We start from the raw sequence: 57671 nt of genomic DNA, 5'->3' as shown, positions 1-57671 counted from the left end.
GTGGCGGCTGAGTTCAATATGCTGTCGGTGCCGGTGCTGTCGCCGGGTAGTCTGCGGGAGCCGCGCCTTACCGACACCGATTCTTATGCGCCTCCGCTGACCTATAACTGGTGGGTTCGTGCCCGCTCAAACGGCAGGATGGTTCGCGCCCTGATTGAGGAGATTTCCTTGGCGTACGGGGTGGATATGAGCCGCGTCTGGCTTGCGGGCTATTCGGGTGGTGCGGAGTTCCTCAGCTATGAGCTGCTGTCGCACGATATTGACTGGCTTCACGGTGGCGGTGCCACCTTCATTGGTGGAGGCGGCGCTGACGGCATACCTGCGCGGGAGCGTGAGCGGGCGGCGTTGAGCCCGTCTTCGCATGCGCATCTGCTGATGAGCTGGCACGTGGGTGTTTTGGATGGGCGTTCCCCTTCGGCTCGGCGGCGCATGGCGACGAGCACTGAGGGTAGCTGGTCGGCGCGTATTGCGGCGCAGGAGGGTATCGCGTTCTATGAGGGGCTGGGCGCGCGGACGCTACTGCAGGTGACTCCGGGGCGTGGCCATACGGGGTATCCGATTGCGTCGTTGGTGGGTGCAGATTTGGCGACGGCGACGCGTTTGGGGTTCCTGTAGGGGCTTGTTTTTGTCATAAACGCGAAAATTCGCATGGATTATGCAAATTTCTTGGTGACACATTCGATATATTCGTCATTTGCTGACATTCTGCGGTAAGGTGTCACTATGCCACGTATTTCTGCAGCCACCAACGCCGCCCAGCGCGAGAACACCAAGCGCGCCATCCTGGACTCTTTCGGCGAGATTCTTTACACCCGAGGCCTGCCCGGCCTGACCATGACCGACGTCGCCAAGAACGCGGGCATCGGCCGCACCGCCGTGTACAACTACTTCGCCGACATGGGTGAACTGCTGGTCGCCTACGCCCTGGACGAGACCGGACGCTTCCTCAAGGAGCTACGCGAAGGTCTGGAGGGCATCGAGAACCCCATCGACCAACTGGCCATATACATCCGCCTGCAGATCAACGACCTGGCGCGCCGCCACCTGCCCCCGGGCCCGGCCATGCGCTCCATGCTCTCCCCCGAGTCCTACGCGAAGCTCGGCAAGCACGTGCAGGAGTTGCAGATGGTCCTGGCGAACATCCTTTCGGCGGCCATCGCCGAGAAGTACATTCCGCAGAACGATATCCGCGAGCTGGCGATGCTGGTGCACGGCTCGCTTTCTTCGAGCGCGGGACGCACCGAGGACGCGCCGGACGAGCAGACCCGAGAGCACCAGATCCTCAACACGATTCGCTTTATTCAGATGGGTCTGGGCGCCCGCTTCGATACCGAGGGCAACCCGGTACGCCTGGACTCCGAGGAACTCGCGCCCCAGTTGGCCCTCGCGCAGGACGACTCCGGCCAGAAGGATGCCGCGTAGGCCCCTTTCTACCGCGGTGGCGTGTTCGACGGAGTTCCGTCGCGCAGATATACGTTGAAACTTTAAAACGCAGGTGCCGAGCCGTTCATAGAATGGCTCGGCACCTGCGTTGTACGGTTCTGCGGGCAACCGCGCGGTCCGGGCTCGGAAAGCCGCCCGGCGTCACCTAGTTGCGGGCCCCGGGCAACAGCGCCGGGGAGATGGAGTCCAGGTCGAGCACCCGCGCGTACATGACGGCGCGGCGGTGCAGGGCGTTGCGGAGCGCGCGGTGCACACCGTCCTCCAGGTAGAGTTCACCGCCCCACTTGACCACGTGCGGGAAGAGGTCGCCGTAAAAGGTGGAGTCCTCGGCCAGGAGCGTTTCAAGGTTGAGGGTCTTCTGGGTGGTAATGAGGGTGTCGAGACGCACCTGCTGCGGCGCGATACCGCCCCAGTCGGCGTGGGTCATGCCGTGCTGGGGGTAGGGGCGACTATCGCCTACTTTTTTGAAAATCATGGTGGTGCTTTCTGCAGATTTTTCGGACGCCCGGCGGCACGGGCCCCGAGGGGCTCTGAGGAAATAGTAGCAAGGGCGCAAAAAATCCCCGGCCTTAGAATCTAAGACCGGGGATCGGTGGCGGAGGATGGGGGATTTGAACCCCCGAGGGCTGTTAACCCAACACGCGTTCCAGGCGTGCGCCATAGGCCGCTAGGCGAATCCTCCAGCTATGTTCCCTGCGCATTGCGTAGGCAACGAATAAGACTTTACTACAGGTTTGCGATGCCACGCAAGCCTTATGAGGGAAAAGTAATAGAAAGCACATTACTGCTGAGTGTGGCGGGTATCCGACTGCCTACGCACCCGTTTTTGGGCATGAAAAAACCTCTTACGCAACCGCTGAGAATCCGGATTCTGAGCGCGCGAAGAATCAAATCCGGATTCGAAGCCGCGAAGCGCCAGCGGAGCGGGCACGTAGTGCATATGACGGGTGCATGACTATCGGGTACCTGATTTTGGGTAAAAAAAGACCTCCTACGCACCCGTCATAGCTCGAATACCCTTGCTACCTTCCGGTCCTGGGGGAGTTTTCCAAGATAACGCCACGTAAGAGGCAAGAACCAGTGTACCGGATTTTTGGCGCGTTGGGAACTCGGGGCGAACGCACGGTGGTTGCGGGCCGGCGCATCCTCGCGGCACCCCGTCGCGCACCCTTGGACAGAGCCCGTGCAAACACCGCACCCGAACCTCCGGCGGGGGTTCGCCGGGCGGTGACGGCGGGCCGCTCGGGCGCGGGGTAAAGCGTCTAAAATGGTAGGGACTGTCCTATCCGCATCCCCGAGCTTAAGAGGTTGCCGTGAGCACTGCCCTTTATCGTCGTTACCGCCCCGAGACCTTCGCCGAGGTCATCGGGCAGGAGCAGGTTACCGTGCCCCTCATGACGGCCCTGGAGAAAAACCGCGTCAACCACGCCTACCTTTTCTCCGGACCGCGCGGCTGCGGTAAGACCACCTCGGCCCGTATTCTGGCGCGCTGCCTGAACTGCGCGCAGGGCCCGACCCCCACCCCGTGCGGCGTATGCGATTCGTGCCGTGAGCTTTCGCGTGACGGCGGCGGTTCCCTCGACGTGATTGAGATGGACGCGGCGAGCCACGGCGGTGTGGACCACGCCCGTGACCTGCGCGAGCGCGCGACCCTGGCGCCGGTGCGTGACCGCTACAAGATTTTCATTATTGACGAGGCCCACATGGTCACCCGCGAGGGCTTTAACGCCCTGCTGAAGATTGTGGAGGAGCCGCCGGAGCACGTGAAGTTCATCTTCGCGACGACCGAGCCGAATAAGGTGCTGGGCACGATTCGTTCGCGTACCCACCACTACCCGTTCCGCCTGGTGCCGCCGGAGGTTCTTTTGCCGTACCTGCAGTCCCTGTGCGACCAGGAGCAGGTGGCGGTGGAGCCGGGCGTGCTGCAGCTGGTGATTCGTGCCGGCGGTGGCTCGGTGCGTGATTCGCTGTCGATTCTTGATCAGCTGATGGCTGGTGCATCCTCCGAGAAGGGTATTGAGTACGACCTTGCGGTGGCCCTGCTGGGCTACACGCACGCCCAGTTGCTGGATGAGGTCGTAGAGGCGCTGGGCGCCAGGGAGGCGTCAACGCTGTTTGGCGCGGTGTCTCGCGTGGTGGCAACCGGTCAGGATCCTCGCCGTTTTGTGGAGGATTTGCTGGAGCGTCTGCGCGATTTGATTGTGGTGAAGGCCGTTCCGCAATCGGCCGCGCAGATTCTGCAGGGCGTTCCGCAGGATCAGCTGGAGCGCCTGGCCGCTCAGGCTCAGGCGCTGACCGAGCGCGAACTGACCCTGGCGGCGGGAACCGTCAACGATGCACTGAACGGTATGACGGGCACCGCTAACCCGCAGCTTCAGCTGGAGTTGCTGTGCGCCCGCCTGCTTCTGCCAGTGGAGGAGGGCTCGGCGAACGGCGCGGAGGTTGCGGCGCTGGCCTCGCGCCTGCAGGTGTTGGAGCGTCGCGTGGCCGCCGGTGGTTCTGCCCCGGCAAGCGTGCAGACCGGTTCTCAGGCTGGTTCTCAGGCTGGTTCTCAGACCCCGGCAGGTATGTCGGCCGCGCGTGCGGCGGGCATGGCTGCGGCAGGCCTGAGCCCTAAGACTCAGGCGCCTAACGCGCAGGCTCCTAGCGCCCCGGTTCAGGAGGCGGCTCAGCAGGGCGGCTCTCAGCGGGCTGGGGCGGGTGCTCCCCCACTGGCCGGTGGGCCGCTTAGCTCTGCGCCCCTGGCCCCGGCAGCGCAGGCACCTTCGACTCGGACTCCTGCCGCTCCGGTCGGTGCGCCCCTGGCGGGTACCACCCCGGCGGCGCCTAATGCTCCGACTTCCCCTGCAGCTGATGCCGCTCCGGAGGGTACGCCCTCAGCGCCTTTGAAGCTTAATCCGAATGATCCGCTGGCGGCGGTTCAGGGCAATTGGCGTGCCATCCTTAACCGAATGAGCGTTCCGGGTTCCGCGGAGCAGCTGGCGAAGGTTTACCCCGCCCGCATGGAGGGCACCGTGCTCTACGTGCGCGCCGACATCGCAACCCTGCGCGCGGTCAAGGGCTACGTCCCCGAGCTGACCGCCCGCGTGAGCGAGTTCCTGCGCGGCCCCGTGACGATTCACGCCGAGGTCGTCAAGCCCGGCGAGCCCCTCAAGCCGGGCGCCCCTGCACCTCAGCAGGAGGTTCAGCCCGCCGCACCGGCTCCCCAGCAGCCCGCCGCGCCCCTGGCGGAGGGCCCCCGCGGCGGTGAGGATGCGTGGCGTCGCCACGGTCAGCCGGTGAACGACGCGGCGGCTCCGGCAGCCACCAGCGTGGATGCGCCCCTGGGCGCCTGGGACGTGGCACCCATCCCGCAGAGCGAGGAGGCTGCGCCCGCGGCCGACGTGGAGCCCTCCCCCGCAGAGCCTTTCCCCGCGCAGGTGCCCCCGGCCCAGCCCGAGCCGAGCTCCCCCGCAAGACCGCTCTCTCAGCCCGGTCCGGATGCGCCGGTCGGCGGCTTTGGCGAGCGTGATTCCTTCGCGGCCTCCGGCAGCGGGGTTCCGCAGGAGGCCCCCGGTCGTAGCGATGCGCAGGAGCCCCCGTTCGAGGACGAGCCGCCCTATGATGCGGAGCCCTCTTACAACGAACCGGCCGAAGCAATGCCCGAGGCCCCCGAGGCGGCGGCTCCCGCGGCTGAGCCGATTGCGCCCGCAGGCCCTCTGGCGGCAAGCCCCTTAGCGGCAGGACCCCTGGCCGCCGGTCCTCTGGCGGCGGGTCCTTTGGCCCCGGCGCCGGCCAATGAGTCGGCTTCTGAACCGGTTACCGAGCCTGAGCCTCCCGCCGAGCCCGCCTCATCCGAGGTGGTGCCCACGAAGCCCGTGCACGTCGTGACCGAGGAGGACTACATCTCGGAGGACGACGAGAAGGTCGAAAACAGCACCTTCATCGGCCTGCGGGCCATCGAGAAGATCATCGGCGGCACCGTCATCGACGAGCGCCCCCTGCACCAGGGCTAGACACCCAAGGGCACGCGTTTCGGCCGGTCGTTCCGATGAGCCGCCCAACGCGTCCAACGCACCCGCCGGCGCCGAGAATGACAGGAATTTTCGGCGCCGGCGGGCATTTTTCTGCCCGATTCCCCGTTAAGCTGTCAGGGGGTTGGGCCACACTGGTACCGAAGCGGCCCCCACGCGGAGTATCCTAGACACTCACCGCGGACCACGGCAGATTGGAGAAGCATGTACGAGGGTGCAGTACAAAACCTCATTGACGAGCTCGGCCGCCTGCCGGGTGTGGGCCCCAAGTCGGCTCAGCGCATCGCTTTTCACATCCTGAACGCTGACGCCGCCGATATGGCGCGCCTGGCCAACGCGATTTCCACGGTGAAGACCAGCGTGAGCTTCTGCGAGGAGTGCGGTAACGTCTCCGAGACGAAGCTGTGCCCCATCTGCCGCGACGAGCGCCGCGACCCGTCGGTGCTGTGCGTGGTCGAGGAGTCCAAGGACGTCGTGGCGATTGAGCGCACCCGTTCCTTCACCGGCCGCTACCACGTACTCGGCGGGGCTATTAACCCGCTGGCGGGCGTGGGCCCGGAGCAGTTGCGCATCCGCGAGCTGGTATCCCGTCTGGCGGATGAGCGCATCCAGGAGATTATTCTGGCGATGGACCCGAACCTTGAGGGTGAGGCGACCGCAACCTACCTCTCGCGCATGCTCGTGCCGCTGGGTGTGCGCCTGTCGCGCCTGGCCTCGGGCCTGCCGGTGGGCGGCGATCTGGAGTATGCCGACGAAATCACCCTGGGTCGCGCGCTGGAGGGTCGCCGCGTGATCAGCGAGGGCACCGCCGCGGTTCACACCGCCGCCGAGGATTTTGAGCGGGCTAACCGCGAGGAAGAACAGGAGCGCGAGCAGGCCGCCGCGGTGCGTGCCAAGGAGGCGAAGCAGAGCCGCCGCCGCTGGAACTCCAGCATGTTCGACGATCTGGAGGCACCGGGTACTCCCGCCGGTGAGGCTCCCGCGCCCGCCGGCGTGCAGGCCACGGTAGATGAGCAGCTCATCGAACGGGTCCTGCAGGACGGCGGGGAGGCTTCGGCCGCCGTAGACGGCGAGGCTGAGGCCCCCGAGGCCGAACCCGCCGCCAAGGAACCCGCAGCGGAGAACGCCGAAACACCCGAAAACCCTGAGACGTCCGAAAGCCCCGAGGACCCCACCGTTTCCCAGGGCTCCGTTGCCTCCGAGAACCCCGAAGAGCCCGAGGAGGCTCACGAGGTGTTCCGCAGCGCCGACTACGAGGAGCGCATCCGCTCGATTCAGAACGCCCCGTTACGCACCCCGAAGCCGGACGTTCCGCCGCTGCCGGGCGTGACTTACGTGAACCCGTGGACCTAGCCTTCCACCACTAGTACGTGCGCGGTAGGGTTCGCGCTCCCGGGCCCGCCACGACCCGCGTAACATTCGGTAATATTCCACAAGTCAATACACACGGCTGGTAAGTTAGCCGCCCGGCCTGAACGCCGTCTACTATAGGTGAGGAGCCGGCGCTCTGCCGGCGGCACAGATATAACAGACCTGGAGAATTCTATGAGCCTGATCGTCCAAAAGTTCGGCGGTTCCTCCGTAGCGGATGCGGAGGGCGTCAAGCGCGTAGCCCGCCGCGTCGTGGACACTCAGAAGGCAGGTAACGATGTGGTCGTCGTGGTGTCCGCTATGGGCGACACCACCGATGAGCTGCTCGACCTTGCCGCAGAGGTCACCAGCAATGTCGTTCCCTCGCGTGAGCTGGACATGCTGCTGACCGCCGGTGAACGCATTTCGACCGCCGTCCTGTCGATGGCCATTAACGACCTGGGCGCTAAGGCGCAGTCCTTCACCGGTTCGCAGGCTGGCATGATTACCGACGGCGTGCACGGTTCGGCGCGCCTCGTGGAGGTTCGCCCCGATCGCATCCGTGAGTCCGTCGAGGCCGGAAATATCGCGATTGTGGCCGGTTTCCAGGGCATGAACCGTCAGAGTGGCGACATTACGACCCTGGGCCGCGGCGGTTCCGATACGACCGCCGTTGCGCTGGCCGCCGCGCTGAACGCCGATGTGTGCGAGATTTACTCGGACGTGGACGGCGTGTTCACCGCCGACCCGCGCATCGTGCCGACCGCGCACAAGCTGGATACCATCACCAGCGAGGAGATGCTGGAGATGGCGGCGAACGGTGCAAAGATTCTGCACCTGCGTAGCGTCGAGTATGCTCGTCGTTTTAACTTGAAGCTTCACGTGCGTTCTTCGTTCTCGGACCTTGAAGGCACTATCGTGGTTCCGGAGGAGTCCGCGGAACTGACCCCCATTCATCTGAAGGAGATTCCCTTGGAGCAGCCCCTGATTTCCGGTGTCGCGCACGATCGCACCCGCGCAAAGATTACCGTTGTTGGCGTTCCGGACGTTCCCGGTTCGGCCGCTAAGGTGTTCGGCCTGATTAACGAGGCGAAGGTAAACCTGGACATGATCGTTCAGAACGTTCCCACCGACCGCCCCGGCGTGACCGATATTTCCTTCACCCTGAACCAGGCGCAGGGCCCCACCGCGCTGAAGGCGCTGGAGGATGCCAAGGCTGAGCTGGGCTTCCAGGAGGTTATCTACAACGAGTCGGTCGGCAAGCTGTCGCTGGTTGGCGCGGGCATGAAGACCAACCCCGGCGTTTCGTTCACCTTCTTCGAGGCGCTGTCCTCGGCGGGCGTGAACATCGACATGATTTCGACCTCTGAGATTCGTATTTCGGTGATTACTGAGCTGAGCAAGCTGGATGAGGCCGTTCGCGCGGTGCATACCGCGTTCGGTCTGGACACCGAGGGCGAGGCTACCGTGTACGGTGGCACCGGCCGCTAGGGTTGAGAGGGTTAGCTCGTTCGCGAGCTGTACGCTTCGGTAAGGGGCGGCGCCGGTTTGGTCCGGCGCCGCCCCTCCCTTTTATCAGTGCACAGGTGAAATAACTGAAATGCTTTACAGTTATTTCAGATAGGGGTAGGGTTGTATCAACCGTGGATGAGCCTCTCACCGAATGATATACACCCCACCGGCGTGGCATCTTCGGACGTTGGCTCTGCCGGCAACAGCACCAAGGAGAAGATAATGACCACAACCCTAACCACCCCTCTGGAGGAAGATACCCTCAATCAGGCTCGCGCAGAGGCACGGGAAATCCTTAAGAACTCTGAAGAAACCACCATTGAGCTGACCGTTTCGGGCCGAGAAAGCCAGCAGCTTGGCGATGCCCTCAACCAGGTCATTCAGCATGTCCTGCATGCCCTGGCTAACGGGCAAAGTATCGATGTTCAGGTTGTCCCTCACGATTTGACGACGACGATTGCGGCGCAGCGCATCGGTGTTTCCCGCCCGACACTCATGAAGGCTATTCGTGCGGGTGAGTTGCCTGCACATAAGGTGGGTAGCCACTTCCGTATCCGCACCGAGGATGCTGATGCTTTCCGTAAGGGACTTCTCAAGAAGACCGTTGCTCAGAAGGAGCAAGCTCTCAAAGAGCTCTGGGAGCTCGAGGATGAACACGGTCTTGTTGATATCTTCACTAAATAAAGTAGTTTTACTTCCTGCCACACCTTGTCACGGCATCGTTTAGGCTAGAAGAATGACTACTCTTCAGACGACGCTTCGAATGATGGATGCCCGTCAGTGGCGTGCCGCCGCGACCGCCCACGAGGTGCGCGCCGGCCGCTACGCCGACCCCTTTGCACAGCGTCGCGCCCGCCACGAGGTGCACCCCGTGGAGGACTTCCTCTTCACCTACTACACGCTCAAGCCCGGCCAGTTCAAGCGCTGGCACCCCGGCGCCGGCGTCATTCTGCTGGACGCCCCCGAGCACGCCTCCTGGCGCTTCTACCGACCGGCCACCGAACAGGAACTCCTCGAGGCGGGTTGCACCCCCGAGCAGGCGCGCGCTCAGGTGGAAGCGGCCTCCGCCGTCACCGTGGACGTCACCGACTTCGTGGAGCGCCGCGCCACCGCCCTCGCCTTCACCCACGAGATTCTGCGCAATACGGCCGCGAAGAAGGGCCAGTTCGGTTGCTTCGGCATGCACGAGTGGGCGATGGCGTACAAGTCGGTGGAGAACAATATCCGCCACGACTACTTGGAATTGCGCCTGGGCGCGGAGGGCACGGACCGGGTGGTGGAGAGCCACCGCATCCGCTGCTCGCACTTTGACGCGTTCCGTTTCTTCATGCCGCAGGCGGCGCCGATGAACGAGTTGCAGCCCACCCGTGAGACGCAGCGCGTGTTGGAGCAGCCGGCGTGCCTGCACGCGAACATGGACGTGTACAAGTGGGCGTACAAGCTGCTGCCGCTGGTTGATTCAACCCTGGTCATGGATTGCTTCGATCTAGCCTGGGATGCGCGTGAGCTGGACATGCGCGCGGCCCCCTACGAGATTCGTGCGTGGGGCTACGAGCCAATTCCCGTGGAGACGGCCGAGGGTAAGGCAGAGTACGTGCGTATTCAGCGTGAGCTGTCCGAGCGTTCGATTGGTCTGCGCGAGCGCCTGCTGGAGGTGTGCGCACGCTATCTTCCGCCCCTCGAGGCGTAAAAGACGTGATTCGAGCCTCTTAGGGTATCCACCGACCGGACGCATACCCCCGTTACGGTCGTTAGTACGGTAAGATGAGATACGGCTCATACAGAACCCACGCACCCAAGGAGTGCCCACACATGGCCCGTATTGTTGTTGATGTTATGCTCAAGCCCGAAATTCTTGACCCGCAGGGTAAGGCTATTTCTCACGAGCTGCCCCGTATCGGTGTTGATTCCTTCGTGGATGTTCGCCAGGGCAAGCGCTTCGAGCTGACCGTCGAGGGTGAGGCTACTGAGGAGCACCTCGCAGCTGCCCGCAAGGCTGCTGAGGAGCTGCTGTCCAACCCCGTGATTGAAGACGTCGTGAACGTTTCGGTTCTGGAGGACTAGTACCTATGGCAGAGTCTCTCGCACCTACTGAAGTCCCCCTGGTTGGCGACTTTTCTACTTCCGCCCCGAACCCCGCCTTCGCTGATGCACGCGTTGGCGTGGTGACTTTCCCCGGCACCCTGGATGACCGTGACGCTGCGCGTGCTGTCCGTCTGGCTGGCGGTACCGTCGTCGAGCTGTGGCACGACGACGCTGATCTGAAGAATGTTGATGCCGTCATTATTCCCGGTGGTTTCTCCTACGGTGACTACCTGCGTGCCGGCGCTATTGCCGCGAAGGCTCCCGTGATGCGTTCGGTGATTGATGCCGCTAACGCTGCCGGTACCTCCGGTTCTTCGCCCCTGCCTGTTCTGGGTATTTGCAATGGTTTTCAGATTCTGACCGAGTCTCACCTGCTGCCCGGTTCGATGATTAAGAACGATCACCGCAAGTTCATTTGCCGTGACCAGGTTCTGCGTATTGAGAACAACACCACCTCCTGGACCAGCAACTACGCTGCCGGCCAGGAGATTGTTGTTCCGCTGAAGAACCAGGACGGCCAGTACGTTGCGGATGCTAAGACCCTGGAGGCCCTGGAGGCTGAGGGTCGCGTGGTGTTCCGCTACGTTGGCTTCAACCCGAACGGTTCCCGTAACGATATTGCCGGTATTACCAACGAGCGCGGTAACGTAGTCGGCCTGATGCCGCACCCGGAGCACGCTGTGGAGCCGGGCTTCGGTCCTTCGTCCTCCGGTTTCGGTTCGGTGTCCCTGCGCGGTGGCGCCGATGGTCTCGGCGTGTTCACCTCGGTTCTTTCCAACCTGATTAACGCCCGCTAACGCACGACAAGGATTCTAAGAAGTTATGAGCGAAAAGCAGTTTAACCTCGACACCGTCGAGCACGCGGCGGCAACCCCGGACACCGAACTCCCCTGGGCCGAGCTGGGCCTGAAGGAGAACGAGTTCGAGGACATTAAGGAGATTCTGGGCCGCCGCCCCACCGCGGCTGAGCTGGCAATGTACTCGGTCATGTGGTCCGAGCACTGCTCCTACAAGTCTTCTAAGGTTCATCTGAAGCAGTTCGGTGCGAAGGTCACCGAAGAGATGAAGAAGGACCTGATGGTCGGTATCGGTGAGAACGCCGGTGTGACCGACATTGGTGACGGCTGGGCCGTGACCTTCAAGATTGAGTCCCACAACCACCCCTCGTACGTGGAGCCCTACCAGGGTGCCGCTACCGGTGTGGGCGGTATTGTGCGTGACATTATTTCGATGGGTGCACGCCCGATTGCTGTGATGGATCCGCTGCGTTTCGGCGCGATTGATCACCCCGACACCGCTCGCGTGGTTGGCGGCGTGGTTGCCGGTATCGGTGGCTACGGTAACTCCCTGGGCCTGCCGAACATCGGTGGCGAGGTTGAGTTCGATTCCTGCTACCAGGCAAACCCGCTGGTCAACGCGCTGGCTGTGGGCATTATGCGTCACGAGGACATCCGCCTGGCGAACGCATCGGGCGTGGGCAACAAGGTTGTCCTCTTCGGTGCGCGCACCGGTGGCGACGGCATCGGCGGTGCGTCGGTGCTGGCTTCGGAGTCCTTCGACGACACCAAGCCCTCGAAGCGTCCCGCCGTTCAGGTGGGCGACCCCTTCGCTGAGAAGGTTCTGATTGAGTGCTGCCTGGAGCTGTTCAAGGGCTCCGTGGTTGAGGGTATTCAGGACCTGGGCGCTGCGGGTATTTCCTGCGCAACCAGCGAGCTGGCTTCTAACGGTGAGGGCGGCATGCACGTCGACCTGACCAAGGTTCTGCTACGTGACCCCACCCTGACCCCGGGCGAGATTCTGATGTCCGAGTCTCAGGAACGCATGATGGCTGTTGTCTCCCCCGAGAACGTGGAGCGCTTCGAGGCCATCATGAACAAGTGGGGCGTGGAGTACTCCTTCCTCGGTGAGGTGACCGACTCCGGCCGCCTGGTCATCGAGTGGGACGGCGAGGTCATCGTGGATGTTGACCCCCGCACCGTCGCACACGACGGCCCGACCTACGAGCGTCCTTACGCACGCCCCGAGTGGCAGGACGACGTCCAGGCTAACCACTTCACCGGTTCGGCTGCTGACGACTCCCGCCCGCGTGGTGAGGAGCTGGGTGAGGCAATCAAGGCGTTCATGGCGTCCCCGAACATGTGCTCCAAGTCCTGGATCACCAACCAGTACGACCGCTACGTTCAGGGCAACACCGCCCTGTCCATGCCGGACGACGGCGGTGTGGTGCGCGTGGACGAGAACACCAACCTCGGTGTTGCTCTGGCGACCGACGCCTCCCCGCGCTTCACCTACCTGGATCCGTACGAGGGTGCTCGCGCGTCCTTGGCTGAGGCGTACCGTAACGTTGCGACCGTTGGTGCACGCCCCGTGGCTGTGTCTGACTGCCTGAACTTCGGTTCTCCCGAGGACCCGGACGTCATGTGGCAGTTCGCTGAGGCTGTTCGCGGCCTGGCTGATGGCTGCATGGAGCTGGGTGTTCCGGTGACCGGCGGTAACGTGTCCCTGTACAACCAGACCGGTGGCAAGGCTATTAACCCGACCCCCGTGGTGGCGATGATGGGCGTTATGGATGACGTCACCCGCCGCACCCCGTCGGGTTGGGCTCCTGAGCATGACGGTCAGGCTATCTACCTGCTGGGTACCACTCGCGATGAGCTGGACGGCTCCGAGTGGGCTCGCTTCAAGGGTCACTTGGGCGGTCAGCCGCCGAAGGTTGATCTGGCTCTGGAGCGTCAGCTGGGTGACATGCTGGTGAACATGTCTCGTGACGGCATGATTGATGCTGCACACGACGTGTCTGCTGGTGGTCTGGCTGCTGCTTTGTCGGAGGCTTGCCTGCGTTTCAACACCGGTGCCCGCATTGGTCTGGGTGAGGTTGCTGAGCGTGACGGTCTGGACCTGTTCACCCTGCTGTTCTCGGAGTCCCTGGGCCGCGTTGTGGTTTCGGTTCCGCGTTCTGAGGAGGTGCGCTTCAAGGATATGTGCACCGCTCGCCAGTTCCCCTTCGCACGTATTGGTGTGGTGGATGCTGAGTCGAACGCTCTGGACTTCCAGGATGAGGTTTCCATTGACCTGGATGAGCTGCGTGCAGCTCACGAGGGTACCATGGCCGCCCACTTCGGTGAGGTTGCCAAGGGCTAACACCCAAGATGGTTAACGCTTGAGAGGGGCGGATGCTTGCGAAAGCATCCGCCCCTTTTGTTATGCCCGCGGGCTTGTGCATTGAGCGGTGAGAGGTTGTGCGTTGAGGCGTTCTGTTGATGCGCGTTCTGGGTTTATGCCTCGGCGACCTTGCGGCCCAGCTGCGCGAACAGGGAGGCGTTGATGCGGAAGCCTTCGATGCACTCTTCGATGAGGGCTTCACGCTGCTCGTCGGTCAGGGGTGCGTTGTCGAGCAGTTCGCGGTAGCCGTCCTTGAAGACCTTAGGCTTGGGCAGTTCGGTGAAGCGGTACATGCTCAGCGCTTCGGCGGGGATGCCGTAGTGGCGGTTGACGAGCGCTGCGACTGCCTGGCCGCCGGAGAGGTCGCCGAGGTAGCGCAGGTAGTGGTGTGCGAGGTAGCGTTCGGGGGAGTTGATGGTGGCGTGGATGCGCTCTACGTATTCTGCGGTTGCGGGCAGGGGCGCGTCGATGTCGCCGTCCTGGCCGAGTGCGCGGATGTCTGCACGGATGTATTCTGCGCGGTCGAGGCCCGGGTGGGTGAAGGGTTCGGTGATGGGGCTGGGTTCTGCGCGGTAGTGTTCGGAGACTGCTTCGAGTGCTTCGTAGATGTGCACGTACTGGTTGATGAGGCGCAGGTATGCCTCGGTGTTGAGGGAGCCGCCCATGAGGTCTTCCATGAAGGTGGAGTGTTCGGCGTTGTCGTGGACGTGCTTGGTGCTTTCCTTCAGGCGTGCGGAGAAGCGTTCCTGGGTGGTTTCGGGGGCGGTAATAGTCATGGTGAGTTCCTAAAGTGGCTTGTGGGTGAACAATAAATATTTTAGTGACACGATGTCACCAAAACCTGTTAATGACATATTGTCACCAAAAACCGGTTTTGACAATAGCTCTCACAAAAAATTTGCTAAGGTAAACCTTATGCACAAGTCACCCTAGGCATTAAGTTACACAAACATAGGCTAATAGGACTAGACTTGATACGAACACCACAATCACAGAATCCAAGGAGACACCGAATGTCTACCCCCTCTCTCACCAAGCGCACTTGGGCGTTCTTGGCTTCGGCAACCATCGGCCTCAGCGGCGTCGCCGGCGTACCCGCGGCCTTCGCGGCTGAAACCAACTCCCACGTCAGCGCCAGTGAGGTAACCGCAGCCTCAGAGCAGAGCCTGCAGGACGTCACCGTCAACTGGGGCCTGAAGAAGTCCTTCCGCTCCTACATCAACGGTCCCTTCTCCCAGGGCTCCCAGGAACTGACCGGCGTCACCACCAACGAAGACGGCTCCTACCACTTCACCTCCGCCGAAGGCACCGTAGCCAACGGCGAATACTCGGTCACCTTCACCGGCTCCTCGATTCACTACACCGCACACCACGGTCTGCTGGAAGTCATCATCTCCGACCTCTCCGTCACCATTAAGGACGGCGTGGGCACCGTGCGCGCCAACGTTCAGTCGCGCCCCTACAACGGCAACACCACCCCGAACGACCTGGTCGAAACCAAGAACATGACCCTCGGCACTTTCAACGCCTCCGGCCTGAAGGTTGAGGGTAACACCATCACCCTGCCCAGCGTTGACGAGGAAAACGGCACCCGCGTCAAGCTTTCCGAAGAGGCAACCGGCGCCTTCGCGGGCTTCTACAAGGCAGGTCAGGAGCTGGATGCGCTCGGCTTCTCCGCAACCATCGTGGCCAAGGAAGCACCCGCGCCGAGCCCTGAACCCAGCACTGAACCCAGCGCCGAGCCGACTGTTGCGCCGACCAGCGAGGCGCCCAAGCCCGCCGAGCCCTCCTCCGCGCCGACCAGCGAGGCACCCAAGCCCGCAGAGCCCACTTCTGCAGCACCGAGCGCAGCCCCCACCTCCGCGGCACCCTCCTCCCCCGCCGCAACCACCGAGCCCAAGCGTGAAGAAAAGGTCACCGGCAACGTCGTCGAGTCCGGCACCCTCAGCTGGGATATCCGCGAGTCCTTCCTGAAGTACCTGACCGGCTTCGCGCACGGCTCCGTGAACGTTGAGGGCATGGAGAAGACCGCGGCTGGCGGCTTCAAGTACACTCAGGCATCCGGCGTGTACAACCCCGAGACCAAGACCGGTCAGATCAACTTCGCGGGCACCGCAGAGTTCACCGGCCACAACGGTCAGCTCAAGAGCACCATCAAGAACATGCGCCTGGTCGTCGTCAACGGCAAGGGTACCCTGGTCGCTGACGTGGACGCGCTGACCCGCGACGGCAAGTCCGTTTCTAAGACCGGCCTGGCTATCGCCGAGGTGGACCTCTCCGGCGCGAGCGTGAAGGACGGCATTTTCTCCGCACAGAACGCGGCAGTCGCGCTCACCGATGAAGGTTCCGAGGTGCTCTTCGCCGGCCAGTACCGCGGTGCCAACAACGCCATGGCACCGCTGAGCTTCTCCGTAAAGCTCAGCGAGCAGACCGCGGAGAACACCGTTGAGGTTCCCCGCGTCTCTGAGAACAAGTCCTCCGATAACAAGGGTTCTGAGAACGGCTCCTCCGATAACAGCTCCTCGAACTCCTCCGGTAACTCCGGCGCTAACGGCTCCGGTTCTAATGGTTCGGCAGGCACCTCCGGCAGCGTTTCTAACGGCAGTTCTTCCTCGAACGGTTCTGTCAGCAACAACCCGGCACAGCCTGTCTGCGTACCCGTCACCCGCACCCGCGAGGTGCAGGAGCAGGGCGCATCCGACGGCACCATTAAGAGCGCAAACCTTGGCTGGGGCGTGCGCGATTCCTTCCGCAACTACGTGCGCGGCGGAATCGCAAACGGTAGCTGGGAGCTGAACGGCACCTCCTACTCTTCGGATGCGTTCAACTGGTCTAACGGCACCGGCACCTTCAAGGGTGGTAAGGGTTCCATCTCCTTCAGCGGTTCGGTTCGTTTCACCGGTCACCACGGCATTCTGGACACCACCATTGCGAACCCGCGCCTTGAGATTAACGGCAATTCCGGTACTCTCTACGCGACCATGAACAGCAATGACCCCTCCGGCAAGGCAACTAACTACGGTGAGGTGGCACTGCTGAAGGTGGATCTTTCGGGTCTGCAGAGCTCCGCTGACGCTGTGAGCGTCAACGGTGCGGCAACCACCCTGACCGCTGAGGGCGCGAAGGCGTTCGCTGGTTTCTACGACGCCGGTAAGGACATGGCTCCGCTGAGCTTCTCCGCGGCGATTAACGGCGCGAAGACCACCACCAAGACCGTGTCCGAAACCGTCTACGAGGGTGAGGGTTGCGACCCGGTCACCGGCAAGCCTCTGGCTTCCACCGGCGCCTCCGGTGTTGAGGGCACCCTGGTTGCAGGCTTCATCGCTGTTGCAGCCGGTGCGGGTACCGTCGTGTACACTCGCCGCCGCAAGAAGGCATAACGGCACCTCACGAGGATGCCCACACTGTCGGCTCACCCGTGAAACTCAACCATGAGGTTCACCGGTGAGCCGACACGGTCCGTGCGGGGGTGCAGATTTTCACTGCACCCCCGCTTCAGGTGCCAGGTTTTACCCCGGCGCCTACCCCAGTTTTTCTAGCTCCCTTTTTTCTGTGAGACGACGATGTTTTCTTCCCTTTCTTCTTCTGCCCTGAACCGCCGCGATGCAATGAAGTATGCAGCGTTCTCCATCACTTCCGCTTTTCTGCTGAGCTCTTGCGGTGTGGGTACTCAGAACCCGGCCGCTTCTTCAAGCACTTCGCAGGCTGTGGTGGATGAGCAGAGCACCCGCACCGTTTTGGAGAACCTTGCCGATCAGCTGCGTTCTTCCATTGCCCCTGATCAGAAGGCTCTGCGCGGCCCCAATAGCGCCGCAGATACCCCCGAAATTCAGCCGATGGTCGATACCCCCACTCCGGCTTTCCCCGTGACGTTCAAGGATTTCAACGGCACCGAGGTGACCGTTAAGTCCGCTGACCGTGTGCTGGCACTGGACCTGTACGGCACTCTGGCTCAGCAGATGATTGCGCTGGGTCTGGGCGGTCGTCTGGTTGGCCGTGTCACCTCCTCGACGGAGCAGTCGCTGGCTCACCTGCCGCTGGTGACCCAGAACGGTCATGACCTGAACGCTGAAGCGATTCTGGCGACCTCCCCGGACCTGGTGCTGTGGGATAAGAGCAACGGCCCGATTGAGATTGTGGACCAGTTGCGCGCTGCGGGCGTGACCGTGGTGGTCTTCGATCATGAGCGTCGTATGGATAAGATCATTCCGCAGCTCAAGGCTGTTGCGCAGGCGCTGGGTGTTCCGGAGGCGGACGAGCAGGTTGCTGCCCGCGTGCAGAAGGACCTGGATTATGCCCTGCAGGTGCTCAAGGACGTTGCCCCGAAGGGTGCACAGCAGGTGTCGTTCGCGTTCTTGTACGTGCGCGGTACCGCTGGCGTGTTCTTCGTGCTCGGCAAGGGTTCGGGCGCTGACGATTTGATTCAGGCTATTGGCGGTAGAGATGTGGCGTCTGAGCAGAACGCGACGAATATTATTCCGGCGACCAGTGAGGCGCTGGTGAAGCTGAACCCGGACGTCATTCTGACCATGAGCGGCGGCATTAAATCCACCGGCGGTTTGGATGGTTTCTTGGCTCGCCCGGGTGTGAGTGAGACGACTGCCGGTAAGAATAAGCGCATTATCGATATGGGTGACGGCCAGATTCTGTCCTATGGCCCGAATACTCCGGCGGTGCTTTTGTCGCTGGCTAAGGCTGCGTACTCGACTCCTGCGGGGGGCCAGTAGTGGCTGCCGTGAAGAGTGCGGCGGGTGCGCGGGATTATCGTGCGTCGCGTCGGCGTCGTGCCGGTCTGACGTTTACGTTTTTGGCGGTGGCACTGTGCGTTGTGATGGTGCTGTCTGCGGGTTTGGGTCAGTACAATATCCCGATTGATCAGGTGGTTGCTTCAGTGGGCCGCCGTCTGAGCCTTGCGCCGGAGAACCCGGCGATGCAGCTGGCGGATAGCACTCTGTGGAATATCCGTTTCCCGCGTGTGCTGTTGGGTGTGCTGGTGGGTGCCGCTTTGGGTACTTCCGGCGCGGTGATGCAGTCGGTGTTTGGTAACCCGTTGGCTGAGCCGGGCGTGATTGGTGTTTCCTCGGGTGCGGCGGTTGGCGCGTGTTTGTCGATTGTGTTGAACCTGCAGTTCTTCGGTATTTTCACGACTCCTGCATTCGCGTTTGTGGGTGCGTTGGCGGCTACTGCGCTGGTGTATTTCCTGTCGCGTTCTTCGGGTCGTGCGAAGGTCCTGTCGATGATTTTGACGGGTATTGCGGTGACTGCGGTGGCGAATGCGATTATTGCGTTCCTCATGTTTATTGCTGATACGACGAGCCGCGATCAGATTGTGTTCTGGCAGATGGGTTCGCTGAACGGTTCCACGTGGAAGGCTGTGGCGAGCGTGTGGCCGGTTATTCTGATCGGCTTGGTAGCGTGTTTTGTGATGGCTTCTTCGCTGGATGTTCTGGCGTTGGGTGAGCGTGCAGCGCAGCATTCGGGTGTGAACGTGGAGCGCCTACGTGCGGTGTCTATTGCGGCGACGGCTTTGTTGACGGGTGCTGCGGTGGCGTATGCGGGCATTATTGCGTTTATTGGTCTGATTATTCCTCACCTGTTGCGCATGATTTTGGGTCCGTCGAATCGTGTGTTGTTGCCGGCTTCGGCATTGGGTGGCGCGCTGTTGATTGCGCTGTCTGATTTGGGTGCGCGTACGCTGGTGCCTTTTGCTGATTTGCCGATTGGTATTTTTACGGCTTTGGTGGGCGGCCCGACGTTCTTCGTGTTGTTGCGTCGTTCCCTGGGCCAGGGCGGAGGTGCTTCGTGAGTGAGTTGTTGAGCCTGTCCGGTGTGTGTTTTAACGCTGGTGGGCGTCAGATTTTGAATGATGTGTCTCTGTCTGTTGCTGCGGGCGAGGTTGTGTCGCTGATTGGCCCCAATGGTGCCGGTAAGTCAACTCTGTTGGGTGTGATTGCTGGTGATATTGCTCCCAGTGGCGGTGAGATTCTGTTGGATGGCACCCCGCTGGGTTCTATTCCTGCCCGTCAGATGGCGCGTCAGCGTGCGATGCTGTTGCAGAAGTTGAATGTGGCGTTTTCGTACACGGTGCATGAGGTGGTTCAGATGGGCCGCACCCCGTGGAAGGGTACGGAGCGCGCTGAAGAGGATGACTCCGTGGTTGCTTCGATGATGGAGCGTACGTCGGTGACTCACTTGTCGGATCGCGATATTACGACTCTGTCCGGTGGTGAGAGTGGCCGTGCGCATTTGGCGCGTGTGTTTGCTCAGCAGACTCCGCTGATTCTTTTGGATGAGCCGACTGCGGCGTTGGATATTACGCATCAGGAGCAGACGTTGCGGGTGAGCCGTGAGTTGGCTGCTGAGGGTGCTGCAGTGTTGACGGTGCTTCATGACTTGGATGTGGCGGCTGCGTATTCTGACCGTATGGTGTTGTTGCGTGGTGGTGAGGTGGTTGCTTCGGGCGCCCCTGAGCAGGTGTGTTCGGCGGAGTTGTTGTCTGAGGTGTATCAGCATCCGATTGAGGTGTTGAGGCATCCGGTGACGAATCGTTTGTTGATTCTGCCGGAGCGCTGAGTCTGCTAGCGCACTGAGTCTGCTAGCGCGCTGATTTTACGGGGCGTTAGCGAACCATCCCGCAAACACTTTCCACCTCAAAATATGCCAGTATTCGCATATATTAAATCTCCGTTCTGGAATGGCTATAAATATCAGTTCATTACAGGGCGGAGATTATCTTTATCCCCTCCTGCACGGATACACTGAAAGGTAGTGTCCGCAATACTGAACTCTATTCAGTTCAGCATTCCATCCATTCGAGAAAGAGACCCCCGCATGGATCCTCAGCAGAAAACGGCAGCGCCTGCCGTTGCCGGCTACATTCCCGAATATTCTGAAACACCGCATAGCGGCTCCTTTGATATCGCCCAGCACGGCCTCACCAGCGATGACGTTGCACGCCTGACGGCTGAGGGTAAGGTCAATACCCAGAACACGAAGTCTTCTCGCACGCTGTGGAGCATTATGCGTGCGCACCTTTTCACGGTCTTCAACTTTGTGTTGGGCGCCTGTGGTGCCGTGGTAATCATGTACCAGCGATGGGCGGATCTCCTCTTCCTGATGGCTGTGATCGCTAACGTGGTCATCGGTTTCGTGCAGGAGTACAAGGCGAAGCTGGAGCTGGACCGCATCTCCCTGCTGGACCGCTCCCCCGCAACCGCTGTGCGCGATGGCAAGACCGTCGAGGTTCCCATGGAGCAGCTGGTGGAGGGCGACGTGGTGGTCCTCAAGCGCGGCGATCAGGTTCCCGCCGATGCCGTGGTGCTCACCTCCGATTCGCTGGAGCTGGACGAATCCCTGCTGACCGGCGAGAACGACCCGATTGCGAAGCGCCCGGGCGACATGGTGCTCTCGGCCTCGAGCGTACTCGGTGGTACCGGCCGCGTGTTGCTCTCTCACGTGGGTGCGAACTCGCGAGCCAGCAAGATTTCCGACGAGGCGCGCCAGTTCTCGCGTATCCAGTCTGAGTTGCGCGATGCCCTGAACCTCGTGGTCCGCTGGATTACGATTGGTCTGGCCGTCATTATTCCGGTGGTGCTGTGGGGTCAGATTCGCGCCGCCGGTGGCCTGGAGGCCGTGGAGCAGAACCACATGTGGGAGCAGGTGTCTATCGCCGTGGTCTCTTCGGTGGCTTCGATGATTCCGCAGGGCCTGGCGCTGATGACCACCCTGGCCTTCGCCGCGGCAGCCGTGGCTCTGGGCCGCAAGCACAATATCCTGGTGCAGGAGCAGCCTGCGGTTGAGGTTCTGGCTCGTGTGGATGTGGTCTGCTTCGATAAGACCGGTACTCTCACCGAGGGTGGCGTGATTTTTGATTCGGTGCGTCCCCTGACCACCGAGGCGGTGGCTGAGGGCCCCGACGTCGACTCTGCCGAAAACACCTCCTGGCGTGCCTCCCTGCCGACCGACTGGAACGAGGCGCTGTCGTGGTTCGGCCACGATGAGAACGCGAATCCGACCGCCGCAGCGCTGACCGGCGGCTTCCCGCAGGCTTCCTCGGCTACCGTCAGCGGCATCGTGCCGTTCTCGTCGGCGCTGCGTTTTAGCGCGATTGAGTTTAAGGATTCGGGGGCCTGGCTGCTGGGCGCCCCGGAGGCGCTGCTCGCCAAGGGCACCGCCGAGCGCGAGCGCGCCGCCGAGCTAGCGGCTCTGGGTCTGCGCACGATGGTGCTGGCCCATGCCGCGGCCGTGGTGCGTAACGAGAAGGGTGAGCCCGTCCAGAAGATTCCGGCGGACGCTACCCCGGTTCTGTTCGTGATTTTCCGCGAGAACGTGCGCGCGGACGCCCCGGAGATTGTGGAGTATTTCCACCGTCAGGGTGTGACGCTGAAGGTCTTCTCGGGTGATAACCCGTTCACGGTTGCCGCCGCCGCAAAGACTGCGGGTATGGACACCTCCGCCGGCGCGGTTGATGCCTCTACCCTGCCCGAGGACGGCCCGGAGCTTGCCGAGGCTGCCGCGACCCACAATATTTTCGGTCGTGTCTCGCCCGAGCAGAAGAAGAACATGGTCATTGCGCTGAAGGAGCGCGGCCACGTGGTGGCGATGACCGGTGACGGCATCAACGACGCGCTGGCGCTCAAGCACGCAAGCTTGGGTATCGCGATGGGTAACGCTGCCCCGGCGACGAAGGCTGTCTCCCGTCTAGTGCTGCTGGACGGTAAGTTCTCGTCTCTGCCGGCCGCCCTGGAGCAGGGCCGCCAGGTCATCACGAACATTGAGATGGTGGCGAACCTGTTCCTGACGAAGACCGGTTTCGCGATTCTGCTGGGCGTGGTGTTTGGCCTGTTCGGCTGGGTGTTCCCCTTCCTGCCGCGCCAGTACTCGACCGCTGACTTCCTGATTGTGGGTGCGTCTTCCTTCGCGTTGACCCTGCTGCCGAACTCGCGCCGCTACGTGCCGGGCTTCCTGCGCCGCGTGCTGAACTACACGGTTCCGAACTCGATTATTGTAGTGGCCATGCTGCTACTGGTGACGGCCGCTTCGCTGTGGATGCACATCGGCGATATCCGCCAGGTGCAGACAGCTTCGTTCATTACCCTGGTCATGATGGGCCTGTGGAACCTGGCCGCCGTGGCCCGCCCGCTGAACCGCGCCCGCGTGCTGCTCTTCGGTGCGCTGCTGGCGGTGTTCTTTGCGGCGCTGTTCGTGCCGATCCTGGTGGAGTACCACCAGTTCACCGAGGTGGCTCCGCACCTGCTATGGACCGCGATTGGTGCCGGTGCCCTGGGTGCGGCTCTGATTGAGGTGAATGCGCATCGCAACCGCCGCTGGCAGAAGCGCCACTACCCCGATCTTGAGGTGGCCTCGCTGAGCTTCGTCCCGAAGAAGGCCGCGAAGTAGTTCGTTGCCCCTACCCGGGGTAGCCCCGGCTGGGACTTTTTGGAGGGCCCCGTATTCTCGTTTCGAGGATGCGGGGCCCTCCGTGCGTTGTGCCTTTATCCGTCGGTTGGCTCGCCCGAATGACCCGCCCGGGGGTCGCATCCATTTGCGGAAATTTTTAACAGCTTCTGGGAGTTTCCTGTATCCATCTTGCCCTGAACCTGGGAAAACCCTTAAAGTTACAGGGAACTATTGAGAAGGGGTATCCCTCTCTTGAACAGGATTGTTACTGGATTGGCAGGCAAGACCTGAGTGACTCAACACCATAGCGGTAGTGTAGCTTCCGGCGCGTAGCCGGTGGTCGCGCCGTATCGCTGTACCCGTACGGGGCATCCGTCCCGACCGTAGGTTGAGAGCGCTCGGGTCTTTTGTGTTTTTGGGAAGCTTTTGCGCGTAGCGCGGCTGTTTTCCCACCCCCACCCGGCCGTCCAGATTTCACCCTGTGCATAGACTTTGACCGCATATCTAAGGAAGTATCGTGAACAACCGCGAACTTGGCGAGAAGATTCTCGACGGCCTCGGCGGCCCCGAGAACATCTCGCACATGACGCACTGCGCGACCCGCCTGCGTGTGACCCCCGTGTCGAACGAGGCCGTGCAGAACGAGAAGATTAAGTCCCTGCCCGGCGTGCTCACCGTGATTGAGCAGTCCGGCCAGACCCAGGTGGTGCTGGGTGACCGTGTTGAGGCCGTGTACAACGAGATTAACGCGCTGCCCTCCATGTCGAAGCAGGCTGAGAGCGAGGCTCCGGCAGAGTCTAACGGCAAGAAGGCCGGGTGGCTCACCAACGTCTTCGACGTTCTGTCTGACTCCTTCCGTCCGCTGCTGTGGGCCCTGCTGGGTACCTCGATGATTCTGACCCTCATCGTGTTCCTGCAGCAGCTGGGCTTCTTCGGCCAGTACACCGACCTGACCGGTCAGGTTGTGAACGTGGACATCGTCAACGGTGCTCGCGTGGCTGATAAGGAAGCCGCTACCGCTCTGAACAACCAGTGGATGCATCAGTTTGCTTTCTGGTACATCCTGAAGGCTGCTTCGCTGTCGGTGCTGAACTTCATGCCCATTATGCTGGGTGCTACCGCTGCTAAGCGTCTGGGCGCGAACATGTGGGTTGGTGCGGCTATCCCCGCTGCGCTGATGACCGGTACCTTCACCGATCTGACCGCTCTGGCTGATCCCGCAACCAAGGTTCTGAACGTTCCGTTCTTCGGTCTGGATCTGCCGCTGTACGCGTTCAGCTACACCGGCCAGGTCTTCCCGCCGCTGCTGGCTGTTGCTCTGCTGGCTCCGCTTGAGCGCTTCCTGAAGAAGGTTATTCCTTCGATGCTGCAGATGGTGTTCGTGCCGATGATTTCGGTGATGATCCTGGTGCCGCTGACCGTGTTCCTGGTGGGCCCGATCGGTATCGGTGTGGCTATGGGAATCTCTGACTTCCTGAAGATGATTAACGATGTGGCTCCCGGTGTTGTGGGCGCCCTGATTGCCGGCCTGTACCTGTTCATGGTTCCGCTGGGCCTGCACTGGCCGCTGAACGCCGTGATGATTAACAACCTGCAGACCATGGGTACCGACTTCATCCAGTCCCCCATGGGTGCGTACAACTTCGCCGTGTTCGGCCTGGTGACCGGTGTGGCTATCCGCGCCAAGAAGGACCGCGAGCTACGCCAGACCGCTATCGGTGCGTCGATGTCCGGTCTGCTGGGCGGTATTTCTGAGCCGTCCATGTACGGTGTGGTACTCCGCTACAAGCGCGTGATTCCGATTATTCTGGTTCCCGCCGTGATCGGTGGTGCGACCATTTCGATGTTGGGCGTTAAGTCCTACGCCTTTGCGTTCACCTCGCTGCTGTCGATTCCGGCTATGCAGCCCTCGTACCTGTACGTGATTGGCCTGGCTATTGCCTTCTTCGGCGCGATGGCCGGTGTGCTGGTCTTCGGTTACGAGTCGAAGGACGACGCCGCTAAGCACGCCGCTCAGCGCGCGAAGGAAGAGGCTGCCGCTGCTCCCGCCGAGAAGAAGGTAGAGAAGAAGGCCGAGGAGGCTCCCAAGGCTGAGGCCGCCGCCGCGGCTCCCGCTGCAGCCGGTGAGGTCATTGAGCTGCACGCCCCGATTGAGGGTACCGCCGTTGCTCTGGCCGATGTTCCGGACCCGATTTTCGCGGCTGGCAAGCTGGGCGAGGGTGTGGCGATTGAGCCGACCGGTACCACTGTTGCTGCTCCCGCAGCCGGTAAGGTTGCCGCAACCTACCCCTCGGGCCACGCTGTGGGCCTGAAGCTGGAGAACGGCATTGAGCTGCTGATTCACGTTGGTCTGGATACCGTGAACCTTGACGGTAAGGGCTTCAGCGTGAAGGTTGCCAAGGGCGATGTTGTTGCCGCCGGCGACACTCTGATTGAGTTCGATCCCGAGGTTATCAAGGAGGCGGGTTACCCGCTGATTACCCCGGTGATTGTCACCAACACCCGCAAGTTTGCTGAGGTGAAGGGCCTGCCGGGCGTTGCTCACCAGAACCTGAGCACCGTCCTGAAGGTGACCACTAAGTAGTTCGCTTTCTGAGGCTCTAAGGGGCCCCACCATTGTGGTGGGGCCCCTTTCCTTATGCTCCCTTTCCCTTATGCCCTGCTTCCTGATGTGCTGAGTCTTTGGGCCGGGTTTGCTGGGGTTTAGGCACTGGCCGGGGGGGGTATTTCTGCTAATGTGATAATAAGCTCAACAAGGAAGTTCTCACGTGATAGGGAGTACGATGATGTCTTCTGATACTAGGACATGGGATACCGGGGTGTGGGAAGAGCAGCAAAAAGAGTTGCATGCTCTTTCTCCTGTTCGACGGCTGATGCGCCGGCTCAATCTTGAGGCGCTCGTCTACGAGTCCGCGCCGTTTCCGGTTCTGTTGCGTAAGCTCTCCGCGCTGATTCCAGCGTGCCTTCTGTGGTGGGTTATCTACGAGCCGCACCGGCTTGCTTCCTCCACCAGCCTCCCCGAGGGTACTCACGCTATTACGCTGCTCCCCGGAGCCTGGGGCGACCCCGCTACGGGGGCTTATGGAGGTCTTCCTGAGCTGCCGGGGGTCCTCGTGCGCTGGGTACTGTGCATCGCGGCAATGGTGGCTGTCGTTCATCTCTGCGGCGTCAAGGCGAAGGGCCAGAGCTTCACCATTCCTCACGATGCGCGTTCACGGCTGATTGCGCTGATGCAGGCTCTCGGCATTTTCGGTGCGTTTGCGCTGGTGGTCTGGATTGAATACATGATGACTCCGCTAACCCTCATGTTTGAAACCGTGTATGCAGGCCCCACCGCAGCCTATAGTGGCGACGGCACGATACCCCTGCACCTGTTCCTGTCTTCGTCGTTGAGCGCTATTTTCCTGGGCTACTTTTGCGTAAACATTCTTGCCTCACTGAATATCCCCGGTTACCTCGGCATCCCCGCAATTATCTTCGTGGGGGCTCTCCCCTGGGCTCACGCGGAGCGGCATCAGTTCACGTTGGCACTCGCGTGGGTCATTGCGGTGACGCTGGTGAGCTGGCTGGTGCGCGGAATGTGGGGTACCCCGATAGCTTGCGCTGGATATTCTCTGTGGATTGTGCTGGTCGCAACCAGCGGCGCTCCTTTTGATTTGCCAGCTAATATGAGCCGTGTGCTCGTGATTTTAGGTTTCCCGCTGGCGTTTATCGTCGTTGGAGGCGGCATTTACCGCATCTTCTATCTGCGGCAGAACCCGAACCTGTTGAGGTACCTGCAGGAGCGTTCCCTGTACATGGGCGAGTGGTAGCAACCGGTTAGGGCGGCACTCCCCTCCCCCAGTTTTTGTAATTACATATCCCGCTAACGTGTCCCGCTGAAGGACACAGAACAAGGGGAACAGAAAAATCCCGGGCACTCTCTTGTGAGAGTACCCGGGATTTTGAGTCCTACAGGATGACTAGAGCATTACCTGAAACGGTATTACTCTCGCCTACTCTATTCCTGCCAGCCGACGTTGACCCAGTAGTCAGCGCTGGTGTAGCTCTGCTTGAACAGGGACGGACCGTAGTTCGCAACCTTTGCCTTCACAGCGGCGTACATCGGGCCGTTACCGTAGGGCAGGTACACAGCGACCTTCTCGTAGTAGAGCTTCTCCGCCTCGTTGGCGATCTTGATGCGCTCGTCCTCGTTCTCGGTGTTCTGCAGCTTCTCGATGAGCTTATCAACCTCGGGGTCACCGACTCCGAACACCTCGGTGGTGAAGAAGTAGGGTGCCGAGGATGCCAGGTCGGGCAGAACGCCCCAACCGGTGAAGATTGCTTCGTAGCTCTTCTGGCCGAGCACGGAGTTGGAGTTCGACTGCGGCTGGTTGTCGGAGGTCAGGCGGATACCTGCAGACTTCAGCTGCTGCTCCAGGATCTGGTAGACAGCCTGGTAGACAGCCTCGGAACCGAAGGAGGTCAGGGCGAAGCTGGCAGTCTTGCCGCCCTTAGCGTAGTAGTCGCCGGACTTGGAGTAGCCTGCGGCCTCCAGAATCTTGCCAGCTGCCTGTGCACCGGTGTCACCAGCGTAGTTGTTCTGGTAGCCCTTCTGGAACGGCATTGCGATGATGGAGCCGGGCAGCGGCTCGGTCCAGCCGAGCTGCGAGAAGTATGCCTTAGCGATCTGCTCACGGTCCACAGCTGCGAGGATTGCGCGGCGCAGTGCCAGGTCCTCGATGCGCTTGGGGTTCAGCTGAATAATGTTGACGTTGGTGTTCTGGCTCTGGCGAATCTCGGTACCTGCCTGACCCTTCACAGCGTTGTAGCTGGTTGCACCCACGAAGGTGAAGGCGTCCAGTTCGCCGTTCTTGAAGCTTGCACGGATTGCATCGGAGTCCATCTGGCGCCAGATAATGCGATCCAGCAGAGCCGGGGTGCCCCACCACTTGTCGTTCTTGACCAGGGTGAGCACCTTCTGGGAGGAGTTCCACTCACCAATCTTGAAGGGGCCTGCCCAGTACTGGTCGAGGGGCTTGTCGACAAAGCCGTCATTGAAGAGGTTGACGTCTTCCAGAGCAGGGTGAATTGCGAAGGCGCACAGACCCTCGGAGGGGTAGTACGGGGTCTTCATGGTGACCTTGACGTGGCGGTCGTCGCCGTCCACTGCCTCGATGCTTTCCACCTGCTGCCACATCTGGTTATCGGTGATGTGGTAGGGGTTGTCGGTGACTGCGCTGTAGACCTTCCACATGGCGCGAACAGCGTTCACGTCCATGGGGGTGCCGTCGTTGAAGGCAGCCTTGGGGTTGATCTTGAAGGTCGCGGTCTGCACGCCATCGACGGTCTCGGTCTTGTGCTCGGTGCAGAACTCGGGGTTGAGGGTACCTTCGCCGTCGGGGCTCATGGTGTAGAAGCCCATCACGGCGGGAATGTTGCAGGGTGCCAGGGCGTCCAGGTTGCTGGAGGTGTAGCCGCTCTGGGTCTGCAGGTTGAAGTTCGGGCCCAGGGCGGTAGCCGCGAGAGTCAGGGTGCCGCCCTGCTTGAGGGAGGAACGGTCCTGCTTGTTGACCTGAAGGTTCTTCAGAATATCTTCAGCGTTGTTAGCGGCACTACCGCCAACCTTTTCCTTCGAGCTGCCGCAGGCAGCCAGTAGACCAACGGTGCCGAGGGCAACGGTGCCGGTCAGGAGGGTACGGCGAGAGACAGACATGCTCTTCATGGAATTTCTCCTAGAGTATTCGCAGTGTTGTGGAGGCGGCGCGCGAACGGTGCGCAACTAACGCTCCAACCCGGCGGGAGGACAGTCTCTGCCGGGGTCGCAGGCAGAATGCCCGCATTTGTTTTAAGTATATCCGTGCAAATCTCTGAGGAACGGGAAAGCGGCGTGCTCCAGAAGGTTTTAATCCTTCTGTAACACGCCGCTGTAGCGCTTTTACCCCTTATGGAGTGTGTGAGCGGTGCTCAACGCTTAGATTTTTACTTCTCCCAACCGACGTTGATCCATACGTTCGGGTTGTAGTAGGGCAGACCGAAGAGCATGGGGCCGTAGTTCGCCAGGCCCTTACGGCACGCCTTGAAGTTCGGGCCGTTGTGGGTGGGCACGTAGATGGCGACCTCGTCCAGGTGGCGCTTCTCCAGCTCGTTCATGATCTTGAGCTGTTCCTTCGGGTCCTCGGTGGACATCATGGTGGCTGCGAGCGAGTCCAGGTCCTTGCCGTGACCGTTGTTGGTCTCGGAGATGTAGAAGTAGTTCGCTGCATCCACCGGAGAGGTGGTGATGCCGTAACCGCCGGTCTTAATCGCGAAGTTCTTCGAGGAGATGATGCTCGACATTTCGGAGGCACCGTGGTTCTCGATGGTCAGCTCGATGCCAATCTCCTTCATCTGCTGCACCAGGAACTGGGCGGTGGAGCTGACAACCGGGTCGCTACCGAAGGTGATAACCGGGTAGGAGACCTTAGCGCCGTCCTTGGTGTAGTAGTCACCGGACTTGGTGTAGCCCGCATCCTCAAGGATCTTGGTGGCGACATCCTTGCCGAGCTTGGTCGGGTAGTTGTCCTGGTAGCCTTCCTGCATGGGCAGCATGCACATGGAGCCGGGCAGGGTTTCCTTCCAGCCGAGCTTCTCGTAGCGCAGCTTCTGCAGCTGCTCACGGTTGAGGGCTGCAACGAATGCGCGGCGGACGGGCAGGGGCACCTTTTCGGGGTTGATTTCGTAGTTGCCCACGCTGAGAGCGCTACCCTTGCGAATGTCGGTGTTTGCCACGCCGGAGAGCTCGTTGTAGGAGCTGAGGGTGCTGGCGTCCACGTAGTCGATTTCGTTGTTCTTGTAGGCTGCCTGCTCTGCCTGGGAGCTCATTTCACGCCAGGTGATGCGCTCGAGGGCGGGCTTGGTGCCCCACCACTTGTCGTTGCGGACGACGGTGAGCACCTTGGAGGAGGAGTTCCACTCGCCGACCTTGAAGGGGCCTGCCCAGTACTGGTCGAGGGGCTTGTCGTTCAGGCCGTCGTTGAAGAATTTGGGGTCGGCGAATGCCGGGTGCAGGAACGAGGTGAAGCTGCCTTCGATGGGGTACCAGGGCTTGGACATGGTGACCTTCACGTGGCGGGTATCGCCGTCCACTGCCTCGACGCTTGCGACCTGCTCCCAGATGGGCGAGGGGGTGATCTGGTAGTCCGAACCGGATGCCGCGGCGGTGTAGATGGTCTGGTAGCTCTTGACGGCGTTCACGTCGATGGGGGTACCGTCGTTGAAGGCTGCCTTGGGGTTGATCTTGAAGGTCACGGTCTGCACGCCGTCAACGGTCTGCGCCTTGTACTCAGTGACGTAGTCCTCGTTCATGTGCGACTCGCCGCGGAAGTCGGCGTAGAAGCCGCCGGTGAAGGCGGAGTTGATGGCTGCCTGAATGTTCAGGTTGCCGGCGGTGTAGCCGTTGGTGTTGAGGATGTTGAAGTTCGGGCCGATGCCGTCAGCGCTCAGGCGCAGTTCGCCGCCATCCTTGAGGGCGGAGCGGTCCTTCTCGTTGTAGGAGACTGCCTTTGAGAGGTCGTCGCCGGCGGAGAGAGCGCTGGTTTCGGTCTTGGAGGAGTTGCCGCCGCAGGCTGCGAGCAGGCCTACGGTGCCCAGGGCGACGGTGCCGGTGAGCAGGGCGCGGCGGTTGAGGGTGAAAGTGGTCATGATCTGTCCTTGTCTGAGGACCGGGATGCGCACGTGAGGTACCATGCGCTCCCGGCCCGGGATGAGTGTTGAAACGTGGCGCCATCTCGACAATCTGAGGGTAGGGGAACACAACCCACCCCGCATACTCGTGATGCACATCTATGATGGAACGCACGTTTGCATTGGGATTAGTATACACACAAAACCCATACGGCATGACCCGCCTCACCTTTTACGGGAAATATTTCAGCAGAAACTTTTCTTCCCTCAATTTCAGCCGACCCTCCCCCGAGAAACAAAAGAGTCCCGCGGCACCCCGCCTCTAAGGCGGAATACCGCGGGACTTTACCCTCCGGAGTCTTATGCCGGCGCCTCCAAAAATTCAGAAACCACCGAATAGGAACCCAGAAAATTAGCCTATGGCTTTAGTTCTGCCAACCCACATTGACCCAGCGCTTGGGGTCGGTGTAACTGGTTGCGAAGAGGGAAGGACCGTAGTTAGCCAGCTTCTCCTTCACAGCTGCGTAGCTAGGGCCATTGCCGTACGGGAAGTAGATAGCGACCTTCTCCATGTGCTGCTTCTCAGCCTCAGCAGCCATCTTCAGCTGCTCATCGTGAGATTCCTGCTCGTAGATGGACGCAATGTACTTATCCAGCTCGGGATCGCCCACGCCCTCGTTGATTTCGCTGGTGTAGAAGTACTGAACGCTGTCTGCAGGGTCAGCGCCAATACCCCAACCGGAGAAGGCGCAGTCGTACTGCTTGGAGCCCATCACCGAGTTGAACTGGGACTGCGGCTGGTTGTCCTGCTCGAGCTTGATACCGGCTGCCTTGAGCTGCTGCTCGAGGTTCTGGAACTGAGCCAGGGAGGTGGCATCCGAACCGAAGTAGGTAATGGAGAAGCCAGCGGTCTTGCCGTCCTTAGCGTAGTAATCGCCGTTCTTGGAGTAGCCTGCCGCTTCCAGAATCTTTGCCGCAGCCTCGGCTCCGGGGTTGGTGGGCATAGCGTCCTGGTAACCCTTCTGGAAGGGCATAGCAATCATGGAGCCGGTCAGCGGCTCTTCCCAGTTAATCTGGCCGAACTTGACCTTAGCCAGCTGGGAGCGGTCAACCGCAGCGAAGACTGCACGGCGCAGGGCGGTGTCGGTCACGCGGGTCGGGTTGAACTGCAGATTGACGACACCGACGTTCTGACCGGAGCGAATCTGGACACCGGGCTGATCCTTGACGGCATTGTAGGTTGCCAGGCCAGCGAAGCCGATGCTGTCCAGCTCACCGTTCTTGAACGCCGCGCGCTCTGCCTCGTCGCCCATTTCGCGCCAGATGATGCGATCCAGCAGCGGCTTCTCGCCCCACCACTTGTCGTTGGGTACGAGGGTGAGGGTCTTAGCCGAAGAGTTCCACTCGCCGATCTTGAAGGGGCCGGACCAGTACTGATCCATAGGCTTGTTCACGAAGCCGTCGTTGAAGAGTGCCTTATCGGTCAGTGCGGGGTGTACACCGAGCAGGCCGAGGGTTTCGGCAGGGTACAGGGGCTTGGACATGACAATCTTGACGTGGGTCTTGTCGCCATCCACGGGGTCGATGGATGCCACCTGCTGCCAGAAGGGAGTGGCGGTGACGTTGTAGCCATCCTCAGGGTTGCGGTAGACGGTCCATGCGGCGCGGATTGCTTCAATGTCAACAGGGGTGCCGTCGTTAAAGACAGCCTTAGGGTTGAGCTTGAAGGTAATGGTCTGCACGCCGTCGACGGTCTCTGCCTTGTAGTCGGAGACGTAGTCATCGTTGAGGCTGTATTCGCCAGCGGGGCTCAGGGAGGTGAAGCCGATAGCGGAGGGAATGTTGCAGGGGCCACCGAATGCGGTGAGGTTCTCGGTGGTGTAGCCACTCTGGGTCAGAATGTTGAAGTTCGGGCCGATTGCGGAGACGCTAGCACGGAACTCGCCACCCTGCTTGAGGGAGGAGCGGTCCTGCTTATTGATTTGGAGGTTCTTAACGATTTCCTCGGTACTCGAAGCAGCCTTGCCGTTAATCTTCTTGTCCGAGCCGCCACCGCAGGCAGCGAGCAGGCCGACGGTGCCCAGGGCAACGGTGCCGGTCAGCAGGGTACGGCGGTTAATACGTAGATGAGTCATGTGTTCTCCTCATGCCGGAGGGCTCGGGTGCGTATCGCGTGGCGCACGGTGTTGTGCACCAATTTATCCAGTGGCAACAAAGCCTCTGTCGACAACCCTTGTGAGAGCCCCCACATTTTTCGTGATTGAAACACAGTATACCCTCAAAAGAAGCGGTGCAGACCACACTCCACTCCTTATAAGAACCGTACAGTGTATAAAAATGGCATATATGGCACCCTCAGTCCGCATGATTTCGCGAAACCCGTGTATAAAAACTAAAAAATGAAATATTATGCCCAGTCAACATGCGAGCGCGTCACGACCGGCGCTTTGAGAATCGTTACAGGTTAAAAGCACATCGACGGGCTACTAAGGCGCACTGCTGTCTCTAAAAGAAAAAGCCCCCCGCCCCATACGACACTGCGAAAACGTATAGGGGCGGGGAGCTTAAAACTGCGGCTTATGCCATCCAGCCAATCGAAGACCAGTCGATGGTCTTGAAGAGGAACGCACCGTAGTTAGCGAGCTTCGGGCGACATGCCTTGAAGTCCGGGCCATTGAGGAACGGGATGAAGAGGCAAACCTCGCTCATGTGCTTCTTCTCAATCTCGTCGCACTTCTCGGCGCGCTTAGCGTCATCGAGGATGGTAACCATCTCGTCGACCATAGCGTCAATTTCGGGGGTGCCGACGCCGTTCCAGTTCTTCGAGGAGTAGAAGTACTCGGCAGCGCTGGTCGGATCGGAGGTCACACCGAAGCCCGAGATGCTCACGTCGTACTCGCGGTTACCGACAACCTTCGAGAATTCAGACTGCGCACGCGAATCGAGCTCGAAGTTAATGCCGATTTCCTTCATGCTCTGAATGAAGGTCTGTGCCTGACCCTTGGTGGTGGCGTCATCACCGAAGGTAGTCAGCTTCAGGGTGATGGTCTTGCCATCCTTCGCGTAGAAGTCGCCAGACTTGGTGTAGCCTGCCTTCTCCAGGACCTTGCGTGCTTCCTCCGGGCTACGTGCCGGGTAGTTGTCACGGTAGTACTGGGAGGAACTCAGCAGAAGCATCGAGCCGGGAACTTCTTCTTCGTAGGGCAGACCCTGGAAGCGAATCTTTGCCAGAGCACCACGGTCGATACCCAGGAAGATTGCCTTACGCACGGCGGTATCAGTGATGTGCTGTGCGTTCAGGTTCATGCCGCCGGCGAAGAGGCGGCGACCGCGGCGGATTTCGGAGTTCGCGACGTCCTTCATCTCGTTGTAGGCGCTGAGGGTACGTGCTTCCACTGCGTCCAGTTCGCCGTTCTTGTATGCCGCGCGAGCTGCAGCGTCTGCCATTTCACGTACGACGATGCGGTCCAGCTTGGGCTTGTCACCCCACCACTTGTCGTTGGGCACTGCGGTGAAGGTCTTCTCGGAGGAGTTCCAGCCGTTGGGTGCCAGGGTGAAGGGGCCGCAACCGAGCTCGGGGTGGGGGTTGTCCACGAAGCCTTCATTGAAGAGGGTGACGTCGAGCATTGCCGGGTGCAGGATTCCGCCGAAGAGCAGACCCTTGACGGGGTTGTGTGCGGTCTTGAGGACAACGCGTGCGTGGTAGCGGTCGCCATCGATAGCTTCAACGCTTTCGATGAATTCGTAGATACCTGCTGCACCAATCTTGTACTCGCCCTCGGGGTCACGCTGGATCTGCCAGGTTGCCTTGAGAGCGTCGATGTCGATGGGGGTGCCGTCGTTGAAGACTGCCTTGGGGTTCAGGCGAACCTCTGCGGTGATCTTGCCGTCTACTTCCTTAGCTTCGAAGCCGAGGCAGTAGTTGGGGTCGAGCTCGTCTTCACCCTTGAAGGTGCTGCGCCAGATGCCGGCACCGGCGATAATGCCCATGGTTTCGGAGACGGAGGTGCTCGAGCCATTCTGGGAGAAGCGGTTGAAGTCCGGACCAAGGGAGTAGGTGCTCAGGTTCAGGGTACCGCCCTGCTTGAGCTTCGAGGCATCCTGCTCGTTGATTTCATAGAACGGGGTTTCGCTTGCCTTGTGCTCGGTCTTGGGGGACGAGGAGCCACAAGCGCTCAGTACGCCGGCAGCAGCGACGGCGGTTGCGCCGCCGAACAGTACGCGGCGGCTCATGATCGGGTTGAATCCGGAGAGGGAGGGGATGGGCTGGGGGCTCATGACGGGCTCCTTGTGGGTGTGGACTGCGCTGATGCAGTGTTTGCAGTGTAGAGTGGGTGGCTCGCGTGCTCTGGAGGCGGGGTTTCCGTCTGCGGGAGCGCCTGCTATCTGCGGTGATGGGGCGGGCAGGTGAAGCCATGTAAAATAATGTGACCTAAAGCTATGTCCTAAGCCACATTTAATATTTTTAGTAGTGTACACCACACACGTCACCACAAGTGCGCAACACGATAAATATTTCTAAATTATTACGCCCAGCCCTAATGCAACGGGTCTAAATCCACATCGACATAACCCCACCACCCTTCGCGCAACACCCCTCCCCCGCCTCCAGAAATAGCCAGCGGGCACAGCAAAGCGGGCCGAATGTGCACGTACACATTCGACCCGCTCATAGGGCAGGAACCCCTAGGAGTTCATCCAGCCCACAGCGGTCCAGTCCATCGACTTGTACAGGTGCGGACCGTAGTTAGCCAGATTCTTCTTGACCATCACAAAGTCAGGACCGTTCGTGATGGTACCCAGGAAGGCGAACTCAGCCATGTGCTTCTTCTCAATCTCATTGCAGGCAAGGTTACGTTCCTTGTCATCCTCAATGAGGGTCATGGCGTCGATGAGGGCGTCAATTTCCTTACTGCCGATACCTTCGTTGTTCTCGGAGTAGTAGAACTGCTTGGTACTCTCGGTCGCGTCAGCAGAGACCGAGTAGCCACTGAAGGAAATATCGTAGTCCCAGTTACCCAGGATGGTGGCGAACTCACTATCGGCGTGCTGATCGATCCGGATCTCAATGCCGACATCCTTCATCTGCTGAGTGAAGGTCTGAGCCTTACCCTTGGTGGTCGGATCGTCACCGAAGACCACCACAGCACAACCAGCCTTCGTGCCGTCCTTCTCGTAGTAGTCGCCGTTCTTGGTGTAGCCGGCGGCCTCCAGAATCTTCTGCGCCTCCGAAACGCTGTCATTCGGGGTCGGGTAAGAATCCTGGTAGTAGGGCGAGAAAGGCATGTGAATCATCGAACCGGGAATAGCTTCCTCGTAGGGCAGACCCTGGAACTGAATCTTTGCGAGTGCTTCACGGTTGGTGCCGGCAAAGATTGCCTTACGCAGGGCAGCATCCTTGACGCGGCGGGGATTGATATCCAGGCCACCGGCGTAGAGGCGGGTGCCCTTACGCAGTTCGGTACCCGCAATGTTCTTCACCTCGGCATAGGTGGAGGAGGTGCTTGCGCCGATAGCGTCAATTTCGTCGTTCTTGAACGCGGCACGTGCAGCGCTGGACTCCATCTGGGTAAAGACGATCTTGTCCAGCAGGGGCTTGGTGCCCCACCACTTGTCGTTGGGTACCACGCTGAAGGTCTTTGCGGTGGAGTCCCAGCCCTTATCCGCCAGGGTGAAGGGGCCAGCCCAGTACTCGGGGTGGGGCGCATCCACGAAGCCGTTGTTGAAGAGCTCGACGTCTTCCAGTGCGGGGTGCAGAATCTCAGAGAAGAGGCTCTGCAGCGGGTAGAAGGGCTTGGAGAAGGTGACGGTTGCGCTGTAGTCATCTTCGCCCTTTTCTACGGATTCGACGAATTCGTAGATGCCACTGGTGACAATGTTGTAGCCGTTATCCAGGCTCTTGAAGATGTTCCAGGTGGACTGGAGCGCCTTGTAGGTGATGGGGGTGCCATCGTTGAAGACAGCCTTGGGGTTGAGCTTGACGGCAACCTGAATCTTGTCATCCTTCTTGCTGTGCTCGAAGGAGACAGCGAAGTCGGTGTTCAGCTTGTAGGTACCGTCAAAGTCGAGGTTCCACATGCCGGCCTGGCTGATGGTGCTCATAACATTGACGTTATCGCTGGTGTTACCGCTCTGGGTGTAGAAGTTAAAGTTCGGACCGATGGATCCGGCGGGCAGGCGCAGGGTGCCGCCCTTCTTCAGGCTACTTACGTCCTGGGCGTTGATGTTGTAGAGGTCTTCGATATTGGCACCGGCACCGGCTGCCTTGGTCTTTTCGGAGCTTGCACTGCCGTTGCCGCAGGCACTGAGCAGACCTACAGCTCCCAGAGCCGCGGTACCGCCAATGAGCGCGCGGCGGCTGAAGCTGTTCTTGGTCGCTTCGTGGCTACTCGCGGTGTATGCGGTCTTGGCGGTCATGGGAGTGGTTTCCTTCTGTCTTGTGCGGGCGGGTGTATCCCGTACCCTCGAAGTAATGATTATTTATGCAGAGCACTGCATAACTTTGTATGACTCCACTGTAGCGCACACTCGAGATAAAAGCCAAGCATTTTTACAATATTTCTTAATATTTATCGTGTTTTTTGAATATTCATACTACGAATACCCGGTATTTGCACAAATTTTTCGGTTTACACCGGATAGCTATACCCTAGTTCCCCTGCATCGGCATACAGAAGCACCCCAAGCCCCCTTTCGAAAATACAAAAAAGTGTCCACCCGGATCATCCGGGTGGACACTTTCAATACCTCTAGGCTAATCACCTAGTAGGCGATAGGATGAGGGCTTACTTAGCCCAACCAACCTTCTCCCAGTGAATACCGTTGCCCTGGTACAGGGACACACCATAGTTGCGCAGGCCCTTCTTCACGAACTTATACTCGGGGCCATTGAACAGCGGAACCATCACAGCAACCTCGGCCATGTGCTTCTTCTCAATCTCGTCGCAAGCCAGGTTACGTGCCTTGTCATCAGAGATGAGCATCATCTTCTCGATCAGCTCGTTGATCTCGTCGGTACCGGCATCCTCGGGCTTCTCACGCAGGTAGAACTGCTGGGTAGCCTGGGTGGCGTCCGGGTCGCTCAGAGCGTAGCCCGATGCGGTAGCGTCGTAATCCTTAGCCTGCATTGCCTTGCCGAATTCGCTAGCAGCGCGAGCATCGAGCTCAACGTTAATACCGGCATCCTTCAGCTGCTGCACGATGGTCTGACCCACAGCCTTAGAGGTGGGGTCATCACCGAAGACGGAGTACTTGAAGGCAGCCTGCTTGCCGTCCTTCTCGTAGAACTCGCCGTTCTTGGTGTAGCCAGCCTCTTCCAGAATCTTGGAAGCAGCAGCTGCATCGTTGTTCGGGGTCGGGTAAACGTCCTGGTAGTACTCGGAGAAGGGCATGTGGATCATCGAACCAGGCTGCTTCTCTTCGTAGTCCAGGCCCTTGAAACGTACCTTGGAAATAGCTTCGCGCTTCAGGCCTGCCATAACCGCGCGGCGCAGAGCAACGTCCTGCATGCGGGCGGGGTTCATGATCATACCGCCGGAGAAGAGGCGAACACCGCGACGCATCTCGGTGTTAGCAACTTCCTTCAGCTCCTTGTAGCTTGCGGCAGCCGTAGCGGGGGCAGCGTCAATCTCATCGTTCTTGAACGCCGCACGCTCAGCAGCGGAATCCATCTGACGGAAGACGATGCGCTCCAGAATGGGCTTCTCGCCCCACCACTTGTCGTTGCGGGTCAGGGTCAGGGTCTTCTCGGAGGAGTTCCAGCCGCCCTCTGCAATGGTGAAGGGGCCTGCTGCGTACTCGGGGTGCGGGTTATCCACGAAGCCCTCGTTGAAGACGTTCTTGTCCAGCAGAGCCGGGTGCAGAATCTCACCGAAGAGGATGTTCACCGGGTAGTACGGCTTAGCGAAGGTGACCTTCACCTTGAAGTCATCACCGTCGCGCTCCACGGAGCCAACGCTAGAGTAAATGCCGCTGGTCTCGATCTTGTAGTCGCCGTCAGTGCTCTTGAGGATGTTCCAGGTAGCCTGCAGAGCCTTGTAGTCGATGGGGGTACCGTCGTTGAACTTAGCCACGGGGTTCAGTTCGATGGAGACCACGGGTACGCCGTTCTCCTCGGAAACGTCGAAGCTCTTGGCAAACTCGGGAGACAGGGTGCGCTTGCCCATGGGGTCTGCCTGCCAGATACTGTTGTAGTATACGGGGCTCAGAGCAGCCTGGGTGTAGGCGGTAACGCCGGTGCCCAGGAGGTTGAAGTCAGGGCCGAGCGAAGTCACGGACAGACGCAGAGTGCCGCCATCCTTCAGCTCAGAAACAGCGGTCTCAGCGATGTCGTACAGTTCCTTGGAATCGGTGCCTGCGGTTGCGCCCTGGGTGGTGGCCTTGGAGTCCTTCGACGAGCCGCACGCAGCCAGTACGCCCACAGCGCTCAGCGCTACAGCGCCACCGAGAACGGTACGACGATTCAGGATGAAATTCTTCTCCATGAGAGTGTCCTCTTATATGTATGACCCTCAATAATCCCGCAGGAAAGCATCAAGGATTCCCTGCTCATGCGCCACCCAAAGGTGCGGTGAGCGATGAATTAGTGCCGGTCTATGAATGTGTTCCTTCGGGTGCGCCCCTAGCGACGCGCCCCTAGGGTTAATTATTACCCACCCTCCATTCAGATGCCCTCCCATAAATATTCATATCTTGAATATTGAGAAAGGTTACGCCTTGTCAAGGAGAAATTAACTTATACATCAGTGCATCCTCAGTGCCGAGAACCACACAAGAAAGCACAGCCCGGGCCGCTACCACGACCCAAAACATCGTGGAGAACAGAAAACCCGAGGGGCGAGCATCCAATGGATACTCGCCCCTCGGCACACATGCGACTTTTCAGCCGACTCTAGAGCTACACCATGGCCGCTTCGGCTTCAGGGTAGTAGCAAGCATAACCGTGATCCTCACCCTCAACGTGAGTAATCTCGGGCATCTCCTCCAGGCAACGCCGCTTCTTATCCTCGGGCAGCAGCTTGAAGATCGGGCAACGGCTCGAGAAGCCGCAACCCTTCGGAGCGTTCACCGGGGTGGGCAGATCGCCTTCCAGCATAATGCGGTGGCGGTTAGCCTCAACCTCGGGATCGGGAACCGGGATGGCCGAGAGCAGAGCACGGGTGTACGGGTGGATCGGGTTGTCGAACACGCGGTCGACGTCACCAATCTCCACGATGCGACCCAGGTACATCACCGCGACGCGATCGGAGGCGTGGCGAATCACCGCAAGGTCGTGAGCCACCATCAGGTAGCTCAGGCCCAGGTTGGCACGCAGCTCCTCGAGCAGGTTAATCACACCCGCCTGAACCGACACATCCAGCGCCGACACCGGCTCATCCAGAACCACCAGCTTGGGGTTCACAGCCAGCGCACGGGCGATACCGATACGCTGACGCTGACCGCCCGAGAACTGGTTCGGGAAGCGGTTCACGTGGTCGGGCTGCAGACCCACGGTACGCATCAGCTCGACGACGCGCTTCTTAATCTCGGACTTCTTCATGCCCTGGTTCTCCAGGGGCTCAGCCAAGACCTCAAAGACGGTGAAGCGCGGGTCCAGGGCACCGGTCGGGTCCTGGAACACCATCTGCTGGTTCTTACGCAGTGCAAGAATCTCACCGGCGGACTTGCCGTCCTTGGTGGAGACGCCGTTAATCAGAATCTCACCGTCGGTGTTCTTGTTGAACTCCATGATTTCCAGCAGGGTGGTGGTCTTACCACAACCGGACTCACCCACGATAGAGAAGCACTCGCCCTCGCGAATATCGAAGGTCACGCCGTTCACGGCCTTCACGGTACCCACGCGGCGCTTGATGAGAGCACCCTTCATGAGCGGGAAGTGCTTCTTGACGTTGCGCACCTCCAGCACGGGAGCGCGCTCCTCGCGCGGAATACCGTCGAAGCTGGATACGGGAGGCTCGGGAACCGGGTACAGTTCATCCGCGGTCTTACCCACCAGATCCTGCGAGATGGTGCAGGAGGAGTAGTGGCCCTCGCCCACACCCTCGAGCGGCTGCAGATCGGGCTCACCGTTGGAGTCCTGGCAGCACTGGCCGCCGCTCTTGGCAATCGGGCAACGCTCACGGAAGGAGCAGCAGGTCACGGGCTTAATCAGGTTCGGCGGGGTACCCTCAATCGGAACCAGCGAAACCTTCTCGGAGCGGTCCACGCGAGGCACCGCACCCAGCAGACCGATGGTGTACGGGTGCGAGGGGTACTTGTACAGGTCCTCGGCCTTGGCAATCTCCACCGGCTTACCGGCGTACATCACCAGGATGTCGTCAGCCATGCCCGCCACGACGCCCAGGTCGTGGGTAATCATGATGGTGGCCGCGCCGGTCTCCTCCTGGGCCTTCTGCATGACCTCCAGCACCTGCGCCTGGATGGTCACATCCAGTGCGGTGGTGGGCTCGTCAGCAATCAGCACGCGGGGGTCGTTCGCAATCGCCATAGCGATCATGATGCGCTGGCGCATACCGCCCGAGAACTCGTGCGGGAAGGAACGCAGACGATCGGCCGGCGAGGGAATACCCACCATGCGCATCAGCTCGATGGAGCGGTCCTTGATGGCCTGCTTGCTCATGCCCTTGTTGTGAACCTTGAGCACCTCGGCAATCTGGTCACCAATGGTGTACACGGGGGTCAGCGAGGACAGCGGATCCTGGAAAATCATGGAGATGTGCTTGCCGCGGTAGGCACACATTTCCTTGTCGCTCAGGCCCAGTAGCTCGGTGCCGTTGTACTTAATCGAACCGGTGATGTCCGCGGTGGTCGGGTGCAGACCCATGATGGCCATCGAAGCCACCGATTTACCGGAACCGGACTCACCCACGATACCCAGGGTCTTGCCCGGGTACAGGTCGAAGTTCACACCGCGCACGGCGTGCACGACGCCGTTTTCAGTGTTGAATCGGACGTTGAGGTCCTTAACGCTCAGAACGGGAGAGGTGCTCATTAGTTCTTCGCCTCCTTCTTCTCGTTCTTCTTAGACTTCTTGATCTTACCGACCGACATGGAGGTCGGGTCAAAGGCGTCACGCAGACCGTCGTTCATGAGGGCCAGCGGACCAACCAGCAGGAAGAAGAACAGAACCGGGAACCAGAACATGTGCGGCAGGGTGTTAATCTGCTGCGAAGCATCCGAAATCAGCGAACCCAGCGAGTAGTTCGGGTACTTAATACCGATGCCGATGAAGGAGTAAGCGACCTCGGAGAGCACAGCGTTCATAATGCCGCTGGTGAAGTTCAGAACCAGCAGGGAGCCGATGTTCGGCACCAGGTGGCGCATCACAATCTTGAAGGGGTGCACACCCATGTAGCGTGCAGCCTTCACGAAGTCGCGGCTGATGAGGGACTGTGCCATTGCACGAATCACACGGGCGCTACCCATCCAGCCGAAGGCAATCAGCACGGCGGAGAGCAGAATCCAGGTCGGCACGCTCTTCTGAATCTGCTTACCAACCTGACCGTTGATCAGGATAGCCAGAATCAGCAGAGAGGGAACCATGATGAGGGTTTCCAGGATGAAGAGCATGATCTTATCGATCCAGCCACCGAAGTAGGCCATCACACAGCCGTACACTGCGGAAATCAGCACGGTTGCCAGACCAACGATCACACCGATTTCGAGGGAGGTCCACACGGCCTCCACCATCATGGCGAACACGTCGTTACCAGCAATGGTGGTACCGAACCAGTGGTCGGCGCTCGGGCCTTCACCCAGAGCCATGTAGTCAATATCGTTCGGCTTGTACTTAGTCAGGTACTTACCGAACAGGCCGAACAGACCCATACCGATGAAGACCGCGAGGCCGAAGACAGCCGCCTTGTTACGCAGGAAGCGGCGCAGAATAATGACGTTCTTGTTGATGACCTTGAAGTCACCGTTCTCCTGTACCACCGGCACGGAGGAAGTTGCAGTTACCTGGCTCATGAGATCCTCACTCGGGGGTCAACGATGGTGGTCGCGATATCAGCGATAATCGCACCTACAGCGAACAGTGCAGAACCGTACGCGAGGGTCACGGTCGCAGCGTTCACATCCTGCGAGGAGATGGAGTCAATCGACCACTTACCAATACCGGGCCACGCGAACACGCTCTCGGCGAAGAATGCACCCGCGAAGATCAGCGGAATCTGGTAGGCGATGGACTGCGCCACGGGAATGAAGGACACGCGCAGAGCGTGACGGGTAATAGCCTGGTTACGGGTCAGGCCCTTAGCGCGAGCGGTACGCACGAAGTCTGCGTTCACGTTATCGAGCAGGTACTGACGCTGGGCAATCTGGTAGCCGGCCCAACCGAAGATGGTCATACAGAAGGTCGGCACGATGTAGTGTGCGGCCATATCGATGGTAATCTCCCAGAAGCCCGTCAGGCCCGGGGTCGAAATACCGGTCACGTAGAAAATCTTCTCGCCACCATGAGCAACAGCAATGTTGTTGATAGTGGTCGCGCCCTGCTGCACCACGAAGTACGCAACGGGAGCGGGGATGATGTAGACCAGGTAGGAGTAACCGGTGATAACACGGTCAGAGAACTTGTACTGGCGAGCTGCCGAGTACACACCCAGGGCAATACCAATCACAATCGAGAGAATGGTAGCCACCAGCAGCAGGCGGGTAGAAACCCACACGCGCTGGCCAAACTCCTGGTTGATGTACGCGCCGTTGGGGCTACGACCCCAGTCGAACTTGGTGACCACATTGGTCAGCCACTGAACGTAACGGTCCCAGGGGTTCATCTCGGGATCGAGACCCAGGGATGCGAAGTTGCGGTTCACCTGCTCGGGGCTGGGCTTCGGAACCTTTTCCTGCTCCAGCAGAGCAGGCTTCAGGGCAGTAACCGCGGCGAAGTAACCCATCGTGGTCGTAATAAAGACCATGACGAGATACGTCAGCGATCGCTGGAGGATGTACCTAAACATGGGACGGTTCCCCTCCTTGTGTAGATGTCGGTGTTAAGGCATGTGTGTCATGCTGTCCCAGTGCACTGCTTCGTGATGACTGTCACTAGGAGCATAGTTACTTTATCTTATATAGCCTGCAACACTTCCACCAAACCCACATTGGACACTTTCACCCCTTAGAACACCCTGTACAGAGGCTGGAAGGAGACTGTGCAAAAAAATACCCCGGAATTACCGGGGTAAAGGGGTGAATTAATAATTTTTACGAAAATTTTACATCGGAAACATTCTCCGCGACATAAGGACGTTATGACACTTTCGATAGGGGTATTACCGGGGTAAAACACCACGTAAACCCACTAATTCACTGGCTAAGCCAACAGTTCAGAAAGCAGTAGCAGAAGCTAAGGCGCACCTCTTAAACACGCCCTTTAAGGCAAAACAGCCAAAAGCGGCGCTCCGGCACGAGCACGTTGCTCGCGCCGGGGCGCCGCTTATATAGGAAGGCAACGCCTCCGCATCTAGTGCTAAGACCCTAGCCCTTAGCGTTAGGCTCCGAATCAGGCGAAGCTTCCGAGCTCAGCGACTCATCAATACGAGCACGAGCAGAGCCGTGCATGCTCTTCAGAGCCTGCGCATCCTTAGCAGCCATCTCCGGAGTAATTACCGGAATCGCGCCGGTCGCCGCGCGGGCAATATCAACAGCAGGCTCAGTCTCAAGGGTCGTCGCCAACGCATCCTCACGAATGAAGAACAGAAGCAGCGTAGACACCAGACCCAGCGGCACCAGGTACAGGAACAGCGGAATCAGCGCATCGTTATACGCATTCACAATGATGCCGTGCACCGGCTCCGGCAAAGACGCCACCAGCTCAGGAGTCAGAGACGAAGACGCATGGCTACCCGAAGACTGCAGCGCCTGCTGCGGCATACGCTCAGAAATCAGCGAGGTCAGACGCGAGGTGAACAGACCACCCACTAGCGAGGCACCCACGGTAGCACCCACCTGACGGAAGAAGTTATTCGACGCCGTCGCGGTACCAACCACGCTCACCGGGAACGCATTCTGAACAATCAGAGTCAAGAACTGCATGGACATACCCAGACCGGCACCCATCACCGCGAGGTACACACAGAACAGCCAGGTCGGGGTATCAACATTCACGGTCGACAGCAGGAACAGGCCCAGCGCCACAATCGCGGTACCGCTCGTCACGTAACTCTTATAGCGACCGGTCTTCGACACCACGCGGCCCGTCACAATCGACACCACCAGCATGACGCCCATCATCGGGATCATCAGCAGACCGGCAACCGTAGCGCTCACACCCAGCGCCATCTGCAGGTAAGTCGGGATGTACTCCACCGCACCGAACATCGCCACACCCAGCGCCAGCGAAGCGCCCAGAGTCAGCAGGAAGTTACGGTTCTTGAACAGGTACATGGGCATGACCGGCTCAGCCGCACGGTTCTCCACCGGGATGAACACCAGCGCAGCAACCACCGAGAAGACCAGCAGGCCAATAATCTGCGGCGAAGCCCACTCGTACTGGTTACCGCCCCAAATCGTGGCAAGCACCAGCGCACTCGTACCCGCCATCAGAATCAGCGAGCCAAGGTAGTCGATGCTGTGCTTCTCACGCTCACGGAACGGGCGGTGCGGCAGCAAGAAAATCACCGCAAGAATCGACAGAATAGCCAGCGGCAGGTTCAGCCAGAACGCCCAGCGCCAACCCGGACCCTCAGTAATCCAGCCACCAATCAGCGGACCAGCCACCGACGAGAACGCAAAAACGCCACCGATAATACCCATGTAGCGGCCTCGGTCGCGGGGAGGAATCACATCGGCAATCACGGCCTGAGACAGAATCATCAGACCACCACCGCCCAGACCCTGCAGGGCACGAGCAAAAATCAGCCAGTTCATGTCCTGCGCGAGCGCACCAACCACGGAACCCGCCATGAAGGCGATAATCGCGAAGAGCAGGAAGGGCTTACGGCCAAACTGGTCCGACAGCTTGCCGTAGACCGGCATCGTAATCGTCGAAAGCAGGATGAAAATAGTAATCACCCAGCTCATGTGCTCCACGCCGTGAAGCTCACCAACAATTGTGGGCAGTGACGGCGCCAGAATCGTCTGGTTCAGCGAGGACATGAGCATCACAATGACCAGGCCCAAGAACATGGCACGGATGCGGTTTTTACTTTCCTGCTTAGCCTCGCCTGCTGGCGGCTGAGGTAGGTTCTTTTCCTCTGTACTCATCGATAATCCTTAGTTACGTTCAATATGTGTCTGTTGCGGGTGCCCGCCAGAATCCACGTTCTGGTTCCAGCAGGCGGGTTTCTGTAGCCCGTGTATAGCCGTGTGTAGCCAAGGGCGGTGAACCGCCGCTAGATTGCAGGCCTACCCTGCTCAAAAAGCAGGAACTGGTAGGTTTTCACCGTCTGTCGAATACCGCGGTTAATTTCTTCCTCATCCTCAAGGTGGCGAGCAAACTCCAGCTGACGCAACACCGCCGAGGCCAGCTGCACCTTGGCGCGGGCACGCTCCTGCAGGTGGTCGGTCAGCGGGTCCGACGGGGATCGGCGTGGGAAGGGACCGCGGCGGCCGGCGGTGTCAAAGGCAACCCAGTCAATCGTGTTCAGATACTCGGTGAGCACCTGCTCGCACCGCATGTGGTGCATCTTGAAGCGCTTGGCCGAGTCGGGGAATTCACGACAGTGGGTCTGGAAATCGTTGCTCTTGACCTTGATGTAATAGAAGCTATGGAAAATAATCTGCCACAGCAGGTGGGTGACACGAATAATCGTGTTTTCGTCCTCGTGGAGACGATCGGTTTCAAGGATTTCTTCGCTGACGACCGGCTCGCGCAGGCCCAGGACGGCGTCTTCTTTGGAGGGGAAGTAGTTGAAGAAGGTACGGGGCGAGACCCCGGCCTCACGGGCAATTTCCTCAACGGTGGTTCCGCGCATCCCGTGTTCGCGGACGCGCTTGAGGGCCGCTTCGTGGAGGGCGCGCCAGGTCTGTTCGCGTCGTCGTTCTCGAAGGCTCAGTTCCTTTTTCTGCATGAGTGCAATTATTTCATCTCTGCACGGGATGCTCAAGTGAATATTTGCGCTATTGCAATTAGCCGTTCTGTGCCTTTCGTCTCTCCCCTGCAAACGGCACCCCCGACCTGAATCGTAAGACGCCACCGCACTCCCCCGCAAGAATTCACCGGCCACGGCATAATAGACGGGTGAACCTATTTGCCCCCGCATACCTCGATTTCCTGCCCGATTGGCTACGCCTCGCCCTCGGTATTCTCGATATCCTGATTCGACTTATCGCTCTCTTCTGGCTGCCCTACAATCGCAAGCCCGTGGTCGCCCTCGGTTGGCTCATGGCTATCTTCTTCATCCCCTACGCCGGATTCTTCGTCTTCCTCGTCTTCGGTTCCTCACGCCTGCCCGCGTACCGACGCGCCCGGCAGCACGCCATGAACGATATGATTCGCGAAGCCACCGAAAACAAGCCGGCCCTCACCCGCACCGATGACCTCTCCGACCCCGCTAAGGTAGCCAGCCAGCTCAACTACACACTCGGCTCGCTCCCCCTCGTCGGCGGCAACCAGTTCACCCTCCACACCGACAACCACCAGGCCATGGTTGAAATGTCCAAGGCCGTGGACCGGGCCACCGAATACGTGCACTTCGAGTTCTACATCGCCGCCTACGACGAATCCAGCGCCGTCCTCTGGGATTCCCTCTTCGCGGCCCACCGCCGCGGAGTGCAGGTACGCGTGCTGATCGACCACATCGGCTCGCGTAAGTACCCCTCCTACAAGCACCTCGTGAAGATGCTCAACGAGTCCGGCATGCAGTGGAAGCTCATGCTGCCGATTAAGCCCTGGAAGCTCAAGTGGCAGCGACCCGACCTGCGTAACCACCGCAAGGTACTCGTCGTGGATGGACAGGTCGCCTTCTCCGGCTCGCAGAACGTCATCGATCGTTCCTACGACACCCCCGAAAACATCAAAAAGGGTTTGCAGTGGAAGGACCTTACGTTCTCCTGCACCGGCCCCATCGTCGAAGAGCTCAACGCCGTCTTCGTCTCCGATTGGTACTCCGAGACGAACCAGCTGCTGCTCGCCGAAATTAACACGGATATCCCCTATGCGGGTGATGGGATGCGTGCCCAGGTTGTGCCCTCCGGCCCCGGTTTCGAGACGGAAAACAACCTGCGCCTCATCAACTACATGATCTACAACGCCGAGCGGCGCATCACCATCTGCTCGCCCTACTTCGTGCCCGAGGAAACCCTGCTTCAGGCACTCACCAACGCCGCCTACTCCGGCATCGAAACCACCGTGATCGTGTGCGAAAAGGGCGATCAGTTCCTGCCCAACATGGCGCAGCGTTCCTACTACGAGCAGCTACTCCAGGCGGGTGTGCGCATCCTGCAGTACCCCAGCCCGACCGTGCTGCACTCCAAGTTCATGTTCGTGGACGACGACCTGGCGTTCATCGGCTCCTCGAATATGGACCCGCGCTCCTTCTCGCTCAACATGGAGGTTTCCACCTTTATTACCGACCGCGCCATGGTCACCATGCTTGAGGAGGTCACGGCCGATTACGAAAGCAAGTGCACCGAGCTGCTGTACACCCAGTGGGCTGAGCGTCCGCGCCGCATCAAGGTGATTGAGAACCTCTGCCGATTGTGGTCATCGCTCCTCTAAATAAAACTGCCCACCCGGATAACCCCGGGTGGGCAGTTTTATTGTATGAGGCGCTATCGCAGGATGCACCGGGCTACAAGCTAGAGCCGCCGCTGGAGGCTAGATCGGCTCGCCCGGGCCCACCAAACCTGCGGAGTGCATCCACCACACGAAGAGCACCACTGCAATGTAGAGGACCGTGCACAGGCTCAAAGTAATGATGTGGCGGCGGCGAGTCATGCTCAAATAGCCGATAAACTCGCGAATAAACGCGTTCACCGCAAAATACACCTTCGTACGAGCCCCCGCACCCCAGCATTTCAGGCCCAGCGAACGCGCCAGCAGCAACGCACGGAACAGGTGGTAGTTCGTAGTTGCGAGCGCCACTTTCGGGGTTTTGCCCTCGGCAACCTCCGGCATCAGAGCGTAAGAGAAGAGCAGATTCTCGCGGGTATTCACCGCGCGGTCCTCCACAATAATGTCCGTCTCGGGAATACCACGGGATACAGCGTAGCGAGTCATCGCCACACCCTCGGGTACATCCTCATCCGGGCCCTGACCGCCAGACATAATCAGCTTCGAGCCGGGGTTCTTACGGTAAATTTCAATGCCGCGATTGATACGACCCGCCAGCAGCGGAGTCACCTGATCCCCCATGAGACCCGAGCCGAGCACCACCACATAGTCAGCCTGCTGACGGAAATTCACCAGGTTCAACACTGCCGACACAGTAAAGCCCACCGCGTAGATGGTGAAATAGGTCAGCACCAGCGAAAAATAGAAATAAATTGTTCCCCACACGCCGCCCAACGGAGTGTTCTCCGCCGGACCGGGAGCAAAGAACGGGCCCACAATAAGGGCAATACCGGCAGCCAATGCCAAAGAATTAGTGAGCGAAAAACCCTCACGAACAATAAGACGCACACCGCTATAAAGGAAAAGACCGGTCAAACCCAAAGGCGTAAAAATCGAAAGGATCGCCGGAACGATAACAATGAGGAACGCCAACACCAGCAAAATCTGGTTCTCTGCCACAATCGCCGTTACGCCCAGGCTCGTACCCAGCAACCCCACGGTCGCAATCAGCAACCAGCCGACAAACACGCTACGGCGTTCCCGCAGGTAGAGGCAGATAAAGAGCACCAGCGAAAACACCGTCAGCGCATACAGCACCACCAGCGGAATAGATAGAGAAGAGTCGGGAATCTGAAAAGGCATAAAGGGTCCCAAAAATAAGTGAAGTGCGTGCCCGCTAAAAATCGGGAGATTCAGAAATTCTTCCCCCAATTCTATGCCTGCCTGCACCCACCCCATTCGGAAGCGCTGGGCAGAAAAAGGGTAAAAGAAACACGCGAGGCCTCCACTCGACGCATAGATTCTATGCGGTGGACGCATCGCGCGTTCATTTCTACCCAATTCTATTCTAACGCCACAAACGGTTTCCCGCGTGAATTGAAGAGGGTTTAATCTGCACCCAGTCGGGAGCCATCAGGCGAACCGCCTTCGCGCACCCCGCCAGAGCGGTAATAATCGACTCACAGCGCTGGTTAAATTCGCTTTGATGCCGTTTATCAACAATTTGTCCGGGAAAGTGCCGATGCATTTTCGACACGGAGTCGCTGCTCTCCTGCAGGCCGTGACCGGTATGGCCCGGAACGTGCTTAACCAGCACGCGCTTCTCGCGGATTGCCTCGGTGAGGGAGCGCATCTGGGCGACCACGCGTTCATCCTGCACACCCTCGGAGGCCCAGGTCTCGAAGGTCCAGCGGCTGTGCGCCAGGCGCAACACGAAGGTGATGGCGCCCAAGGAATCGGTATTGATAATCAGGCGGCGCGAACCGCTGTGAAACACGGTATATGCGGCCAGCACGGCCGACAGCTCTCCGGTCATGATATTCACGCCGTCATAGTGAGAGTGAAAGTAAAAGCCGTCCTCGCTCACTCCGGCGATGCCCATGCGGCCACCGCGCTGGTACTTCTTGTTGTGCGTGGAACGAAACGAGCAGTCCGTAAAGACGCTGTAATCCTCCAGCTGTTCAAGCGGGCGGGGGGCAAGAGCGTCGTGCACCATAGCATCCACGGTCTCGCGCGTACGGGTGACCTCGGCCTGCATCCGCTCGTAGGCGGGGGTGCCGGCCAGCTTCACGTGCACCTCACCCAGGGAGTGATTATCGTAGGGGTCCAACACCTTCTCGAAAGCGCGGTACTCCATAATCGTCTTCAGGTGGTCGCAATCCCGGAACAGGTGCTTCAGATGCTTACGATCGGCCGCAATCGTCACCAGGTTGCAACGGTACTGCTCCGGGATGTAATCCCAGGCGGCCAACACGGCTCGGCCCAGCAGACGGGGATGCACCTCATCGCAGGACTCCATAAGCGAATGAGTGTGCTGAAAGAGCAGGGGCTCCTCATTAATTACGGCGCGGGTGCCGTCCTGCTTCGAAATAAAAACCACCGTCGACAGCGCCGAGTAGCAAAAACCCTGCGCCTGGCGGTGTTCCTGAGCTACCGCAATGACGGCAACTCCCTGATCGGTGTATCCGGCCGGGTAGGAAGCACTATAGTCGGGCGCTTCCCAGGTCAGGGCGCATCGTTTGATATGAGCCGGTGAAAATACCAACGCGGTCACCTCCCGTGACTACCATTCCGCTTCTCCTTTCATGTGTGCGGATTGACTTACCTTTCTTTTATAGGTCGAAGCTGGAGGAGTCGCAAACATTTGTGAGATTTTTTCCAGTCAGCGAAGGGCCGACCGCCGCCCCCTCCCGCCGGGGTGGACATCCGCCGTGCCTGAACCACGCCGCCGCCCCAAAGGTGTACCGTAAGAGAGTCATCAACGATGCGGCACCAGCCGCCCCACCCAAAGGAGAAACCATGATTGGTGTCTACGCAGGACTGTCCGTCAAGCCCGAGCACGTCGAGGAGTTCCTCAAGACCATTGAGCCGCTCGTGACCGCCAGCCGCAAGGACGAGGGCAACGTCAGCTACGACTTCGGCGCCGTCTCCGAAACCGAGTTCGCCTTCATCGAGCGTTGGGAGTCCCAGGAACTGCTCGAAAAGCACATGGCCACCGAGCATTTCACCCAGGCCGTCGCCGCATGGGAGCCGCTGCTCGCCTCCGAGCTGGACGTGCGTATCGTCAACTTCCGCTAAGCAGCATCTAAACATACGGTGCCCGGCACCCCTTCCGCTGAGGGGTGCCGGGCACCGTGTGTTAAGTCCCGAAGGCGAGCGCACCCGCTAGTGACGCTCCAGGCCGACCTCAACCGAGTCGAGGGTGAAACCGTTGCCCTCGCTCACGCAGTGCACCTTACCGGTATTCACCGACTTGCAGGTGTACCCGTACGCGGTCACCACCTGACCGGTAGACAGGGCAACAATACCCTCAGTATTCACCGGCTCCGGGGTGGCGGTCTGACCGACCAGGCTCACCTCGGGCGCCTGACCCTGCACCATGTGCACGCGCTGCTGCGCCTTACCGGATGCGGCATCCCAGCCCTGCAGGGTCACGCCCACCAGCGCCTGGCAGTCCACACCCGACGGGGTCACCGAACACGCGACCTTAGAGTCCGGGCTGGTGAAACGCAGCGCCTCAACAGTCTTCGCAGAATCACCCTGACCGAAAGTGCCGCCACCGTACGCCTCGGCGAAGGTCAGCGTACCCGACAGCATGCGGGTCTGTGCCGGAATCAGCGCCAGGCGCGGCTTCTCAACGCTACCACCCTGCGTGAAGCAGGCACCCGTAATGTAGTCGCGGCCCTGCACCTTCGTAGCGCACTGGTACCACTCAACACTCGCCGCGCCGTCCTGGTTCTTGCGGCTGTTGAAGAGGCGCACCGCCTCCTGAGCCTTCGCGCAATCCGAACCGTCATACACGTAAATACCGGCGGAACCACCCAGCAGACTCGTCACGCCACAGCGAGTACCAGGATCGATAGTGCTCACGGAGCCGCTCGCCGTGGCGTATGCCGCCTCGTACTCGGCGTCGGTGCTCGGCTCATTCGTGGGGGTCGCCACCGAATCGTAGGTTGCAGGGGAATCCAAGCCGGCAGCAATCTGCACGGTATTCGGTTTCCAGGAGCCATCCGCCGCGGTGAACAGGGTCTTAGCGTCCACGGGCGCGGAAGAAGTCGCCACCTTCATCGGGGCGGTTTCAGAATCATCAGCCTGCGGCTGGGCAGAGCAAGAACTCAAAGCGAGCGCACCGATGCAGGCAAGAGCCGCCAGGGCACGGCAAGTAAAGGCACGCTGTGCGCGTGCGGGCAGGGTAACCATGAATACGTCCTCGTGAGGGTTGCGAATTGCGTTGTGTTGAGTGGTTGTGCTGAGTCGGTGAATCGGGTACCTAAATACCCTTCTACACCCTACTGCAATAGCCTTGACAAGGCAATACGCCGCACCGGACTCTCAAAAACGTTAAAAAGGTCGGCACCCCGCCCCGCAGAAAAACTGCAGAACAGAGCACCGACCCTTAGGGGCAAGAATATTAAATTCTCACACGATACGTGAGGGGTTTATGCGTCCTCGGGCAGGATGCGCACGCCGCCCTTATCGGCGGACGCGGCCAGCATGCCGTACACTTTCAGGGCGTTCGACACGTGACGCTCACGCGGCTTGGTCGGACGCCACGGTGCGGCGCCCTTCGCCTCGCGGCGAGCAGCCAGCTCCTCATCCGAAACGTTCACACGCAGGATGCGGTTGTTCACGTCAATCTCAATCTCGTCGCCGGTCTGCACCAGGCCGATTGCGCCGCCAGCAGCCGCCTCCGGGGAGACGTGACCAATCGAAATACCAGAGGTACCGCCGGAGAAACGACCGTCAGTAATCAGTGCACACTTCTTACCCAGGCCCAGACCCTTCAGGTAGGAGGTCGGGTACAGCATCTCCTGCATACCCGGGCCGCCCTTCGGGCCCTCGTACTGGATGACGACAACGTCGCCTTCCTTCACGTTCTTCGACAGGATCTCGTACACAGCCTCGTCCTGCGACTCAACCACGAAAGCGCGACCCTTGAAATGGAACAGCTCCTCATCAATACCAGCGGACTTGATGATTGCGCCGTCCTGGGCGATGTTGCCGTACAGGACCGCCAGGCCGCCGTCCTTGGTGTACGCGTGCTCCACGGCGCGGATGCAGCCGTTCTCAGCGTCAGTCTCGTGGGACTCGTACTTGTTCGCGGTGGAGAACGCGTGGGTGGTGCGCACGCCGCCGGGAGCTGCGAGGAACAGATCCTTCGCCTTCTCGCTCGCCTTGCCGCCGCGGATATCCCACTCGTCCAGCCATTCGTCCAGCGAATCAGCGTGAACAGAATGAACGTTCTTGTGCAGCAGGCCGGCACGGTTCAGCTCACCCAGCAGTGCGGGAATACCACCGGCACGGTGCACGTGCTCAATGTGGTACTTGGTGGAGTTCGGGGCAACCTTCGCCAGGCAGGGAACCTGACGCGAAATACGGTCAATATCCTTCAGGGTGAAGTCAGCGCCCGCCTCGTGCGCAATCGCCAGGGTGTGCAGCACGGTGTTGGTCGAACCGCCCATCGCCACATCCAGCGCCATAGCGTTCTCGAACGCCTCCTTGGTCGCAATGGAGCGGGGCAGAACCGACTCGTCATCCTGCTCGTAGTAGCGCTTAGCCAGCTCAACGATGCGGCGGCCAGCATCCAGGAACAGCTCCTTACGAGCCACCTGGGTAGCCAGAGTGGTGCCGTTACCGGGCAGCGCCAGGCCAATCGCCTCGTTCAGGCAGTTCATGGAGTTCGCGGTGAACATACCCGCGCAGGAACCACAGGTCGGGCAGGCATTCTTCTCAACCTGAGCGAGCGCCTCATCACTGACGCTATCGTTAACAGCCATCACCATGGCGTCAATCAGGTCGAGGCGGTGCTCAACAACGCCCTCAATACCCTCGCCGGACTCCATCGGGCCGCCAGAGACAAAGATAGTGGGGATGTTCAGGCGCATTGCCGCCAGAAGCATACCGGGGGTGATCTTGTCACAGTTAGAGATGCAGACCAACGCGTCGGCACGGTGCGCGTTAACCATGTACTCGACCGAGTCAGCAATCAGGTCGCGGGAAGGCAGCGAGTAGAGCATCCCGTCGTGGCCCATCGCGATACCGTCATCAACGGCGATGGTGTTGAATTCCTTGGCGACGCCGCCAGCCTCACGGATAGCGCCGGCGACCAGTTCACCCATGTTCTTCAGGTGCACGTGACCGGGCACGAACTGGGTGAAAGAGTTCGCGATAGCAATAATGGGCTTACCGAAATCGTCATCGCCCATGCCGGTGGCACGCCACAGGGCGCGGGCACCAGCCATGTTACGGCCGTGAGTTGAAGTACGTGAACGCAGTTCTGGCATTGTTTTACCTTCCGTAGTGATGCAAGTACTGATTTTACGCGCGGCGTCCAACGCTCTTCAGCTCAGGGTCACTTTGGTTTCATGCATCGAAACGCGCACGAGCCTGCAACCGCCTATCGGTGGGAGGGCTGAGGCCACGGAGTTGTGCCGGATCTGCGGCAGAATTGCCCCCTTTGGGGTAGATGGGGGGACATCACCCCATTATGCCCCCTAATCTGGAATGAGCCCAGGTTGCGGGCGGCGATATTCAAGCGGCGAACGCACCAGGAGGCGGCAGGCGTCTGTGTCTGCCGCGGACGAACCTCGCTACGCATACGTAACAACATCCGCAGCACCGGCGCGGTTCGTTTCCAACACACTGATTTATACACGCTTTTATACACGCTGAACCCTGCTCACGTTTCAGAAGGTTTCCATGACACAGGCACCCACCGCATCGCTCACCCTCACGCCGGCAGGCGGCAAGGACTTCGCGTCCTCCGTCATCTACCAGGTGTACCCCAAGTCCTTCTACTCCTCCGCCGATGGCGCCTACGGCGACCTGCGCGGCGTCATCGAGAAGGTGCCCTACATTGCCTCCCTGGGCGTGGACATGGTGTGGTTCAACCCGTTCTTCGCCTCCCCGCAAAACGACAACGGCTACGACATCTCCGACTACTACGCCATTAACCCCGACCTGGGCACCATGGAGGATGTCGAAGAGATGATCGCCGCCCTCGCCGAGCACGGTGTGGGCGTCATGTTCGACATGGTCCTCAACCATGTTTCGACCGAGCACGAATGGTTCCAGCGTGCGCTCGCCAACGAACGCGAATACTGGGATTACTTCTACATTCGCCCCGGCAAATACACCGAGGACGGTCAGCTGCGTGAACCGACCAACTGGGAGTCGAAGTTCGGCGGCCCCTGCTGGTCCCGCTTTGGCGAGTACACGGATGAGCACGGCACTCCCCTGTTCTACATGCACCTGTACGACCGCACCCAAGCGGACGTGAACTGGTACAACCCGGTTGTGCGCGACGAACTGTTTAAGGTCGTGAACTTCTGGTACGAGAAGGGCGTGCGCGGTTTCCGTTTCGACGTCATTAACGTCATCGGCAAGGGCGAGGAGCTGCTCGACGCCCCCGAAGGCAGCGTGGACAAGGCACAATACACCGACACCCCGATTGTGCACACCCGTGTTCAGCAGCTGAACCGCGCCTCGTTCGGTCAGTATGACGACACCGTGACCGTGGGCGAAATGTCCTCGACCAGCATCGAGAACTGCGTGGGCTACTCCAACCCGGCAAACCACGAGCTGGATATGGTGTTCAGCTTCCACCACCTGAAGGTGGACTACGAGAACGGCGAGAAGTGGTCGAAGGTGCCGTTCCGTTTTGCCGAGTTGAAGCAGATTCTGAACGATTGGGCACTGGGTATGCAGGCCGGCGGCGGCTGGAACGCGCTGTTCTGGAATAACCACGACCAGCCGCGCGCGCTGAACCGTTTTGGTGACGTTGAGCGTTACCGTGCCGAGTCGGCAACCATGCTGGCGACCGTGATTCACCTGCTGCGCGGCACCCCGTACGTGTACCAGGGCGAGGAAATCGGCATGATTGACCCGGTCTACTCCTCGATCGAGCAGTACGTGGATGTGGAGGCGCACAACGCCTACGCGATGCTGCGTGAGCGCGGCCTGAACGAGCAGCAGGCCCTGGAGATTGTGGCGTCGAAGGCTCGCGATAATTCGCGTGTGCCGATGCAGTGGACCGCGGATCCGGCGACCGCCGGTTTTGGTTCCACGTCGCCGTGGCTGGCTCCCGCCCCGGTGCGTGATGCGGCGACCGGTGCCGGTATTTCGGTGGAGGATGAGGAACGTGACGGCGTGATTCTGCCCTACTACCGCAACCTGATTGCCCTGCGTAAGCAGTATCCGGTCATTTCTGTGGGTTCGTACGCGCCCTACGCGTTGGATCACGAGCGGGTGTTTGCGTACCTGCGTGAGCTTCCCGCTGAAGCTGAGAAGGGTAGCCCGGCGCAGCGTCTGCTGGTGCTGACGAACTTCTACGGTGAGCCGACCGAGGTTGAGGTGCCGGCGGAGTTCGTTCGTTCCGGTCGCGTGCTGGTGTGTAATTACAAGAATTCTGTGGTGGATTCTGCTGTATCTGATTCGGCTGAGACGGTGACGCTGAGCTTGCGCCCCTATGAAGCTCTGGCGCTACTGATTGAGGGCTAAAAGCGGTTCCGCGCCTCTCCCCTCGCCTGTGGGGCGGGATAATATAAACTGACCTGGCAATATTCTGTTTCTAGAATATTCCCAGGTCAGTTTTATATATAACCATTCCTGTAGAGGAATTTATGTGGAATATCAGGCAGAGTCTTAAAAGCCGTGCTCGTTCAGCCAGGTAGCCGCCGCCTGCGCGGGCTCCTGCTTGGATGTACCCGAAACACGGTCATTGAGAGTGCGCAAATCGGCGGTGGTCAGCTTCGCCGAGACACGGTTCAGAACCTCCGCCGCGGAGTCGGGAACTCGCGACGTATTGATAATGGGCAGCACCTGCTGAGCCAGAATCATGTTCTTCGGATCCTCCAGCACCACCAGCTTGTTCTGCTCAATCGCGGGGGTGGTCGAGTAGAGGTCAACCACCTGCACGGTGTCATCCAACAGTGCCTTGACGGTCAGCGCGCCGCCACCATCCGAGAGGGGCACGAACTCGGCGGGAACGCATCCGTACTTCTCTTTAAGGCCGGGGATGCCGTAGGCGCGCTCGGCAAACTCCGGGGCGGCGCCGAGCTTCAGATTCGTACAGCGGGAGGCGAGGTCTTCAAGGCTTCGTAGACCGTATTTCTGGGCGGTCTGCGCGGTGACGACGAGCGAGTCCTTATCCTCCGCCTCGGATGCGTTGAGGGCGCGGATTTCAGTCCCGGAGCCACCCGTGGTGAGGGTACCGAGGGCGGCGGGTAGCGCCTGCAGAATCTCCTGCGCAGTGTTAGCTGTAGCCTTCGGATTCAGGTAGAGCAGCAGGTTGCCGGAGTAGTCCGGGATAACGTCCACCGCACCGGAGGCGAGTGCCCCCAGGTACGCCT

38 protein-coding genes, 1 tRNA gene and 1 other RNA gene (2 of these 40 running past the window's edge) are annotated in these 57671 nt (G+C 60.0%); 20 read left to right on the top strand and 20 right to left on the bottom strand.

The annotated features are described in order from the left end of the window. Both ADJ95_RS07285 and ADJ95_RS07280 read left to right on the top strand, forming a co-directional pair. Positions 1–615, top strand: the 3' portion of a protein-coding gene (locus tag ADJ95_RS07285) for a hypothetical protein (protein WP_049333974.1). It extends 354 nt beyond the left edge of the window; only the last 615 of its 969 coding nucleotides appear in the window; its start codon lies off the left edge, out of view; the stop codon is at positions 613–615. A gap of 108 nt (positions 616–723) precedes the next feature. Then, entirely contained in the window at positions 724–1422 is a 699-nt protein-coding gene (locus ADJ95_RS07280; RefSeq protein ID WP_049333973.1) for a TetR/AcrR family transcriptional regulator, read from the top strand. A gap of 166 nt (positions 1423–1588) precedes the next feature. Here the strand turns inward: ADJ95_RS07280 and ADJ95_RS07275 are convergent, their stop codons facing one another. The 3 genes from ADJ95_RS07275 to ffs all read right to left on the bottom strand — a co-directional run bounded on the left by ADJ95_RS07275 (position 1589) and on the right by ffs (position 2519). After that, positions 1589–1918, bottom strand: a complete 330-nt coding sequence (locus tag ADJ95_RS07275; RefSeq protein ID WP_049333972.1) for a type II toxin-antitoxin system VapB family antitoxin — start codon at positions 1916–1918, stop codon at positions 1589–1591. A gap of 118 nt (positions 1919–2036) precedes the next feature. Next, a tRNA-Ser gene (locus tag ADJ95_RS07270) sits at positions 2037–2125 on the bottom strand. 297 nt (positions 2126–2422) lie between these two features. Next, positions 2423–2519: signal recognition particle sRNA small type (gene ffs / locus ADJ95_RS09035), an RNA gene on the bottom strand. Between the two features lie 237 nt (positions 2520–2756). Between ffs and ADJ95_RS07265 the strand changes: the two genes are divergently transcribed. The 8 genes from ADJ95_RS07265 (at position 2757) to purL (ending at position 13544) form a co-directional block, all read left to right on the top strand. Next, positions 2757–5438 (top strand): DNA polymerase III subunit gamma and tau, encoded by a 2682-nt coding sequence (locus ADJ95_RS07265; RefSeq protein WP_049333971.1) that lies wholly within the window; start codon positions 2757–2759, stop codon positions 5436–5438. Between the two features lie 222 nt (positions 5439–5660). Further along, entirely contained in the window at positions 5661–6809 is a 1149-nt protein-coding gene (gene recR / locus ADJ95_RS07260; protein ID WP_049333970.1) for a recombination mediator RecR, read from the top strand. Positions 6810–7001: 192 nt separating this feature from the next. Continuing rightward, on the top strand, positions 7002–8297 hold the full coding sequence (locus ADJ95_RS07255) for an aspartate kinase (RefSeq protein WP_049333969.1): 1296 nt from the start codon (positions 7002–7004) through the stop codon (positions 8295–8297). A 243-nt stretch (positions 8298–8540) separates the two neighbouring features. Further along, positions 8541–9002, top strand: a complete 462-nt coding sequence (locus ADJ95_RS07250; protein ID WP_049333968.1) for a helix-turn-helix domain-containing protein — start codon at positions 8541–8543, stop codon at positions 9000–9002. Between the two features lie 52 nt (positions 9003–9054). Then, positions 9055–10008: a hypothetical protein gene (locus ADJ95_RS07245; RefSeq protein ID WP_049333967.1), complete on the top strand. Its 954-nt coding sequence runs from the start codon at positions 9055–9057 to the stop codon at positions 10006–10008. A 122-nt stretch (positions 10009–10130) separates the two neighbouring features. Further along, complete coding sequence (purS, locus tag ADJ95_RS07240; protein WP_005507194.1) at positions 10131–10382, top strand: phosphoribosylformylglycinamidine synthase subunit PurS; 252 nt, start codon at positions 10131–10133, stop codon at positions 10380–10382. Positions 10383–10387: 5 nt separating this feature from the next. After that, positions 10388–11200 carry a phosphoribosylformylglycinamidine synthase subunit PurQ gene (purQ, locus tag ADJ95_RS07235; protein WP_049333966.1) on the top strand — a complete coding sequence of 271 codons (813 nt, stop codon included), beginning with the start codon at positions 10388–10390 and terminating at the stop codon, positions 11198–11200. A 25-nt stretch (positions 11201–11225) separates the two neighbouring features. Then, positions 11226–13544: a phosphoribosylformylglycinamidine synthase subunit PurL gene (purL, locus tag ADJ95_RS07230; protein WP_049333965.1), complete on the top strand. Its 2319-nt coding sequence runs from the start codon at positions 11226–11228 to the stop codon at positions 13542–13544. Between the two features lie 134 nt (positions 13545–13678). Here the strand turns inward: purL and ADJ95_RS07225 are convergent, their stop codons facing one another. Next, complete coding sequence (locus tag ADJ95_RS07225; protein WP_049333964.1) at positions 13679–14341, bottom strand: heme oxygenase (biliverdin-producing); 663 nt, start codon at positions 14339–14341, stop codon at positions 13679–13681. Positions 14342–14578: 237 nt separating this feature from the next. Here ADJ95_RS07225 and ADJ95_RS07220 point away from each other — a divergent pair, with 237 nt between their 5' ends. The 7 genes from ADJ95_RS07220 (at position 14579) to ADJ95_RS07190 (ending at position 26776) form a co-directional block, all read left to right on the top strand. Then, entirely contained in the window at positions 14579–16945 is a 2367-nt protein-coding gene (locus tag ADJ95_RS07220; RefSeq protein WP_049333963.1) for an HtaA domain-containing protein, read from the top strand. 183 nt (positions 16946–17128) lie between these two features. Then, on the top strand, positions 17129–18292 hold the full coding sequence (locus ADJ95_RS07215) for a heme/hemin ABC transporter substrate-binding protein (protein WP_049333962.1): 1164 nt from the start codon (positions 17129–17131) through the stop codon (positions 18290–18292). Further along, on the top strand, positions 18292–19371 hold the full coding sequence (locus tag ADJ95_RS07210) for a FecCD family ABC transporter permease (protein ID WP_049333961.1): 1080 nt from the start codon (positions 18292–18294) through the stop codon (positions 19369–19371). The genes ADJ95_RS07215 and ADJ95_RS07210 overlap by 1 nt, the downstream gene beginning before the upstream one ends. Beyond that, positions 19368–20138, top strand: a complete 771-nt coding sequence (locus ADJ95_RS07205) for a heme ABC transporter ATP-binding protein (protein WP_049333960.1) — start codon at positions 19368–19370, stop codon at positions 20136–20138. Before ADJ95_RS07210 ends, ADJ95_RS07205 begins: the two co-directional genes overlap by 4 nt. 258 nt (positions 20139–20396) lie before the next feature. Then, a complete protein-coding gene (locus ADJ95_RS07200; protein ID WP_049333959.1) occupies positions 20397–22964 on the top strand; it encodes an HAD-IC family P-type ATPase in 2568 nt (855 codons plus the stop codon). A gap of 517 nt (positions 22965–23481) precedes the next feature. After that, positions 23482–25548, top strand: coding sequence for a glucose PTS transporter subunit IIA (locus tag ADJ95_RS07195; protein ID WP_049333958.1), 2067 nt, complete (start codon positions 23482–23484; stop codon positions 25546–25548). A gap of 289 nt (positions 25549–25837) precedes the next feature. After that, positions 25838–26776, top strand: coding sequence for a dihydrodipicolinate synthase (locus tag ADJ95_RS07190; RefSeq protein ID WP_239662818.1), 939 nt, complete (start codon positions 25838–25840; stop codon positions 26774–26776). A gap of 188 nt (positions 26777–26964) precedes the next feature. Here the strand turns inward: ADJ95_RS07190 and ADJ95_RS07185 are convergent, their stop codons facing one another. The 11 genes from ADJ95_RS07185 to ADJ95_RS07135 all read right to left on the bottom strand — a co-directional run bounded on the left by ADJ95_RS07185 (position 26965) and on the right by ADJ95_RS07135 (position 46618). Then, positions 26965–28668: an ABC transporter family substrate-binding protein gene (locus tag ADJ95_RS07185; RefSeq protein WP_049333957.1), complete on the bottom strand. Its 1704-nt coding sequence runs from the start codon at positions 28666–28668 to the stop codon at positions 26965–26967. A gap of 257 nt (positions 28669–28925) precedes the next feature. Further along, the gene (locus tag ADJ95_RS07180; RefSeq protein ID WP_049333956.1) at positions 28926–30626 is read right to left on the bottom strand and encodes an ABC transporter family substrate-binding protein; all 1701 of its coding nucleotides are present in this window, start codon (positions 30624–30626) and stop codon (positions 28926–28928) included. A gap of 407 nt (positions 30627–31033) precedes the next feature. Beyond that, positions 31034–32743 carry an ABC transporter family substrate-binding protein gene (locus ADJ95_RS07175; protein WP_049333955.1) on the bottom strand — a complete coding sequence of 570 codons (1710 nt, stop codon included), beginning with the start codon at positions 32741–32743 and terminating at the stop codon, positions 31034–31036. A gap of 442 nt (positions 32744–33185) precedes the next feature. Next, on the bottom strand, positions 33186–34886 hold the full coding sequence (locus ADJ95_RS07170) for an ABC transporter family substrate-binding protein (protein ID WP_049333954.1): 1701 nt from the start codon (positions 34884–34886) through the stop codon (positions 33186–33188). A gap of 408 nt (positions 34887–35294) precedes the next feature. After that, complete coding sequence (locus ADJ95_RS07165; protein WP_049333953.1) at positions 35295–37025, bottom strand: ABC transporter family substrate-binding protein; 1731 nt, start codon at positions 37023–37025, stop codon at positions 35295–35297. 368 nt (positions 37026–37393) lie between these two features. After that, the gene (locus ADJ95_RS07160) at positions 37394–39091 is read right to left on the bottom strand and encodes an ABC transporter family substrate-binding protein (protein ID WP_049333952.1); all 1698 of its coding nucleotides are present in this window, start codon (positions 39089–39091) and stop codon (positions 37394–37396) included. A 413-nt stretch (positions 39092–39504) separates the two neighbouring features. Next, positions 39505–41598: an ABC transporter ATP-binding protein gene (locus ADJ95_RS07155; protein ID WP_049333951.1), complete on the bottom strand. Its 2094-nt coding sequence runs from the start codon at positions 41596–41598 to the stop codon at positions 39505–39507. Beyond that, complete coding sequence (locus ADJ95_RS07150; RefSeq protein WP_049333950.1) at positions 41598–42575, bottom strand: ABC transporter permease; 978 nt, start codon at positions 42573–42575, stop codon at positions 41598–41600. Before ADJ95_RS07150 ends, ADJ95_RS07155 begins: the two co-directional genes overlap by 1 nt. After that, entirely contained in the window at positions 42572–43567 is a 996-nt protein-coding gene (locus ADJ95_RS07145; protein ID WP_049333949.1) for an ABC transporter permease, read from the bottom strand. The genes ADJ95_RS07150 and ADJ95_RS07145 overlap by 4 nt, the downstream gene beginning before the upstream one ends. Before the next feature lie 517 nt (positions 43568–44084). After that, positions 44085–45812, bottom strand: a complete 1728-nt coding sequence (locus ADJ95_RS07140) for an MDR family MFS transporter (RefSeq protein ID WP_049333948.1) — start codon at positions 45810–45812, stop codon at positions 44085–44087. A 128-nt stretch (positions 45813–45940) separates the two neighbouring features. Beyond that, complete coding sequence (locus ADJ95_RS07135) at positions 45941–46618, bottom strand: TetR/AcrR family transcriptional regulator (protein ID WP_049333947.1); 678 nt, start codon at positions 46616–46618, stop codon at positions 45941–45943. A gap of 170 nt (positions 46619–46788) precedes the next feature. On the opposite strand from ADJ95_RS07135, the gene cls reads away from it, so the two are divergent. Then, a complete protein-coding gene (gene cls / locus ADJ95_RS07130; protein ID WP_049333946.1) occupies positions 46789–48267 on the top strand; it encodes a cardiolipin synthase in 1479 nt (492 codons plus the stop codon). Positions 48268–48366: 99 nt separating this feature from the next. Here cls and ADJ95_RS07125 read toward each other — a convergent pair whose 3' ends face one another. Next, positions 48367–49464, bottom strand: coding sequence for a YdcF family protein (locus ADJ95_RS07125; RefSeq protein ID WP_239662817.1), 1098 nt, complete (start codon positions 49462–49464; stop codon positions 48367–48369). A 205-nt stretch (positions 49465–49669) separates the two neighbouring features. After that, positions 49670–50875, bottom strand: coding sequence for an RNase H family protein (locus ADJ95_RS07120; protein ID WP_239662816.1), 1206 nt, complete (start codon positions 50873–50875; stop codon positions 49670–49672). Between the two features lie 245 nt (positions 50876–51120). On the opposite strand from ADJ95_RS07120, the gene ADJ95_RS07115 reads away from it, so the two are divergent. Next, positions 51121–51399 (top strand): putative quinol monooxygenase, encoded by a 279-nt coding sequence (locus tag ADJ95_RS07115; RefSeq protein WP_049333945.1) that lies wholly within the window; start codon positions 51121–51123, stop codon positions 51397–51399. Positions 51400–51486: 87 nt separating this feature from the next. Here ADJ95_RS07115 and ADJ95_RS07110 read toward each other — a convergent pair whose 3' ends face one another. Then, on the bottom strand, positions 51487–52521 hold the full coding sequence (locus ADJ95_RS07110) for a hypothetical protein (RefSeq protein WP_049333944.1): 1035 nt from the start codon (positions 52519–52521) through the stop codon (positions 51487–51489). A 239-nt stretch (positions 52522–52760) separates the two neighbouring features. Beyond that, positions 52761–54605 (bottom strand): dihydroxy-acid dehydratase, encoded by a 1845-nt coding sequence (gene ilvD, locus ADJ95_RS07105; protein WP_049333943.1) that lies wholly within the window; start codon positions 54603–54605, stop codon positions 52761–52763. A gap of 415 nt (positions 54606–55020) precedes the next feature. On the opposite strand from ilvD, the gene ADJ95_RS07100 reads away from it, so the two are divergent. Next, a complete protein-coding gene (locus ADJ95_RS07100) occupies positions 55021–56820 on the top strand; it encodes an alpha,alpha-phosphotrehalase (RefSeq protein ID WP_049333942.1) in 1800 nt (599 codons plus the stop codon). 144 nt (positions 56821–56964) lie between these two features. On the opposite strand, the gene ADJ95_RS07095 is transcribed toward ADJ95_RS07100, so the two are convergent. Beyond that, on the bottom strand, positions 56965–57671 hold the 3' portion of the coding sequence (locus ADJ95_RS07095) for an ABC transporter substrate-binding protein (protein ID WP_049334016.1). It continues 259 nt past the right edge of the window; the window shows 707 of its 966 coding nt (coding positions 260–966); its start codon lies off the right edge, out of view — the gene reads right to left on this strand; it ends in the stop codon at positions 56965–56967.

The sequence above is a fragment of the Rothia mucilaginosa genome (assembly GCF_001061665.1).
GTDB lineage: Bacteria > Actinomycetota > Actinomycetes > Actinomycetales > Micrococcaceae > Rothia > Rothia mucilaginosa_A.
This window is presented reverse-complemented; position numbering and strand designations above follow the sequence as displayed.

What these genes read in the sequence shown, in the direction of transcription:
- ADJ95_RS07160 (WP_049333952.1), bottom strand. Translation starts at nt 39,091, where the DNA reads ATGGAGAAGAATTTCATCCTGAATCGTCGTACCGTTCTCGGTGGCGCT.
- purS (WP_005507194.1), top strand. Translation starts at nt 10,131, where the DNA reads ATGGCCCGTATTGTTGTTGATGTTATGCTCAAGCCCGAAATTCTTGAC.
- ADJ95_RS07175 (WP_049333955.1), bottom strand. Translation starts at nt 32,743, where the DNA reads ATGACTCATCTACGTATTAACCGCCGTACCCTGCTGACCGGCACCGTT.
- ADJ95_RS07115 (WP_049333945.1), top strand. Translation starts at nt 51,121, where the DNA reads ATGATTGGTGTCTACGCAGGACTGTCCGTCAAGCCCGAGCACGTCGAG.
- ADJ95_RS07190 (WP_239662818.1), top strand. Translation starts at nt 25,838, where the DNA reads ATGCGCCGGCTCAATCTTGAGGCGCTCGTCTACGAGTCCGCGCCGTTT.
- ADJ95_RS07185 (WP_049333957.1), bottom strand. Translation starts at nt 28,668, where the DNA reads ATGAAGAGCATGTCTGTCTCTCGCCGTACCCTCCTGACCGGCACCGTT.
- ADJ95_RS07165 (WP_049333953.1), bottom strand. Translation starts at nt 37,025, where the DNA reads ATGACCGCCAAGACCGCATACACCGCGAGTAGCCACGAAGCGACCAAG.
- ADJ95_RS07215 (WP_049333962.1), top strand. Translation starts at nt 17,129, where the DNA reads ATGTTTTCTTCCCTTTCTTCTTCTGCCCTGAACCGCCGCGATGCAATG.
- purQ (WP_049333966.1), top strand. Translation starts at nt 10,388, where the DNA reads ATGGCAGAGTCTCTCGCACCTACTGAAGTCCCCCTGGTTGGCGACTTT.
- ADJ95_RS07140 (WP_049333948.1), bottom strand. Translation starts at nt 45,812, where the DNA reads ATGAGTACAGAGGAAAAGAACCTACCTCAGCCGCCAGCAGGCGAGGCT.
- ADJ95_RS07170 (WP_049333954.1), bottom strand. Translation starts at nt 34,886, where the DNA reads ATGAGCCCCCAGCCCATCCCCTCCCTCTCCGGATTCAACCCGATCATG.
- ADJ95_RS07275 (WP_049333972.1), bottom strand. Translation starts at nt 1,918, where the DNA reads ATGATTTTCAAAAAAGTAGGCGATAGTCGCCCCTACCCCCAGCACGGC.
- ADJ95_RS07155 (WP_049333951.1), bottom strand. Translation starts at nt 41,598, where the DNA reads ATGAGCACCTCTCCCGTTCTGAGCGTTAAGGACCTCAACGTCCGATTC.
- ADJ95_RS07100 (WP_049333942.1), top strand. Translation starts at nt 55,021, where the DNA reads ATGACACAGGCACCCACCGCATCGCTCACCCTCACGCCGGCAGGCGGC.
- ilvD (WP_049333943.1), bottom strand. Translation starts at nt 54,605, where the DNA reads ATGCCAGAACTGCGTTCACGTACTTCAACTCACGGCCGTAACATGGCT.
- ADJ95_RS07110 (WP_049333944.1), bottom strand. Translation starts at nt 52,521, where the DNA reads ATGGTTACCCTGCCCGCACGCGCACAGCGTGCCTTTACTTGCCGTGCC.
- ADJ95_RS07125 (WP_239662817.1), bottom strand. Translation starts at nt 49,464, where the DNA reads ATGCCTTTTCAGATTCCCGACTCTTCTCTATCTATTCCGCTGGTGGTG.
- ADJ95_RS07245 (WP_049333967.1), top strand. Translation starts at nt 9,055, where the DNA reads ATGACTACTCTTCAGACGACGCTTCGAATGATGGATGCCCGTCAGTGG.
- ADJ95_RS07200 (WP_049333959.1), top strand. Translation starts at nt 20,397, where the DNA reads ATGGATCCTCAGCAGAAAACGGCAGCGCCTGCCGTTGCCGGCTACATT.
- ADJ95_RS07145 (WP_049333949.1), bottom strand. Translation starts at nt 43,567, where the DNA reads ATGTTTAGGTACATCCTCCAGCGATCGCTGACGTATCTCGTCATGGTC.
- ADJ95_RS07250 (WP_049333968.1), top strand. Translation starts at nt 8,541, where the DNA reads ATGACCACAACCCTAACCACCCCTCTGGAGGAAGATACCCTCAATCAG.
- ADJ95_RS07220 (WP_049333963.1), top strand. Translation starts at nt 14,579, where the DNA reads ATGTCTACCCCCTCTCTCACCAAGCGCACTTGGGCGTTCTTGGCTTCG.
- ADJ95_RS07180 (WP_049333956.1), bottom strand. Translation starts at nt 30,626, where the DNA reads ATGACCACTTTCACCCTCAACCGCCGCGCCCTGCTCACCGGCACCGTC.
- ADJ95_RS07135 (WP_049333947.1), bottom strand. Translation starts at nt 46,618, where the DNA reads ATGCAGAAAAAGGAACTGAGCCTTCGAGAACGACGACGCGAACAGACC.
- ADJ95_RS07225 (WP_049333964.1), bottom strand. Translation starts at nt 14,341, where the DNA reads ATGACTATTACCGCCCCCGAAACCACCCAGGAACGCTTCTCCGCACGC.
- ADJ95_RS07150 (WP_049333950.1), bottom strand. Translation starts at nt 42,575, where the DNA reads ATGAGCCAGGTAACTGCAACTTCCTCCGTGCCGGTGGTACAGGAGAAC.
- ADJ95_RS07280 (WP_049333973.1), top strand. Translation starts at nt 724, where the DNA reads ATGCCACGTATTTCTGCAGCCACCAACGCCGCCCAGCGCGAGAACACC.
- recR (WP_049333970.1), top strand. Translation starts at nt 5,661, where the DNA reads ATGTACGAGGGTGCAGTACAAAACCTCATTGACGAGCTCGGCCGCCTG.
- ADJ95_RS07255 (WP_049333969.1), top strand. Translation starts at nt 7,002, where the DNA reads ATGAGCCTGATCGTCCAAAAGTTCGGCGGTTCCTCCGTAGCGGATGCG.
- purL (WP_049333965.1), top strand. Translation starts at nt 11,226, where the DNA reads ATGAGCGAAAAGCAGTTTAACCTCGACACCGTCGAGCACGCGGCGGCA.